Below are 55116 nucleotides of genomic sequence, written 5' to 3' on the forward strand. Positions count from 1 at the left end.
GATGGCTGGGTGAGTGTGGCGACGGTGGTGGATGAGTAGGGGATGAAGTCTTCGGGTGGTTGCGGGCGTAGTTCGGGGTCGTGGCGTTTGAGGAGGATGCAGGTGCGGGCGGGGTCCAGGAGGTCGGCGTCGAGGGTCCAGTAGTCGGGGACGACGCGGCCGATGCGGCCGGATTCGTGGAGGGCCTCGAAGAGTGGGGCTGGGTGGACCGGGGAGAGGAAGACGACGTCGGTCCAGGTGCATCCGAGGGGATGGACCGGGTAGGCCATCGTCTCCGGGCGCATGGCGTACTTGGCGGCCTCGCGTTCGTAGAGGTCCGGGTGCTGTTCGCGCAGCACATTGAGCGGCAGGACGGCGTCGCCGCGAAGGTCATGGATCGCGGCTCGGTACAGGATGGTCGTCATACGCAAAAGCCTCCGACCGCAGGAAGTCTGCGTCGGAGGCTCTGCACACATTCTACCGGCGCTTCAGGTCGGTGGCGAGGACGTGGGCGATGTTGCGTTCGGCCAGGGCAGTGATGGTGACGAAGGGGTTGACGCCGAGGCTGCCTGGGATGAGGGAGCTGTCGGTGACGTAGAGGCCTGGGTGGTTGCGGACGCGGCCGTAGTTGTCGGTGGCTTTGCCGAGGAGGGCGCCGCCGAGGGGGTGGTAGCAGAAGTCGGCGGCAAAGGCTCGGTTGCCGGCGAAGAGATCGCGGCGGTACGTCGTACCGATCGCATTGTTGATCTTGTCGAACAAGGCTTGGGCTGAGCGGAGTGACGGGGTGCTCTGGCTGGCGGACCATTGGAGCTCGGCGCGGTCGGTGGTGTGGTTGTAGGTGAAGCGACCGCGTTCGGGGTTGACGGTGATGGCGAGGTAGAGGCTGGCCCAGGTCTCGAGGCCGACGGGGAGGGGAGCGATCTCGGCGAACGCCGGGTGCTTCGGGTCGTTCCAGTTGTCGATCGCGAGGGTTGGGATGGTCGACTGGAGTGAGCCGGTCGGGTCCCAGAGGTGGTTGGCGCGCGCGGTCATCACGTTGCCGTTGGTTCCCCAGCCGTTGCCGATCGCGGTCGGCAGGTCGGGGAGGGTCCCGGTTTCTCTTGCTCTGAGCAACAGTTCGGTGGTGCCGATGCTGCCGGCACCGAGGAACAGGGAGCCGCACGAGATCTCGCTCCGGCGAACAACCTTGCCCCAGACATCGATCTGTTCGAGACCGACCAGATAACCCTTGCCCTGCTGGCGAATCGTGGTCACGCGGGTAAGGGTTCGGATGGTGACGTTGCCGGTTCCGAGAGCGTCGGCGAGGTATGTCTTGTCCAGTGACTGCTTGCCGTGGTTGTTGCCGTAGATCACTTCGCCGGCCAGCGCGGATCGCGGCGCTTGCTTGTTCTCTTCGCGTCGCAGGTACTTGAAGTCATAGACATTCGGTACGACGCTCGTCCGGAAGCCAGCCTGGTGAGCATGCCGCCGGGAGACGCGCGCGTACTTGTAGACCGGGGTCTGTTCCAGGTACCGGGGATCGATCGTGTTCACGCCGAGCATCCGGCGGGCCAGCGGGAAGTATCGCTTGTACATCGCGTCCGCATCCACCGTCGGCAACATCTTCTCGAAGTACGCGCGCTGCGGCGTCGGCGCCATCCCGCCGTTGACCAGCGAACCGCCGCCGACTCCGCGACCGACGTACACGCCCATGTTCGGGAAATCGATCCGGTCCAGGATGCCGGCGTACGGGCGTCCGAGGTCGCGGTTGACCACGTCGAGCCAGAGGAAGGTGTCGAGCGGCGCCTTGGTGCGGCTCGAGAACCACATCGAGCGGCGGTCCGGTTTCAGGGTCGAGCAGAACACCTTGCCGTCCTTCCCGGGGGTGTTCCACAGCTGGCCCATCTCGATCATCGTGGTCCGGATCCCGGCCGTGCCGAGGCGCAACGCGGTGACGGCGGCGCCGTACCCGGTCCCGACGACGAGGGCAGGCACGTACGGCGCGGCCTCGGCCGGCCCGATCCGGGTGAGGCCGGTCGCGGCGGCCGCGGTGAGGGCGGTCAGGCCGGCGAACCGGCGGCGGGTCATTGCGGACGGAAGAGTCTCGGAAGTCACTCGACGCACCGTAGTCGAGTGATCACGGAAGTGAAATACATTCGGCATGTCCCGGACCGCGCCTAGAGTGGCTGGTGCCCCTTCGTGCAGAGCTGCAAAATTTCACGGCCTAATAGTTTGCAGTGACTGCAAGAATCTGCCTACTCTGGTCGGGTGAGTCAGGCAGAGGGTGGGTTGCGGGAGCGGAAGAAGCTCCAGACGAGGGCGGCGCTGACCGAGGCCGCGCTGCGGCTGGCGCTGGCCAAGGGGCCGGACAACGTCACGGTCGAGGAGATCGCCGAGGCCGCCGATGTGTCGGTGCGGACGTTCTTCAACTACTTCCCGCACAAGGAGCACGCGATCCTCGGGCGCAATCCCGCGCATCTGGAGCGGGCGCTGGAGCTGATCGCCACGGCGCCGGCCGAGCAGTCGCCGCTGTCCACGATGTCGCTGATCGTGCACGACGTACTGCGCGACCTCATCAGTGAGGGGGCGTTGTCGCGGCGCGGTGAGCTGATCATGGGCTCGCCGAGCCTGCTGTACCACCTGATGCTGTCGAGCATGGACGACGAACGGCAGTTGTCCGAGGCGCTCACCGAGCGGATCGGTGACCCGCTCCGGGCGCGGCTGATCGTCAGCAATGCCGGGGCGGCCTGCCGGGTCGCCGTCGAGATGCACAAGGACACTCCGGGCTCGGTCCCGGCGGACCTGGTCGACGCAGCGTTCCAACTACTTGCTCAGGGCCTCGACCCTGACTATCAGAAAGGTTCTTCATGACGACGACCTCGGCCGAGGGGACCGGTTCGGTCGCGGCGCTGACGCCGCGGCAGACCGTGCAGGCCATCTCGGGTCTGATGATGGGGCTGTTCGTGGCGATCCTGGCCGGCACCGTGGTGTCGACCGCGCTGCCGCGGATCATTCACGACCTGGGGGCGAGCCAATCGTCGTACACCTGGGTCGTCACCCTCGAGCTGCTCGCGATGACGGCCACCGTGCCGTTGTGGGGCAAGCTCGCCGATCTCTACAACAACAAGCTGCTGCTCCAGCTGTCACTGGGCTTCTTCGTGGTCGGCTCGCTGGTCGCGGGTTTCGCCCCGAACATCGAGGTCCTGCTGGGCAGCCGGGTTCTGCAGGGTCTGGGCGGCGGCGGGTTGACCGCGCTGGTGCAGATCGTGATGGCGGCGATCATCCCGCCGCGTGAACTCGGCCGGTACTCCGGAATCTTCGGTGCCGTCTTCGCGTCGGCGACCGTTGGTGGGCCGCTGCTCGGTGGTTTCCTGGTCGACTCGCCGCTGGGCTGGCGGGCCTGCTTCCTGGTCGGCGTGCCGTTCGTGCTCGTCGCGATGTTCTTGCTGCAGCGCACACTGCATCTGGCGACCGTGCGTCGAGAAGTGAAGATCGACTGGTGGGGCGCGTTGCTCATCACAGCCGGTGTCAGCATGCTGCTGGTCTGGTCCTCCTTCGGCAGCAAGCTCGGCTGGGTGTCGCTGGAGAGCTTCCTGCTCGTCGCCGGGGCTCTGCTGGTGCTGCTGGTCGCAGTGCTCGTAGAGCGCAAGCACCCCGAGCCGATCATCCCGATGGACCTGTTCCGCAACCGCACAGTCAGCCTGTCCATCGTCGCCAGCGCGCTGGTCGGTGTGGCGATGTTCGGTGGCTCGGTGTTCCTGGCGCAGTACTTCCAGATCGCCCAGGGCTACTCGCCGACCGCCGCCGGCCTGATGGGCCTCCCGCTCATCATCGGCATGATGGGCGCCTCCACGGTCGCCGGTGGCCTGATCACGAAGACCGGCAAGTGGAAGATCTACCTGGTCATCGGCAGCGTGCTGCTGCCGATCGGACTGGCACTGTTCGGCACGATCGACGCACAGACCTCGAAGTTCGTGCTGTGGGGCTTCATGCTCGTCCTCGGTGTCGGCATCGGCCTGGTCATGCAGAACTTGGTCCTGGCCGCGCAGAACGACGTACCGGCTCGTGAGCTCGGTGCGGCCACCTCCGCGGTCAGCTTCTTCCGCAGCATGGGCGGCACCATCGGCGTCAGCGTCCTCGGCGCCATCCTGGCCAACAACATCGCCGAAACCCTCAACCCAGGCGGCGGCGCGACGGGCGGCAGCGGCGCCGTACCGAACATCGCCGAGCTCCCACCCGCCATCCGCACCGTCGTCGAGAACGCCTACGGCGACGCAACCGCTGACCTCTTCATGATGTCGGTGCCGTTCGCGGTCCTGGCCCTCATCGCCGTCGTCTTCATCAAGGAGAAGCCCCTGCTCACCACCAGCGGCGCCGAACGCCGCGCTGCCGAAGAAGGGGAGCCTGACAAACTGGATGCATGATCGTCGCATTCAGCATCAGCCCCCTGTCAGGTGACGAGACCGGAGGTGTGAGCGACGCGGTGGCCGAGGCCGTTCGCGTCGTTCGCGCCTCCGGTCTTCCCAATGAGACCAACGCCATGTTCACCAACATCGAAGGTGAGTGGGATGAGGTGATGGCTGTTGTGAAGCAGGCTGTTGAGGCGGTGGGGGCGGTTTCGCCTCGGGTGAGCTTGGTGTTGAAGGCTGATATTCGGCCTGGATTTACCGGGCAGCTCACTGCGAAGGTGGAGCGGATCGAGCAGGCGCTCGCGGAGTAGGTGACGCGTCGCGAAGGTGGGCGGACCTGCGCCACTCACTAACCTGCATTTGGCCGGTCCGGGCCGGTCGCTCTGAGCGTGAACTGAGCCGGTCGCGCAGAGTTGGTGAGTGCTGGCGGTCCGCCCCATCCTTCCTCCTTTCCCGGGGCACCCATTCGGCACGGTGGCTCCGCTCGACGCGCCGCCGTGAGCAGCCCGGTCCCGACTGTGGGGAGAATGCCGTCGATAAACGATGGACAACGACATGGAGATCACACTCGACCGCCCACTCGCCACACTCGCGAGCGCGGAGTAGGTGGGTGTCGGCGAAGGACGGTCAGTGGGCCGAGTTGAGGGCTGCTACTACGGCTTCGTAGCGGTTTTCGCGTTCGGCGGCTCGGAGGAAGTGGACTCGGTCGACCAGGACTTCTTCCAGGTCGGGGTTCTGCTGGAGCAGCGCGATGGACTCGTCGGTGAAGTCGGCGAGGGGCATCCAGGTGGGGTCGGGGGCGGCGCCGTTCAGGAGGTTGGTCTGGACGGCGGGCGGGACTAGTTCGATGACCTGGACGGGGGTGCCGGCGAGTTGCAGGCGGAGGCTTTGGGTGTAGCTGTGGATGGCGGCTTTGGTGGCGTTGTATGTCGGGGTCAGGGCCAAGGGGACGAAGGCCAGGCCGGAGGAGACCGTGATGATGGCGGGGTCGGTTTGCTGTTGTAGGTAGGGCAGGAAGGCCGTGATCGTTCGGATCGTGCCCAGCAGGTTGATGTCGATCGTTGCTTCGCTGGTGGCGAGGTGGGTGGGGTCCTGGAGGTTCTCGGTCTGCATGATGCCGGCCATGGTGATCAGGACGTTGACGTCGTGGCGGGCGGTGACGTCGGTGAACGCGGTGGCGATCGAGGCGGGGTCGGCGACGTCCAGGACGAGGCCTTCGATGTTGTCCTCGGTGGCGATCTGGTCGAGGAGGTCCTTGCGGCGGCCGCTGATGATGACGGTGTTGCCGAGGTCGCGGAAACGACGGGCGAGCTCGAGGCCGATACCCGACGTACCGCCGGTCATGAAGATCGTGTTGCCAGTGGTTTTCATGGCTCCAGCCTGGAAGCGGATGCCGGGGGCAACCAGGTCGCGTTCAGCCACTGCTCGGCAAGCAGTGGATAACTTCGCGCGGGTGGTCACACTGGAGACATGGAGTACGCCGATCTGTCCGATTTCCTCCGCAAACGCCGGGAGGCCCTGCAGCCCGAGGATGTCGGGCTGCCGCGCGGCCGACGACGCCGTACGCCGGGACTGCGGCGCGAGGAGGTCGCCGTACTGGCGTCGATGTCGACCGACTACTACAGCCGGCTCGAAGGTGGTCGCGGGCCGCAGCCGTCGGTGGAGATGCTCGCTGCGATCGCTCGCGCGCTGCGGATGACGCTGGATGAGCGGGATCATCTGTTCGTGCTGGCCGGGCAGGGCGTGCCGCCGCGGACGACGCGTGCCTGTCATGTCGATCCGGGGATGTTGCGGATCATGGACCGGCTGCAGGACACCCCGGCGCTGTTGCTGAACCGCTGCGGCGAGACGGTCGCGCAGACGCCGGCCCATATCGCGTTCGCCGGTGAGCAGACCAACTACGAGGGTCTCGATCGCGCCGAGGTCTATCGCTGGTTCGCGTACCCGGATTCGCGGGTGCTCTACAGCGAGCCCGAGCTGTCGCGGCACAGCCGGTTGCTGGTCTCGATGCTGCGGCAGGTCGCCACTGCCGACGGCCCCAAGTCGTACGCCGCTTCGATCGCGACCGCGCTGGCCAAGTTGAGTCCCGAGTTCGCGGAGATCTGGGACGCGCACGAGGTGGTCCCGGCGCACAGCCGGACCAAGCGCTTCCGGCATCCCGTCGTCGGCGAGCTCGAGCTGTACTGCGAGGTGATCAACAACTCCGATCAGCAGCAGATCCTGATCGTGTTCACCGCGGAGCCGGGCAGCGAAAGCGCCGAGCGGTTGCGGCTGCTCGGGGTTTTGGGAAGTCAGTCGATGAGCTCTGGACAGGACTTTCGTCGGGAGTTAATTTAAGTCCCGACGTCTCGGAATGCCCTTTCCGGGATCGCCCTCCGGAAAGGACCGCCCCATGCCTTCCGCTCGCTTCCGCCTGCCCGCCTTCGTCCTCGCGCTACTCCTGATGGTGGCCGGCCTGACGACGTCCGCGGCAGCTCAAGTTCAAGCGACCTTCAACGTGCTGGCCTTCTACGACGGCAACACGAACGATGCGGCGCACAACGACTGGGTGAAAGAGGCCAATCAGCGGTTCCCCCAGTTCGGCGCGCAGAACGGTTTCACCTACACCGCTACCAACGACTGGAACCGGCTGAACAACCTGCAGGCCTCGCAGTACCAGGTGGTGATGTTCCTGGACAACCGGCCGTGGGCCTCGTCGCAGATGACGGGGTTCCAGCGCTACATGGAGAACGGCGGCGGCTTCTTCGGCTTCCATGTGAGCAACTACAACGACGCGAACCAGGGCTGGCCGTGGTTCAACAACACGCTGCTCGGCACCGGCCGGTTCAAGTCGAACACCTGGCACCCGTCCGCGGTCACGCTGAAGGCCGAGAACCGCTCGCATCCGTCGCTGGTGAACACCGGCGCGACGTTCCGGTCGTCGGTCAGTGAGTGGTACGGCTGGACCAACGACCTGCGGCAGAACCCGAACATCCAGGTGCTCGCCTCGATCGACCCGTCGAGCTTCCCGGTCGGCGACCAGGCCGGCAACATCTGGACGTCGGGCTACTACCCGATCGCGTGGACCAACAAGAACTTCAAGGTCATCTACGCGAACTGGGGCCACAATGCGATGAACTACGACACCAACACCCGGCTCTCGTCGACGTTCGACAGCCCGGCGCAGAACCAGTTCACGATGGACGCGCTGAAGTGGCTGGGTGGTGGCGGTACGACGCCGCCGGTCGACCAGCCGGCTCCCGGCACCTGGTACTCGGTCGCGAACAAGGCCAACGGCAAGTGCGTCGACGCCCGCGCGGCCGGCACCGCCAACGGCACAGTCATCCAGCAGTACAGCTGCAACGCGACCACCGCCCAGAACTTCCAGTTCCAGCCGACCACTGACGGCTTCACCCGGGTCAATAACCGCAACGACGCCACCAAGGTGATCGATGTGAGTGGCGTGTCCACCGAGGACAACGCCGGTCTGCATCTGTGGACCTATGGCGGTGGCACCAACCAGCAGTGGCAAGCAGTCTCCGAAGGCGGTGGCTACTTCCACTTCGTCGTACGGCACACCAGCAAGTGCCTGACCGTCCCGGGTGGATCCACTGCCGACAGCACCCAACTGGTGCAGTCCACGTGCAATGGCGGCACAGCTCAGTCTTTCAAGCTGACGGCAGCCTGATCCTCGCCTAGTCTGCGGCCCATGAGAATCCTGCGTGTGGCCGCAGTTGCGGCAGGAGGTCTGCTTTTGCTGTCTCAGGTGGTGCCGGCTCAGGCGGGTGGCGGGCCGTCGTACAAGTGGGAGGTGACGCCGACGGGGAGTACGGCGCAGTTCCGCGGGTTGTCGGCGGTTAGCAAGGATGTCGCCTGGGTCGGTGGGTCCGCGGGGCAGGTGCTGCGGACTGTGGATGGCGGGAAGCACTGGCAGAACGTCAGCCCGGCTGGTGCGGAGACTGTTCAGTTCCGTGATGTGCAGGCGTTCGATGCGCAGCGCGCGGTGATCCTGTCGATCGGGCCGGGGACTGACTCGCGTGTCTATCGGACCGTGAACGGCGGCAAGAGCTGGACCGAGACGTTCCGCAACACCGACGAGAAGGCGTTCTACGACTGCATTGCCTTCAATGACAAGAGTCGTGGGCTCGCGTTGAGTGACCCGGTGGATGGCAAGTTCCGGATCGCCGCGACGAGCGACGGCGGCAAGTCGTGGAAGGTGCAGCCGACCGACGGGATGCCGGCGGCGCTGCCCGGTGAGTTCGCGTTCGCGGCGAGCGGGACGTGCCTGGTTGCGGGACCTGGCCGTACGGCGTGGTTCGCGACCGGCGGCGGTGATCGGCCGCGGGTGTTCCGCACGGTCGACGGTGGTCGGCACTGGACGGCGTCCGATTCGCCGATGGCGAGTGGTGAGGCGGCCGGCATCTTCAGCCTCGCGTTCCGCGGCTCGCTGTTCGGGGTGGCGGTCGGTGGCGACTTCCTAAAGCCGACCGAGGCCGTCAAGGCGGCGTCGATCACGTACGACGGGGGTCGCACCTGGAAGCTGGTTCCGGCGGACAAGGCGCCGAAGGGGTATCGGAGCGGATCGACGTTCCTGCCGCCGACGGTCAGCCGGTCGCTGACCACGGTGATCGCGGTCGGTCCGTCTGGCAGTGACGTCAGCCGCGATGGTGGCCGGAGCTGGACGCAGTTCTCCGATGGCAACTTCGACAGCGTCGAGTGTGGTGGTCACGGAGTCCAGGCGGGTTGCTGGGCATCGGGCGCCAAGGGTGCGGTCGCGCGGTTGGTGGTTGGCCGGTGAAGCGTGCGCTCGTCGGGCTGGTCGCGTTGATGATGACGATTCCCGCGATGGCCGCGGCCCAGCCCGACGGTGGTCGGCCGGGCCGGGACCTCACCGTGATGACGTACAACATCCACCATGGCGCGGGAGTGGACGCCGTACTCGATCTGGAACGCATTGCGGCCCTGATCGAGAAGAACGGCGCAGATGTCGTCGGGCTGCAAGAGGTCGACCGGCACTGGAGTGAGCGGAGCAACTGGGTCGACCAACCGGCCTGGTTCGCCAAGCGGTTGAAGATGCACTACGCGTACGCCGCGAATCTCGACCTGCCGCCGGTGAACCCGGGGGAGCCGCGCCGCCAGTACGGTACGGCGATCCTGTCGAAGTACCCGATCAAGGACTTCACCAACACCCTGCTGCCGCTCTACCCGGGCAGTGAGCAGCGCGGGCTGGCCGTGGCCACGCTGAAGGTTCGGGGCAGCGAGTTGCGGTTCGCGAACACGCATCTGACGAACATCAACCCGCCGGAGCGACTCGAGCAGGCGCAGAAGGCGGTTGAGCTCCTCGGTCGGTCCCGGAAGGCCACGCTGCTGGTCGGCGACCTGAACGCTCGGCCGGATACGCCGGAGCTGAAGACACTGACCGACGTACTGGCGGACACCTGGGTCGAGGTCGGGGTCGGCCCCGGCTACACGATCGAGGCGAGCAACCCGACCGCCCGGATCGACTACCTGCTGCACAGTCCGCAGCTGGTCCCGCAGAAGGCCGCCGTACCGGTGAGCCTGGCCTCGGACCACTTGCCGGTGGTTGCCTCGTTCACCCTTCGCTGACCGTCCCCCAGCGGTTCAGATGCCCGTCGACCTCGGTCAGCGGGCATCTTTGCGTGGAATTACAAGCTTGTAGTTTGTCAAGTCGACACGCAGGTGAAACAAAGATACTTGTGGGAAAAGTGTTCCCAATGGGGCTGTAGGCAACTAGTGTCACGTATGTGGTCCAGGAGGACCAAAAGCGCTCATGGGGCCAGGGAAGGGCACCGTGACCGGGTGGAAGGAACTACCAGATGCGCGGCACTGGGAAGACCGGTAGAGCAACGCTCTCCGGTGTGCTGGCGGTCTGTCTGGCCGGCTCCATGATGGTGGTTCCGGTCACGGCACAGGCGAAGCCGAAGCCGCCGGTGATCCCGTCGCAGGCCGCCGTCGACCGGGCCAAGGCGGCCGCTGCCGACAAGGCCGGGCAGGTCAAGGCGATCGAGCAGCAGTTGGCCGCGGCCGAGGCCCGGCTGGAGCAGCTCGGGATCCAGTCCGGGATTGCTGACGAGGCCTACAACGGCGCGGTCTACAGGCTGGACCAGGCTAAGAAGGAGGCCGCTACGGCGGCTGAGCGGGCGGCCAAGGCCGAGAAGACGCTGAACACTCAGCGGCAGCAGATCGGCCGGTTCGCGGTCGCGTCGTACCAAGGTGGTGGCGACATCGCGAAGCTGGCGCCGCTGTTCACCGCGGAAGGGCCGCAGCAGCTGCTCGACTCGGCCGGTACGGCGCACACGGTGTCGAGTGCGATGCAGGGTTCGTACCTGCGCTACTCGGCGAACCAGGTGGTCACCAACCTGTTCAAGGTGCAGGCCGACCAGGCCGTCACCAAGGTGAAGCACGCGACCGAAGAGGCTGCCAAGGCGAAGAAGGCGGCCGAGGCCGCCGAGGCTGCGCAATCGGCCGCGGTGACCGCGATGGGTGTCCAGCGGCAGAAGTCGATCGCTCAGCTGGCCGTCCTGCAGAACACATCCGTACAGGTCGCCGCACAGCGGCAGCGGGGGCTCGAGGAGCTTGCGCGACAGCGCGCCGCCGCAATTGCCGCTCAGAAGGCAGCCGAACTGCGCCGCAAGATCGAGGCCCGCGAAGCCGCCGAGCGCGCCCGCGAACGGGCTCGGGAGGCCGCCGAGCGTGCCCGTGAACGCGAGCAGGGTAAGAAGAATCCCGGCAAGAAGAAGCCGCCGCGGGAACGTCCGGGCAACGGTGGGAACGGCGGTTCGGGCCGCGGTGCGAGCCGTGCGATCGCCTTCGCGCTGTCCCAGCTCGGCGACATGTACCTGTGGGGCGGCACCGGTCCGTCCCGCTGGGACTGCTCGGGTCTGATGATGGGCGCCTGGAAGCGCGCGGGCGTTCAGTTGCCGCACTACAGCGTGGCGCAGTACGAGCAGACCCGGCACATCGACGAAGACGAACTGCGGCCGGGCGACCTGATCTTCTGGTCGATCGACCCCAACGACCCCGGCACCATTCACCACGTCGCGATGTACCTCGGCGCCGGCCGGATGATCCACGCGCCGCGGTCCGGTAAGCCGGTCCAGATCCAGAGCGTCTACTACTGGGAACCCCCGGACTTCTTCGGGCGCCCGTGATGAATCCCTTGCGAAGCAGGGCGATGATCGCCACCGCGATGTCCTGGATCCGCCGGACCCCCAACGAGGTGAGTGCTCCGTTGGGTGCCGTCGGCAACGATATTGAGTCGCCGTTGCCGAGTGCGGGTGCGCCCGACACCGTGGAGCCGATCGCGGGCCGGAACGAGTTCACGTCGTACTCGCTGATCGGCTGGTAGGCATCAGGTCGTGGCGATCAGGCGGCCGAGGGCAACACGAGCGTCGAGTGCCTTGTGAAGTTCCTGTACGTCGGCCAGTCGATAGCTGGCGTGGACGGCGGGCTGGAGTTCGCCGGACCGCCAGTGGCGAGTGACCTCGGCGATGTCGTTGCGGGCCAGGTCCGGGCGGGCGGCTCGCCAGGCGAGCATCGAGAGGCCGGTCACGGACCGGAGGTTGAAGAGGGCGGAGGCCGGGACGGTCGGCAGTTCGCCGGTGATGGCGCCGTACGTGACCATCGTGCCGAGTGGGCGAACCAGATCGAGGCCTTGGTCGAAGACGGTTCCACCGACCGAGTCGAGGACCGTGTCGACGCCGTCGGGGGCCAGGCTGCGGACCTGAGCCGGCCAATCGGGGTCGGTCAGGTCGACGGCCTCGGCGCCGAGTGAGCGGATGAAGTCCAGTCGGGCGGGCGAGGACGCCGTACCGATGATTGTCTTGGGGTCGAAGGTGCGGGCGAGCTGGACGGCGAGGTGACCGACTCCGCCCGCGGCTGACTGGATCAGCACGGTGCCGCCGGCCGGGACCCGGCCTGCCTCGAGGAGGCGGAGGGCGAGCGGTCCGGACATCGACATCATCGTCGCGGCTCCGGCGTCGGCATCGTCAGGAATGGTGGCCAGGAAGGCGGCATCCAGTACGGCGTACTCGGCGAAGGCGTCTTCGGACAGCCCGGCCACGCGGTCGCCGATCGCGAAGTCGGTGTTCGGGCCGAGCTGGGTGATTCGGCCGACCACATCGCCGGTGAGCTTGCCGGGCAGCGGACGTGGCCACGGGCTGGTGCCGGAGCGGAAGACGCCGTCGATCGCGTTCGTCCCGATCGCCTCGACCTTGACGAGGACTTGGCCGGCGTTGGGTGTGGGGACCTCGACGTCGTCGAGCTGCAGGACCTCGGGGCCGCCATGGGCGTGGTAGCGCACTGCGCGCATGAACTACTCCAGACTGTGGGTGCTGTAAATAATGGGTAATACCCACGATATCTCGGAAGTCCTACAGTGGACAGGTGCAGAAATCGCCGAACCACCGCCTGGCCGATCGGGTGCTCTGGGCGTTGGGGCGGGCGAGTCTGCAGTCCCAGCGGCTGGTCCGGCAGCACATGCTCGAGGCGGGCGTGCGGACGCAGCACTACCACGTCATGGCCAGCCTGGACGGCGACGGTGAGGCGGCCCAGGCGACGCTGGCCGACCGGATCGGTCTCGACCGCAGCGACCTCGTCAATGTGCTCGACGAGCTGGAAGAGGTCGGGTACGTCGCGCGCCGGGTCGACCCGGATGATCGGCGGCGCAAGATCGTCGCGATCACCGCGGCCGGCCGCAAGCAGCTGGTGGCGATGGACCGGCTGATCTACGCGGCCGAGGACGAGCTGCTGGCGCCGCTCACCGCCGCGGAGCGCAAGGTGCTGCTCGGGCTGCTCAGCCGGGTCAGCGGGGAATGACGAACCGCCGGCGCCGCAGTGGCGGGCCGGCGGTCAGGTGGAGCGGTCAGTGGCCTTCGGTCTTCAGGCGCTCGAAGGAGGCGCTGATCTCGGCCTCGGCGTCGGCGCGGCCGACCCAGGTGGCGCCCTCGACGGACTTGCCCGGCTCGAGGTCCTTGTAGACCTCGAAGAAGTGCTGGATCTCGAGGCGGTCGAACTCCGGCACGTGGTGGATGTCGCGCAGGTGCTCCTGGCGCGGGTCACCGGCGGGGACGCAGAGGACCTTGTCGTCCGGGCCCTTCTCGTCGGTCATCCGGAACATGCCGATCGCCCGGGCCTTGATCAGGCAGCCGGGGAAGGTCGGCTCGGTCAGCAGGACGAGCGCGTCCAGCGGGTCGCCGTCCTGGCCCAGGGTGTCCTCGATGAAGCCGTAGTCGGACGGGTACTGAGTGGCCGTGAACAGGGTGCGGTCGAGCCGCAGCCGGTTCGTCTTGTGGTCCAGCTCGTACTTGTTACGGGTGCCCTTGGGGATCTCGATGAAGACGTCGAACTCCATACGGCAGATACTGTCACGGTTCGGACCGACCAAATGACAGGAGCAGCCCGGTGGCCCGTCCTCCTCGTGCGGTGTTCGTCACGCTGCTCGCCTCAACGATGTGTCTCGGGCTGGCGGGCGGGGCGAGCGCCGTACCGGTTTCTGCCCCCGCAGTGCTCACTCCGGCCACGCCGGAGGGTGCAGCGCCGACTACGGCGGGTGTGCAGCGGGCGCTGGCCGCAGTCCTCGCGGACCCGTCGCTGGGCAAGCACCGGGGTGTTTACGTGTACGACGTCGACCGCGGCAAGGTGGTGTTCTCGACCGGCGCGGCGACGACGTACACGCCCGCGTCGACGCTGAAGCTGTTGACCACGGTCTCGGCGCTGTCCGCGCTCGGACCGGAGCACCGGTTCACCACGAAGGTGGTGAGCGGGGGCAAGGGCTCGATCGTGCTGGTTGGTGGCGGTGACCCGCTGCTGACTGCGAAGCCGTCGGACGGCTACCCGACTCGCGCGACGCTGTCGGCCCTGGCCGCGAGTACGGCGAAGGCTCTGAAGGCGCAGGGTGTCACCAGCGTCACCCTCGGGTACGACGCCTCACTGTTCACCGGCCCGGCCGGGAACGCGAAGTGGGAGTCGAACTACCTGCCCGAAGGCATTGCCGCGCGGACGTCGGCGCTGTGGGTGGACGAGGGGCGGATCGCGAAGGGGATGTCCAAGCGGTCGGACTCGCCGTCGCAGGCCGCGGCCGTCGCCTTCAGCAAGCTGTTGGTGGCCAACGGCATCAAGGTCGCGGGTGGTGCGAAGCCGAAGACCGCACCGGCCGGTGCGGAGGCGCTGGCGAAGGTGGCGTCGCCGACGGTCGGACAGATCGTCGAGTACGTGAACCTGCACAGCGACAACGACGGTGCCGAGGTCCTGCTGCGTCATGTCGGCCTGGCGACGAAGAACGGCGGCTCTTACGTCGGTGGCGTCACTGGGCTCGAGGAGACGCTCACCAAGCTCGGACTGAACGTCGGCAAGGCGCAGATCTACGACGGCAGCGGTCTGACCCGCACGAACAAGGTCCCGCTCGATCTGCTGGCCGGTGCGGTCCGGGTGGCCGCTTCGAAGGACCACCCGGAGCTGCGGCACCTTCTGACCGGACTGCCGATCGCAGGCTTCACCGGTTCGCTGGAAGACCGCTTCGGCTCAGGCAGCGCGGGCGCTGGAACCGGACTGGTCCGGGCGAAGACCGGCACGCTGACTGGGGTGCACAGCCTGGCCGGAATGGTCCGGACACGGAGTGGCACGTTGCTGGCGTTCGCTGTGGCGAGTGACAGCGTCCCGGTCGCCAAGACGCTCGACGCCCGGGCCGCACTGGACAGAGCAGCCGCTGCACTGGCCAACTGTGGGTGCTGAGCCTTGCTCCTGGGACGAGGCCATGTCTGGCAATTCCTCGCCTACTGCGCTGCACTCGGCACGGCACCTCGCCGCACTGGGGCAAAGGCCACGATGAACCACATCGAGGCCTCCACCCCAGCACGCCGAGCTACCGCACCGAGCACATGCTCGCTACGGCGACGAATTACCAGACATGACCTAGGGTCAACTTATGAGTACGGCGGACGGCGATACTGCGGCTGAGATGGTCGACTGGCAGCTGGCGACCGGTGTGGCGCGCAAGCTGCTGCGCCCGGGCCCGGTGGTCAGCCGGGCCGAGGCGGACCAGGTGGTCGCCGAGCTACGCCAGTTCGCGGTCGACTCCGAGCAGCACGTCCGTGACTTCACCGGGCTGCGGGCCACGTCGGCCACTGCGCCGGTGGTGATCGTGGACCGGCCGGGCTGGGTCCAGGCGAACGCCGATGGCTTCCGGACCGTGATGCAGCCGCTGGCTGACAAGCTGCGTGAGAAGGCCGAGCGGAGTGGCGGGCTGTCGTCCGCGGTCGGCTCCCGGGTGACCGCGATCGAGGCCGGTGCGCTGCTGGCGTTCCTGTCGTCCCGTGTGCTCGGTCAGTTCGACCCGTTCTACCCCTCGGAACCCGACCCGGCTCGTCCTGACCTCACCGGCCGCCTGCTGCTGGTCGCTCCGAACGTCATGCAGGTCGAGAACGAGCTGGGCGTCGTACCGCGGGACTTCCGGTTGTGGGTGTGTCTGCACGAGGAGACGCACCGGGTGCAGTTCACCGCGGTTCCGTGGCTGCGGGACCACCTGCGCTCCGAGATCGGGCTGTTCCTCGACCAGGCCGAGCTGGACGCATCGGCGTACGCGGCGATGTTCCGGGAGGCCGTGCAGCGGCTCGGGCGGTCGGTGCGTGGTGAGGCCGACCTGAGTCTGGTGGACCTGATGCAGTCGCCGGAGCAGCGTGCAGTGCTGGATCGGTTGACCGCGGTCATGTCGTTGCTGGAAGGCCATGCGGACTTCGTGATGGACGGCGTCGGGCCGTCGGTGATTCCGACCGTGGATGCCATCCGGTCGAAGTTCACCTCCCGGCGGCAGGGCGGGAACCCGGTGGACCAGCTGCTGAAGAAGCTGCTCGGACTGGACGCGAAGCTGAAGCAGTACAAGGACGGTGCCGCGTTCGTGCGGCGCGTGGTGGAGCAGGTCGGCATGGACGGGTTCAACCGGGTCTGGACCGGGCCGAACACACTGCCCACCAAGAACGAGATCGCGAACCCCGATGCCTGGGTCAGTCGACTCCACGGCTGAGTCCGGCGGTAAGACCGCCGAGGAGCTGGTCGCCGAGCGCCGCGGCCGGCTGCATCCTGCGATCGCGCGCACTCGCGAGGCGGTGCGATCAGCCCTGTCCGATCTGCCGACCGGAACGACCGCTCTGGTCGCCTGCTCGGGAGGGACCGACTCACTCGCGCTTGCTGCGGCAACTGCGTTCGAGGCGCCGAAGCTGGGGCTGCGGGCAGGGGCTGTCATCGTCGACCACGGTCTGCAGCCGGACTCCGCCCAGACTGCGGAGATCGCTGCGGAGCAGTGTCGCGGGCTGGGGCTCGATCCCGTCCAGGTCCGCGCGGTAGAGGTCGGCGGCGAGGGCGGTCCGGAGGGTGCAGCCCGAACAGCCCGGTACGACGCTCTGCGGGCGGCCGCTGACGAGTTCGGGGCGGACGTCGTACTGCTGGCGCATACGCGGGACGACCAGGCTGAGACTGTCTTGTTGGGGCTGGGACGCGGTTCCGGGGCCAGATCGCTTGCTGGGATGGCCGCGGTTGCCGGACTGCTCCGACGGCCGCTCCTGGAGGTTCCACGCGCCACCACGGCCGCGGCCTGTATCGCGGCCGGCCTGCGGCCCTGGCATGACCCGCACAACGACGACCCGTCGTACACGCGGGTCCGGGTCCGCCATGAGGTGCTGCCGGTGCTCGAAGTGGCTCTGGGACCTGGCGTGGTCGAAGCGCTGGCCCGAACGGCCGGACTGCTCCGGGCGGACGCCGACGCCCTCGACATGCTGGCGGCAGACCTCGCGGAGACGGCAGTACGTCGTACTGATGGGGAGGTGCTGTGTGACGTCGGAATGGTCGCCGACGAGCCCGCTGCGCTTCGCACGCGCGTCCTGCGGCAGGCGGCGTTGGAGGCCGGCTCCCGAGCCACCGACCTGAACGCCGGCCACGTCGCAGCCGTCGACGCGCTGATCACCGACTGGCGCGGTCAGCGCTGGATCGACCTGCCCCAAGGCGTCCGCGCCATCCGCCGAGGCGGATTCATAATCTTCGGGCCGGATATGACAGGCTGATCCTCGTGGATGCGGCGGACATCGAGAAGGACCTGACCCAGATCCATTACACCGAGGACCAGATCCTGGCGAAGCTGCGGGAACTGGCCGGTCGGATCGAGGAGGACTACCACGGCAAGGACCTGCTGCTGGTAGGCGTCCTGCGCGGGGCGGTGATGGTGATGGCCGACCTGGCGCGGTCCTTCACGCGGCACGTGGAGATGGACTGGATGGCGATCTCGTCGTACGGGTCGGGCACCAAGTCGTCCGGTGTGGTGCGGATCCAGAAGGACCTGGACACCGACATCACCAACCGGCACGTCCTGATCGTCGAGGACATCATCGACACCGGGCTCACGCTGAGCTGGCTGGTCAGCAACCTCGAGTCGCGCAAGCCGGCCTCGCTGGAGCTGTGCACGGCGTTCGTGAAGCCGGGCGCGGCCAAGATGCAGGTCCCGGTGAAGTACGTCGGCCTGGCGCTGCCGGACGAGTTCGTCGTCGGGTACGGGCTCGACTACGCGGAGAAGTACCGGAACCTGCGCTGCGTGGCGACTCTGGCGCCGCACGTCTACTCCTGACCCGTTCGTGCGGGCAGAGTTGGTGACAGCCTGTACAACAGGTCGTACCGTCTATCGGTGACCCTCGTGGTCGGCAGGCTTGCCCGGCACGAGACACTTGGACTGGTAGTACCGTCTCAAGCCCGCGAAACCCGGGCCTGCCGAGCTAGGAGGGACGGGGCGTAGGCCTCGATCATGGACGTGAAGCGCATCTTCCGCGGACCCCTGTTCTGGATCATCCTCGCCTTCCTGGGCGTGCTGGTGATCGGACAGCTCCTGACCGGCTCGTCCGGCTACAAGACCGAGCCGACCGGTGAGGTCGTCAAGGTGATCAAGCAGGCCACCGACGCCCCGGCCGGCGAGAAGGTGATCAAGACCGTCACCCTGGTCGACCCGAACCAGGAGATCCGGCTCGAGAAGGCCGACGGCACCAAGATCCGGGCCTACTGGGTGGACGGCCAGGCGAACTCGCTGGGCGCGTCGCTGCAGGACCTCTACCAGAACGGCAAGGTCGAGAAGTACAACGTCGAGAACCCGAAGCCGAGTTTCATCGGCCAGGTGTTCCAGACGCTGATCCCGTTCCTGCTGATCGCCGTGGTCTTCATCTTCCTGATGAATTCGATGCAGGGCGGCGGCTCGCGGGTGATGAGCTTCGCCAAGTCGAAGGCCAAGCTGATCACCAAGGACACCCCGAAGACCACGTTCGCCGACGTGGCCGGCTGTGACGAGGCGATCGAGGAACTCGGCGAGATCAAGGAGTTCCTCCAGGAGCCCGGCAAGTTCCAGGCCGTCGGCGCCAAGATCCCCAAGGGCGTGCTGCTCTACGGCCAGCCCGGTACCGGTAAGACCCTGCTGGCCCGTGCGGTCGCGGGTGAGGCCGGGGTGCCGTTCTACTCGATCTCCGGTTCGGACTTCGTCGAGATGTTCGTCGGTGTCGGTGCCTCCCGGGTGCGCGACCTGTTCGAGCAGGCCAAGACCAACGCGCCGGCGATCGTCTTCATCGACGAGATCGACGCCGTCGGCCGGCACCGTGGTGCGGGTCTCGGCGGTGGGCACGACGAGCGCGAGCAGACGCTGAACCAGCTGCTGGTCGAGATGGACGGCTTCGACGTCCGCGGCGGAGTGATCCTGATCGCGGCCACCAACCGGCCCGACGTCCTCGACCCGGCCCTGCTGCGGCCCGGCCGCTTCGACCGGCAGATCGCCGTCGATGCGCCGGACCTGCCGGGCCGTGAGCAGATCCTGAAGGTGCACGCCCGGGGCAAGCCGATGTCGCAGGACGTCGACCTGACCGCGGTCGCCCGCCGGACGCCGGGCTTCACCGGTGCCGACCTGGCCAACGTGCTGAACGAGGCGGCCCTGCTGACCGCCCGCTCGAACATGCAGGTGATCGACAACAAGGCGCTGGACGAGGCGATCGACCGCGTGATCGCGGGCCCGCAACGTCGTACCCGCTTGATGTCGGACAAGGAAAAGGTCCTCACCGCGTACCACGAAGGTGGACACGCCCTGGTCGCCGCGGCGCTGCCGCACTCCGACCCGGTGCACAAGGTGACGATCCTGCCGCGCGGCCGGGCGCTGGGTTACACGATGGTGCTGCCGGACGAGGACAAGTACTCGACCACCCGCTCGGAGATGCTCGACAAGCTGGCCTACATGCTCGGTGGCCGCGCCGCCGAGGAGATGGTCTTCCACGACCCGACCACCGGCGCCAGTAACGACATCGAGAAGGCGACCGCGCTCGCCCGGGCGATGGTCACGCAGTACGGCATGACCGAGCGGCTCGGTGCGATCAAGTTCGGTCAGGACAGCGGTGAGCCGTTCCTGGGTCGCGACCTGGGCAGCCAGCGCAACTACTCCGAGGAGATCGCGGCCGCGGTCGACGAAGAGGTCGGCAAGCTGATCCTGAACGCGCACCAGGAAGCCTTCGACATCCTGGTCGAGAACCGTGCGGTGCTGGACCACCTGGTCGAGGAGCTCCTCGAGAAGGAGACCCTGGACAAGGGCCAGATCGCCGAGATCTTCGGCCCGATCGTGAAGAAGGACCGGCGGCCGGCCTGGACCGGGTCCTCGACCCGGATCCCGTCCGACCAGCCCCCGGTGATGCCGCTGCCGACCGCGCAGCAGAACGGCTCACTGTCCGACGTACTGCCCGGTGGTTCGGTCGGTCCGGACGAGTCGGTCAACCCGCCGAACTACGGCGGCGGCCCGACCCCGCCGTTGCCGAGCGAGTGATCTAGCGCTCTTCACAAGCCCCGCCATCCCTACCGATGGCGGGGCTTCTGCTTACCCTGACGCCATGACGTCGCCGAACTTCGATCATGCCCGGGCCGAGCGCGCGATCCGGGAGCTGCTGTTCGCGATCGGGGAGGACCCGGACCGCGACGGCCTGCGGGACACCCCGGCCCGGGTGGCGCGCTCGTACGCCGAGATCACCGCCGGCCTCGGTCAGCGGCCCGAGGACGTGCTCAGTACGACGTTCGAGCTCGAGCACGACGAGATGGTCCTGGTGAAGGACATCGAGGTCTGGAGCGTCTGTGAGCACCACCTGGTCCCGTTCACCGGCGTCGCCCACGTCGGCTACATCCCGAACCGCGACGGCCGGATCACCGGCCTGTCCAAACTCGCCCGCCTGGTCGACGTCTACGCCAAACGCCCCCAGGTCCAGGAACGCCTCACCACCCAGATCGCCGAATCCCTGGTCGAACTCCTCGAACCCCGCGGCGTCATCGTCGTGATCGAATGCGAACACCTGTGCATGACCATGCGCGGCGTCCGCAAACCCGGCGCCAAAACCATCACCTCCGCCGTCCGCGGCCAGCTCCGCAACCCCGTCACCCGAGCCGAAGCCATGAGCCTCATCGTCGGCTGAGTGGTACCATTTGTCGTACCAGAAGGTGAGGAGCGCAGATGGCGATCACGGCCTCCGCGGCGCGCAAGAACCTGTTCCCGCTGATCCAGCAGGTCAACGAGGACCACACCCCGGTCGAGATCACCTCGAAGGGTGGCGACGCCGTTCTGATCTCGCTCGATGACTATCGGGCGCTCGAAGAGACGGCACACCTCCTGCGCGTGCCCGAGAACGCGCGTCGGCTGCTGGAGAGTCTGCAGCAAGCACAACGCGGCGAGCGCGAAGAGCACGACCTGACGTGAGGCTGGTCTTCACTCCCAACGGCTGGGAGGACTACACGTACTGGCAGCAGGTCGACCGGCAGCAGGTGAAGCGGATCAATCGGCTGATCGAGGATGCCTTGCGGGACCCGCAGAGCGGAATCGGAAAACCCGAGCCGCTCAAGCACATGCTGCAAGGCGCCTGGTCCCGGCGGATCGACTCCGAGCACCGCCTCGTTTATCTCGTCGACGGCGGAGATCTGGTCATCCTCCAGGCGCGGTTCCACTACAGCAAATAACTCAGTGCGTAGCTCCATTGAGACTCGGTCGTTGGGGATTGTGAGCTGGTAGCTGTGGACATTCCGTTCCGATGCGTTTACTTTCCGTAAGGGCGTTCGATCGACGGGGAACGGGCGCCGGCGGTGAGGAGGACAAGGAATGTCGGGGCGTTACCGGGTCGGCGCCGCACTCGCCGGCGCTGCTGTACTGACAGCCGCCGGGTTGGTGGCGGCCAACTGGGCCACTGCGGATGACGCCAAGCGTCCGGTGGTGGACGGGCCGCGGGTGGAGCCGACGAAGCTCGTCGGGAAGTCCACCGCTCAGAAGGCTGCAACGAAACTCACGGCGGATGCGCTGCAGAGTGAGCTCGGGTCGCGGGCGGTCGGTAGCTACTACGACAACGCGGGTGAGCTGATTGTCGCGGTGTCTGATGTGGCGACGGCTGAGCTGGTTCGGGCTGCTGGGGCGGTGCCGAAGTTGGTGCGTTTTACCGCTTCCGAGCTGAACTCCGTGCAGGCCGAGCTGAACCGGCTGGCGGTCAAGTCGCGGCCGGGCAAGGTGCGGTCCTGGTACGTCGATCCGATCAGCGGCACGGTCGTGGTGAGCGTTCCGAAGGGGGCGCACGATGTGTTCACCGAGCGGTTCCTGGAGCGGGCCAAGGAGCACGGCGACCAGGTCACGGTGCGGACGGTCTACGGCAAGGTGACGCCGACGGCTGATGACTTCAGCCTGCGCGGCGGCCTCCAGGTCGACAAGAACACCGGGTATGTCTGCTCGCTCGGCTTCAACGCCCGCAGCAGCAAGGGCACCCGGGTCTTCCTGACGGCCGGCCACTGCACCTCCGGCAGACCGTCGTTCTCGCGCAACGGCTACATCCTCGGCAACACGATCACCTCGAGCTTCCCGGGCAACGACTTCGGCAGCGTCGACGTGATCGAAGGCTGGGACCAGCAGGGGTACGTCGAAGGCTGGGGTTCCGGCAGTGTCGCGGTGTACGGGACGGCGAGTCCCACGGTCGGATCCGAGCTGTGCAAGTCGGGCAAGAGCACCGGGTGGACCTGCGGCCGGATCGTTGCCAACAACGTGACGGTGAACTACGGCAACAACCGCGTCGTCCGCGGCCTGTTCCAGCACACCGCCTGTGTCGAGTCCGGTGACTCCGGTGGCGCCAACATGACCGGCAACTACGCCCAGGGCATCACCAGCGGCGCGGCGCTGATCGACGGCAAGTGCCTGGACAAGTCCAACCGCCCCAACGAGTCCTACTCCCAGCCGATCGAGGAAGCCCTCCGCGGCACCCAGACCAGCCTGGTCCTGGGTAGCTGATTCCCGGCCTGTCCGACCCGCCCACTACGGTGGGCGGGTGGGAATCGGGTCGTGGGGTCACGTGGACGGGCTACCGGTGCTGGACCGGAGCCTCGTCATGGGCGTCGTGAACGTGACACCGGACTCGTTCTCCGACGGCGGGGAGTGGTTCGAGCCTGCTGCCGCGATCAAGCACGGCCGCGAGTTGCTCGCCGAGGGCGCCGACCTGCTCGACGTGGGTGGTGAGTCGACCCGGCCAGGTGCCGTGCGGCCGGCTCCGGCCGAGGAGATCCGCCGGGTGCTGCCGGTGATCGAGACGCTGGCCGCCGAGGGCGCGCTGATCTCGGTCGACACCATGCGCTCCGAGATCGCCGCGCTGGCCCTCGATGCCGGGGCCGCGATGATCAACGACGTGTCCGGCGGCCAGGCCGACCCGGACATGCTCGCGCTGGTCGCAGAACGCCGTACGCCGTATGTCTGCATGCATTGGCGCGGGCATTCGATCGACATGCAGAACAAGGCCGAGTACGGCGATGTGGTCGCCGAGGTGATCGCCGAGCTGGGTGAGCGGATCGAGGTGATGCGCGCGGCCGGGGTCGACCTGGACCGGGTCGCGCTGGACCCCGGTCTCGGCTTCGCGAAGAACGCCGACCACAACTGGGAGATCCTCCGCCGGCTGCCGGAATTCGCCGTACTGGGCCGGCCGTTGCTGATCGGTGCGTCCCGGAAGGCGTTCCTCGGTAGGCTGCTCGCCGACGAGCAAACCGGCGAACCCAGACCGGCCGTACGACGAGACGATGCGAGCGCGGCCGTTACCGCCCTGGCCGCCGCCGCGGGTGCCTGGTGTATCCGGGCGCACGCGGTGGCCCCCAGCGTGGACGCGGTCCGAGTGGCGAAGAGATGGGGAACCGTATGACGGACGGATCCGGGAGCCCCCGGCCGAGTGAAGGCGCCCGCGGGACGACGGTCGAGGACGTCGTGCTGAACGCCAACACCGCGTTCTACAACGCGTTCGAGGCCGGCGACCTGGATCTGATGGCGGCCGTCTGGCTGCCGGAACCGGACCCGGTCTGCATCCACCCCGGCAACGCCGCCATCTACGGGTACTCCGAGATGATGCGGGCCTGGGCGATGATCTTCGCGAACACGCCGTACATCCAGTTCTTCCTCACCGACGTCCAGGTGCGGGTGGATGAAGACGTGGCATACGTCACGTGTACGGAGAATGTCCTGTCGTCGGGTGAAGGTGCTCCGGAAGAGGGTTTCGCGGGTGGCAAGGCGCTCGCCACCAATGTCTTCCGCAGAACTTCCACCGGCTGGCGGTTGTGGATCCACCATGCCTCCCCGGTACTGTCGTCTGGGGGTCAACCGGAGGAGGCGGAATGAGTAGTCCCGTGCTCCCTCCTGACGTGATTGAAATCCGGGGCATCCGGGGGTTCGGACGCCACGGGGTGTTCGAGCACGAGCGGGCCGACGGGCAGGAGTTCGTCGTGGACGTCCGGCTGGAGCTGGACACCCGTCCCGCGGCGGCCTCCGACGACCTGGCCGACACCGTGAACTACGGCGTGGTGGCCGAGCAGGTGCACCGGGCGATCGAGAACGACCCGGTGGACCTGATCGAGACCCTCGCCCAGCGCATCGCCGACCTGTGTCTCGCCGACCGGCGGGTGACAGCGACCGCGGTGACCATCCACAAACCCTCGGCGCCGATCTCGGTGCCGTTCGACGACGTTGTCCTGACCGTGCAGCGCAGAGCCGGAGAATTCTCGTGACCGAGACCCCAAGTCCTTACGTCATCGACGCGGACACCCTGAGTGGTGGCCTCAAGCCGATCCGCCAGGTGATCCTGTCGCTCGGCAGTAATCTCGGCGACCGTGAGGCGAACCTGCAAGGCGCGATCGACGCGCTGCGGGACACCCCGGACGTCGTCGTGGTCGATGTCTCGCCGGTCTACGAGACCCAGCCGATCGGCGGTCCGGACGAGTCCGGCCCGTACCTGAACGTCGTCCTGCTGGCGGACTCGACGCTGTCGGTCGAGCTGCTGCTGGACCGCGCGCACGCGATCGAGCAGGCCTTCGGCCGGGAGCGCAGTGTGAAGGGCGCGCCGCGGACGCTTGACGTCGACCTGATCACCTACGGCAAGAAGACGATCGAGTCCGAGGAGCTGACCATCCCGCACCCGCGGGCGCACGAGCGCGCGTTCGTGCTGGCGCCGTGGCTGGACATCGAGCCGGACGCCGTCCTGCTCGGGCACGGCCCGGTCGCGGAGCTGCTGGAGAAGGTCGGCACCGAAGGTGTGACCAAGCTCGATCTCGAGCTCCAGTAGTGGCCTCCGGCGGTCCCGAGTCCGGTCGCGCTCCTGGTTCCGGCCAGGAACCACGGCGTCCGGGCTCGGTGCGGCCGACCTCTCGGCGGCTGCTGGTGGCGATCGCCGTACTGGGTGCCGCGGTCGGTTTCACGATGATCAAGGCGATCGAGGCCGGTGACGGTGTCGCGCCGAACATCTCCTGGCTGACGCTGGTCGCCTGGGGGTTCCTGGCCGCGCTGCTGTTCGCCGCGGCCCGCAACACCCAGCAGCGGGTCCAGGTACGGCGGGAGCGGGTCGAACCGCAGCGTGCCGTGTTCCTGTTGCTGATCGGGAAGGCCAGTGCTTTCGTCGGCGCGTTGTGCACCGGTGTGTACGCAGGGTTCGCGTTATCCTTCCTGCGAGGCGTGAGCGCCTCGGGACCTCGTAACAGAGTGATCATGGCCGGCCTCGCCGCTGTGATCTCAGTGCTGGTCGTCACGGCCGGATTGTTGCTGGAACGTGCGTGTCGTATTCCCGAGGACCCCGACGAGACCGCCTAACATGACGGTCCATGGGGTCAAGGGGTAGCCGCCGTCGAACCAGGACCACCGTTCTCACCGTCGCCAACGCTCTGCTGATCGTTGTCTGTCTCGGTGTCAGCGTTGCGCTGTTCACTCAGAACACCTGGATTCTCCGCGCTGCAGCGATTGCTGCGGTGGCGGTAGCGATTGCTGCCTCGGTGCTGTTTCGCCATCAATTGCTGGTCGAACGGCTCGCCCATGCCGACGAACGCGTGCAGGTCGCGCAGGAGTACTCGCGGATCACCAGTGCCCGCGTGGTCGAGAACGCGGAGTTCGTCGACCTCATGCAGCGCCGGCTGGACAAGATCGATGCCCGCCTGGACAAGATCGACGAAGAGGTCGCCACGGTCGTTGCCGCAGGCGACAAACACTCCCAGGCCGACGCGCCGACCGTCGTCGATCTCAAGCTCCGCGGTCTCGCCGCCTCCTGAGACCCGGCAAACGCGTTCCGTGACTCAGGTAGGTTCTGGGTTGTGGATCTCGCTCAGCTGCTGAAAGTCGCCCAGGCTGCCGTCGACCAAGGACGGACAGTGACCGATACCCGGGGACCCGGGACGCTCACGTTCAAGAGTGATCGCGACATGGCGTCCGAGGTCGACTTCGCGGTCGAGCGGAAGATCCGGGAGTTCCTGGAGCGCGAGACACCGCAGATCGGGATCGAGGGCGAGGAGGAAGGCGGCCCGACCGAGGGCACCCGCTGGGTCCTCGACCCGATCGACGGGACGGTCAACTTCGTCCACGGTGCTCCGTTGTGGGCGATCTCGCTCGGTTTGATCGTCGATGATCGAGCGGTCGCCGGTGTGATCGATCATCCGCCGCTCGGCACCCGGTACGCCGCGGCCGAGGGACTGGGCGCGACCTGCAACGGCAAGCCGATCCGGGGCGGTGAGTGCACCAATCTGCGCGAATCCCTGATCGCCATGGGTGATTATGCGATCAGCGAGGACGCGGCCGAGATCAACCCGAAGCGGATGGAACTGCACAACCTGCTGGTCCCGCGGGTGCAGCGACTGCGCCAGATCGGTACGGCGGCGACCGCGCTGACCTGGACCGCGAACGGTTTCTTCGACGCGACGATCATGTACTCGAACAAGCCGTGGGACACGATGGCCGGCGTCTCGATCTGCCGCGAGGCCGGTCTGCAGGTCCTCGACCTCGACGGCAGCCAGCACTCCCCGGCCTCCCGCGGCACCTTCGCGGTCGCGCCCGCACTCGCCGACGAACTCACCGAGCTGATCGCCCAATCCGGCGTACAGGGTGTCACCGCGAAATAGCCGGGCCGGGTCGTGGGTTGTCTTCTCGTATGACGACCCTTGGCATCATCGGAAGTGGAAACATCGGGACCGTAGTGGCGAAGCTCGCGATCGCGGCAGGTATAGACGTCGTACTGGCCAACTCGCGCGGACCGGAGAGCCTGCGGGAGAAGGCCGCTGAGCTGGGCGTGCGCGCCGGTACGGCGGTGGAGGCCGCCGAGGCGGGCGATGTCGTCGTGGTGACGATCCCGCTCGGCCGGTACGCCGAGGTCCCGGTCGAGCCGCTCGTCGGCAAGGTCGTGATCGACACCATGAACTACTACCCGAGCCGCGAAGGCCGGATCGAAGAACTCGACAACGAGACCAGCAACGTGGCCGACCTCCTGCAGCGGCACCTGCCGGAGTCGCGCACGGTCAAGGTGTTCAACAACATCGCCGCGATCAACCTCCTCAACCTGGCCCGGCCCAGCGGCGCCGAGGACCGCAGCGCGCTCCCGCTCGCGGGCAACGACGCGGACGCTCGCAAGACGGTCGCAGAGCTGCTGGACCAGCTGGGTTGGGACGCGGTGGACATCGGCCCGCTGAGCGAGAGCTGGCGGATCGAGACCGAGACGGCCGCGTACGTCGACCCGTACGTCTCCGAAGGCAGTTCCCTGGAGCGGATCATGGGCGGCTACAACGACCCCGGCCGCACCGCGCCGGTCGCCGAGATCGAGAAGCTCGTCGCCACCGCGTTCCGCCCGCCGGTGAAGGACCGGCAGTTCTAACTCACTTGTCGATGTCTCCGACGACGAAGAACATGCTGCCGAGGATGGCGATCATGTCCGGGATCATCGTGCCGGGCAGGAGTGCCGGCAGGGCGGAGATGTTGTTGAAGCTGGCGGAGCGGAGTTTGAGGCGCCACGGCGTCTTGTCGCCGCGGGACACCAGGTAGTAGCCGTTGATGCCGAGCGGGCTTTCGGTCCAGGCGTAGGTCTGGCCCTCCGGGACCTTGAGGATCTTGGGGAGCCGGACATTCACCGGGCCCGCCGGCATCGACGCGAGCTTGTCGATGCACGCGTCGACGAGGTCGAGCGACACCTTCACCTGCTCGAGCAGCACCCAGAAGCGCGCGAAGCAGTCGCCGTCGGGTCGGGTGACGACCCGGAGCACGTCCTGCAGGTCGCCGTACGCGAGGTAGGGCTCGTCGCGGCGGAGGTCCGCGTCGACCCCGGAAGCGCGGGCGATCGGGCCGGAGACGCCGTACTGGGCGACGAGCTCGGGGGAGAGCTTGCCGATGCCGACCGTGCGGGCGCGGAAGATCTCGTTGCCGAGGATCAGGTTCTCGATGTCGGGCAGCCGTTTGCGGACCGCGGCGGAGGCGTCGGCGGTGCGGCCGAGCCAGCCGTGCGGCAGGTCTTCCTTGAGGCCGCCGACCCGGTTGAACATGTAGTGCATCCGGCCGCCGGACAGCTCCTCCAGCACACCCTGGATGGTCTCGCGCTCGCGGAACGCGTAGAAGACCGGTGTGATCGCGCCCAGCTCGAGCGGGTACGAGCCGAGGAACATCAGGTGGTTGAGGACCCGGTTCAGCTCGGCGAGCAGGGTGCGCAGCCAGACCGCGCGGACCGGCACCTCCAGCCCCATCATCCGCTCGACCGCCAGTACGACGCCGAGCTCGTTGGCGAACGCGGACAGCCAGTCGTGCCGGTTCGCCAGCACGATGATCTGCCGGTAGTCGCGGACCTCGAACAGCTTCTCCGCACCGCGGTGCATGTAGCCGACGATCGGCTCGCACCCGGCGATCCGCTCACCGTCCAGAGTCAGCCGCAGCCGCAGTACGCCGTGCGTCGCCGGGTGCTGCGGACCGATGTTGAGCACCATGTCGGTGGTCGGCAACTGCGAGTCGTCCCCGGTCCCACCCCGCTCGAACGCAGGGTCGAATCCGGCCGCTCCCGCGCCGACACCGACCACCTTCTCGATACTCATAACCCCTATCGTGACAGGCTGGGTGTGTGGACGACCTCTTTGCACCCTCCGATGTCAGCTGGACGCCGGTGTCACCGCAGCTTGCCTCGGTCCGGCGAGTCAGTGCGGCGATCACGGCCGGAGTGTTCGGGATCGCGGTGCTGCTCGCGCTCGGACTGACCCTGAGCTGGCTGTACGGCGTACTCGGGCTGGTCGTGGTCGCGGCCCTGTTCGGCTGGTCGTGGGTGCTGATCGGCCGCAACCAGCGCTCGTGGAAGTACGCCGAGCGCGAGGACGAGCTGATGGTCAGCCACGGGATCCTGTTCCGCGAACTGATCGTGGTGCCGTACGGGCGGATGCAGTTCGTGGACGTGGCCGCCGGGCCGCTGGAGCGCGCGTTCGGGATCGCCACGGTCGAGCTGCACACGGCCACCCCGGCGACCGACGCGAAGATCCCCGGTCTGCACCCGGATGAGGCCGCCCGGCTGCGGGACCGGCTGTCCGCTCTCGGCCAGGCACAGGCGTGGGGCCTGTGACAGAGCCGACCCCGCCCCCAGTGGTCGAGCAGATGGGTGCACGCCTGCACCCGCTGACGCCGTTCGTGAAGGGCTGGGGTTACTTCGTCGTCGCTGCGGTCGCCCTGGTCAACAACGAGGGCCTGCGCAGCAATCTGGAGGTCGCCGGCATCGGACTGGCCGGCGTACTGGTCGGTGGCATCCTGCTCGGCGCACTGTCCTGGTGGTTCACCAAGTGGCAGCTGACCGACGAGGCGATCCGGGTAGACAGTGGCTTCCTGTTCCGGCGGACCCGGATCATCCGGTTCGACCGCATCCAGGCGATCGACGTGGCGCAGCCGTTCGTGGCCAGGCTGTTCGGCATGGCCGAGCTGCGGATGGACGTAGCCGGCGGTGGCAAGAGCGACGGCAAGCTGAGCTACTTCAAGTACGCCGACGCCGGCCAGCTCCGCACCATCTTGCTGGTCCGCGCCAAGGGCGAGCAGGTAGCCGAGCAGCAGGACCAGGAGCAGCAGCACGAGGCCCCGCCGCTGCTGGTCGTTCCGACCAACCGTCTGCTCGGTGCGACCCTGCTGTCGTCCACAGTCCTCGGTAGCGCCGCCGCACTGATCTGGCTGATCGTCGCGACCATGGTGTTCGAGTTCCACGTCGGTCTGTTCGCCGGTCTGCCGCTGCTGCTCGGTGTGGTCCAGCCCATCTGGAAGCAGGTCGTCGGCAACCACGGCTTCACCCTGTCCCAGACCGACCATGGACTGCGCACCAAGCGCGGCCTCTTCGACGTACAGCGCCAGACCATCCCACCGGGGCGTGTGCAGGGTCTGCTGATCACCGAGCCGCTCATCTGGCGCCTCCTGGGCTGGTCCCGGGTGGAGCTGGACATCGCAGGTGTCGCAGGCAGCAAAGAGGACGGCGAAAGCGAGAACGAGGGCGCACAGCTGCTCCCAGTCGGCGAGCGCGGTGAGGTGGCCGCAGTCCTGGCCCGTGTGCTCCCCGGCTTCAACCTGGACGCCATCGACCTGCAGCGCGCCCCTGAGCGCGTCAAATGGCTCCGCCCGATCGGCTGGCGCTACCTGGCCTACGGCGCCGACGAGCAGGTCTTCGTCACCACCAACGGCTGGATCAGCCGCCGTACGTCGATCGTCCTGCACCACAAGACCCAGTCCGTCCGCCTCACCCAGGGCCCCATCCAACGCCGCCTCAACCTGGCCGACGTCCACATCGACACCCCTCAAGGCCCCACCAACGCTGTAGCCCTACACCGCTCCGCTGAGGAAGCCGCCTGGCTGACCCAGGCTCAAGCCGACCAGGCCCGCCAAGCCAGACAGGCCATCGAAAGCACCCGCCCCGACCAGTCCTAGGCAGTCCCGACAGCCTGAGCGGTCCGCTCGAACAGGCTGTATGTCTCAGGCCAGGTGAGCGCCTGGCCTTGGCGGACAGCATCGAGGTGCTGCGGATCGTCGGCGAGTGCCTCGATCTGGCGCGCGACTGACAGGCGGTAGACCTTGTGGCGGGAGGCATCGAGACCCAAGCGCGCGGCCTGGTGATCGAGGGCCGCGTAGAGCGTGACAGCTGTGTTCGCCGGGATCAGGCCAGGCAGTGCGACGATCCCGGCGTACATCGAGTACATCGCATCGGCAACGCACCACTGGTCGCGATAGATGGTTGCCGCAGCCAGGGCCCAGGAAACCGCGTCCGTAGGGCGCGCCGCAGACAGATTGGCCCAGGCCAGGTAGAGCGCGGAGGCAGCGGTGCCCATGACATACCCGCACTCTTCGCTGCGTTCGATTGCCGTCTTGATCAGGGCAATGCCGTCGTCGATCTGGCCACGCATCAGTGCGCAGGTCGCGTCGACCTGCAGCGAGGCGCACCGAACCCAGTCGTCGGTACGTTCGTCTGCAGCCTCCACGTGCAACTGCTTGGCTACCAGGTCGGTCGTCTCGAGGTCGCCGCTCTCGGCTGCGGCGACTGCCTGGTTGACGAGAACTCTCTGACGCAGTTCTCGGACGGCTGGTGTCGAACCGGTCAGCAGGCCGGGGAGGACCGCCATACGTTGGAGAGCGCCCTCTGGGTCACCCACGTGGAGTCTGCCGATTCCCAGGGTGAGTATTCCTGCGGCGCGTCTGACGAGGGGTGCCTCGGGTGCCGCATCCAGTGCGGCCCGGATCAGCCGGACCGCCTCTGTCCAGGCGCCAAGGCTCAGCCACGCCCAGCTCATGTCGGTCGCGGTGGCGAGTGCGGCGGCCGGGGCATGGGTGAGGTCGTGGGTGATCCCGGCGACGATGTTGGCGCGCTCGAGGGCCATCCCGCGGCCTATCTCACCGGCGCGGGGACCCACCCGTTGCCAGGACCGGTCGGCGACGTACGTACGCACCCAGCGGGCATGCGCCTCCAGGGTCGCGGCTGGGTCGGTGTCGAGGTCGCGGCAGTGCCGACGGATGGTTTCGAGCATCCGGTAGCGCGTAGTGCCGTCGCTGCGGTCGACTGTGAGCACAGAGCGGCCGAACAGCCCAGCGAGCATGGAGAGTGTCGCGCCAGGCCTGCTCTGGACGGCCTCTGCCGCTTGCCAGTCGAAGCCGCCTTCAAACGGCCACAGGCGGAGTAGGAAGCCCCGCTCGGTGTCATCGAGTTGCTCGATGCTCCACTGGATCGCTGCGGCCAGCGAAGCGTGCGGTGAGGTCGAGCCACGCGGTGTGGATCCGAGGACGTCGACCCGGTCGTGCAGCCGCTCTGCAATCTCTGCGAGCCCGAACGCCCGCTCGCGGGCTGCCGCCAGCTCAATGGCCAACGGCAGTCCGTCCAGCGACGTACAGATGCGCCTCGCAGATTCGCGGTCAGCGGCCGACGGCGACCAGCCGGCGCGAGCAGCGGTAGCCTTGTCCAACAGCAGCTGTACGGCAGGGCCGTCGGCGCCGCGGGCGTCGACTACCGCCAGTGGCTCTACCGGCAGGACGTGCTCGCCGTCGAGGCCGAGTGCTTCGCGGCTGGTCGACAAGATCCGCAGATCGGGACAGGACGGCATCAGAGCGAGGACCAGCTCGCCGACGGCGTCGACGATGTGTTCGCAGTTGTCCAGCAACAGCAGGCACGAGCGGTCGCCGAGGGCGCGGGTGATGGCATCGATCGGCTCTGCGCCGCCGCGGCTGACTCCCAGAGTGCCTGCGACCGAAGCGGCGACGGTGTTCACCACATCGTTGGACTCCTGGATATCAGCCAGGCGAACCGGGCGGATGTCGAGTCCGTCGCTCTGTACGGCGTACTCGATCGCCAGTCTGGTTTTACCGACACCGGCAGGACCCACGAGCGTGACGAGTCGCTCCCGGGACATGAGATCGTCCAGGACGCGGAGCTCGCCGGTGCGACCGATCAGCGGCGAAGCCGGTCCACTGATTTCGTGGCTGGGCGTTGTTCGCGATCTGGGGGCCGATGCGGCGCTCCGAACTGCCGGGTCGATCAGGAGCAGACCTGGATCGTGGTCGAGCATGCGGCGTTCCAGCTCGCGCAGCGCTGGGCCAGGTTCGACACCGAGCTCGTCGACCAGCAGACCGCGGACCTTGCGAAGCTCTGCCAAGGCTTGGGCCTGCCGGCCCGAGCGATACAGCCCGAGCGCGAGCAGTTCCCAACGCCGTTCCCGAAACGGTGCTTCGGCGACAGCTTCGGTCAGCAGCGTGATGGCATCGGTGGTGGCGCCAAGCGCAAGCCGAGCGGCCGCCAGCTCCTCGACGGCCACCTGCCGGAGCTCGACCAGCCGTGAGCGTCCGCCGGTGGCGCTCACGGATTCGGCCAACTCGGGCCACGGATTGCCGCGCCACAGGTCAAGCGCGGTCAGCAAGGTCGGCAGCCGCTCCGCAGGCTGTTGCGTAAGCGCCTGTTCGACCAGCTCGGTGAAGACTGCATGGTCGGTGCGGCCGCCTATCAGGGCGTAGCCATTGGCAGTGCGGTCGATGAACCGCCGTCCGGCCGGTCCGAGCGCAGTGCGCAACCGGGAGACCACCACACGCAGCGAGGGCGGAACCGCGACCGGAAGGCTGTCGCCCCAGACCTGTTCTGCCAGCACGTCGTCCGGAACCGCGGCGCCGTCCGCGCAGGCGAGAGCCGTCAACAACCGATGCGGAACCCGCCCACCGACATCGACCGTCACCCCGTCGAGCTCGACCACGAGTGGCCCCAGGTCACGACAATGCAGCACCTGTTCAGCGTAAGTGAGTCGTGCCTCAAGCGGCGAGTGCGGCAAGCATCGCGGGGACATCCACCAGCACCTGGAACCGGACGATCCGTTGCTCCCGCAGCGTGATCAGATGGCTCTCGCGAGCCCGGAACCGGGCGCCGCTGGCCCGCACCGTCCCGACCGTGTAGCCGATCTCGACGATCGTGTCGCCGGCGTCGAACACGTCGTCGACCTCCAGCCTGGCGTCCAGGTAGCCGTTCAGCTTTCCGAGGAACTCGAAGAAGCCGTCCGGCCCGAGGTAGCGGCCCCCCCACGGCAGCTGCTCGGACTGGGTCATCACGACGTCCGGTGCGAGGTAGGACCGGATGGCGTCCAGGTCGCCGCGGCCGTAGGCCTCGTACAGGTTGGTGACGAGCTGGACGTTGGACAACTGCTCGGACATCGGCACTCCTCGAGTGGTTCGTTGCTGACTCGGAGAGCGTCTCGGGTGGCCGTTTCACGGGGCTTACAACTTTTGTGGCCTAGTCCGCATCAAGTGGGTATGAGGACATACAAACGAGCTGCTGCGGTAGCGGCGTCGGTGGTACTGCTGGGAAGTGCGGCTGTGGCGGCCGGGGGTACGGCGGCCGTGGCTGCGCCGGCGGCGGCCTGTACGGGGTCGCTGTACTCGATCGATGGTGCCGGTGACTGGAAGGTCACCGATGTCAGCGGGACGAAGCCGCCGACCAGTGCTAGTGGTCAAGCTCAGCACCTGTTCCCGGCCGGTGCCGCGAAAATCGCTTCGCGCTGGAACTGGGGGCCGGACGTCGCCGGTTCGTCGTACTCCGGGTACGTCGTTCTCGGGTCGACGTTGAACCAGTCGGTCTATTCGTACTCGGAGGAGACCGGCCAGTGGGAGCACAACCTGACCAAGATCGCGGATGGGTGGGACAAGTTCACCATGGTGGAGGAGTCGTTCGTTTCGTCCACCAGGAATGCTCGGTACGGCCTGCGGAACGACGGTGTGCTGTTCCGCTGGACATCCGGTTGGAACACCGTTGCGTCGGCGCCGGGGTTCGCAGGGGTCAAGGCGATGACGCTGATCAGCCAGACCGCCAGCTATGACACGTTCCTGGCCACCACCAAGGCCGGTGCGCTCCAGACGATTCGCATTCCGACCACTGCGCCGCTGAAGCCGGTCGTGAAGACTGTGCGGGGTTCCACCTGGCAGGGCTTCGAGACGCTGGTTGCGGACAAGTGCGGCACGGGCACACTGCTCACTGCGATCGACCGGGACACCAACTCGGCGTACGTGTACTCGATCGGTCACGCGACCGGTACGACCACTCCGATCACCAACCTGGGCAAGCTGTCCACGAGTTTCGCCGACCCGGTCTACTCCCGGTTCAGCACCGACGACGATCTGCCGCTGGCCGGCGAGTGACCGAGCTGACAGAAGCGGCCGCAACTTGTTGCGGTCGGCCCGCATCGTGATGGATATGGAGACCAAGGACGTGTTCAAGCGCGCCGCAGCGGTAGCGGCATCCGGAGTGCTGGTGGGAAGTCTGGCTGTGGTGACCGGCGGGACGGCGAACGCTGCGGTGACCGGTGTCGCGGCTGAGCCGTGCCATGTGTCGATGCACGCGGTCGCCGAGACCGGCAAGCGGTCGTTCCCGAGCGTGGTCGGGTGGACGCCGCCGGCGCTCAGCCGCGGCGGGTACGCGCCCACGTTCACCTCGGGCACGCCGAAGATCGCGTCGCGGGTCAACTGGGGCGCCGATCCGGGCGGGTCGTCGATCGTCGGCTACGTCGTACTCGGGTCCAGCCTGTACCGGTCGGTCGACATCCACACCGACGGTGAAGGCGGTGGGACGGGCGAGTTCGAGCACACGGAGACGAAGATCGCCGACGGCTGGGACAAGTTCACGATGATCGAGGAGTCCTGGGCCGGGACGACGCCGACCGCACGGAACGCGCGCTACGGGCTGCGGAACGACGGTGTGCTGTTCCGCTGGACCAACGGCTTCAAGACGGTCGCCTCGGCGCCCGGGTTCACCGGGATCAAGGCGATGACGCTGATCAGCCAGACTGCGACGTACGACACCTTCCTGGCCAACACCAAGGCCGGGGTCCTGCAGACGATCCGGATCCCGACCACGACGCCGCTGAAGCCGGTTGTGAAGACGGTGCGCGGTTCCACCTGGCAGGGCTTCGAGATGATGGTCGCGGACCGGTGCGGGACCGGTGTGCTGCTCACTGCGATCGACAAGGACACCAAGTCGGCGTACGTGTACAAGCTCGGTCACGCGACCGGCACGACCACACCGATCACCAACCTCGGCAAGCTGAACGAGCCGTTGGGTGACGTGGCCTACTCGCGCTACACGGTCGACGCCACTCCGCCGCTCGCCGGCGAGTGACTGAGTACCCAGCCGAACGCTCCTAGGCCACTGCGGTCCAGGAGCTCAGCGGCCTCACCGGCTGTAGACAGGGCGGTCAGATAGCCGGTGGGGTCGCTGGTGGCTTGGGCGAGCGGCGGGCGGCGGGCCGAGACGCCCAGTTGGGTGAGGGCGTCGTACTGCGTCTGCAGGCTGCCGTTGACCGCGGCCGCCAGCGAGTCCAGCGCGACATGGGCCGTGATGTCACAGGTGCCGTCCAGCACGGGCTCGCACTCGCGGCCGCCGCGGAAACCCGTCAGGGTCCCGTACGGCGGTCTGTCGTCGGCTACATGCCCGTAGTCGATGGCCAGTGCGGTCCCGTGCTGGATGCGGTCGACCACGCCGGCCCACGCCTCGTCTCGGGGGAGCCCGATCTCGGCCCGGTCACCCGGCTCGCCAGGCCACCACTGCCGTAGCCACTCCAGATCGTTGCCCTTGACAACATCACCTGGTGTTAGTTCAGCGGTCAGATAATGCGGTACGCCGTCCTCGTCCCACTCGGCCAGTTCGCACGGGACGTTGTCGAGCCACTCGTTGGCCACGACCAGACCGGTCAGTTCGTCGGGCAGTTGGTCGTCCAGCTCGATCTCGACCACCTTGAGACCCTCGGCCCGCAGTACTCGGCCCAGCTCACCAGAGCCGGCGGCGATATCGGTCACCTGGTCAGCACCGACCTGATGCGCCAGCCGCGCGATTGCGCGACCGAACAGCTCGGACGCGTGCACTGACGTACGGAAGTGGGCTGCCGGCCGCTCACGCCGGTAGAAGCCTTCCGGGCCGTAGAGCGCCTGCTGCCAGGCGACGCGGTAGGTCATCCGCCCAGCGGGACGGTGCCGAACTGGCTCCACACGCCGTTCTTGTCCTCGCGCCAGAGGCCCAGCTCGGTCAGCCGGACCACGGGCGCTGGTTCGGCGTCCAGAGCAGCCTGTGCCTCGGCCACCACGGTCGGACCGCCCTGCTTGGACGACGAGACGGTCAGATGCGGATGTGGGTCCGCGAACTCACCGCCGTACGGCGGGCACTCGGGGAACGCTGCGTAGACGGTCGCCAGGAGCGCACGGACCGCATCGAAGGGCTCTGGTCGTAGCCAGGCGGTGCCGTTCGGGAACTGACCGGCCGTCGGGAAGCTGAGGTCGAACGGCTGCACGGCCCGGGTGACTGTCCGGAGCCGGTCCACATCGTCCTCAGTGGGCTCTACGACCCAGGGGACCAGCACGGTGACGTGCGGTGGGATCAGCTCGGTCAGCGGGACGTGTGGTCGCGCACTGGACCGTGACACCGAACGCCAGCGATCCGTGTACGCCGCCAGTTCGGGGACTGTGATCAGAATCGCGGTCAGTTCCGTGCGAGCGGCCCAGGCATCAGTCACCACACCATCCTCGCATCGCCTAGGCTGACTGGGAGCTCGTCTGGTACCCCGCCCGGGGACTGGAACGACGAAGAGAGTGAACAGATGGAACGGATCGGCTTGATCGGAGCCGGCCGGGCCGGAACCGCCCTGGGAGCAGCCATGGCGGCAGCCGGGTATCCCTTGGCCGGAGTCTCCGCGCGGTCGAGCGCGTCACGTGATCGCGCCGCCCGCCTCCTTCCGCATGTGCCGGTGCTGTCGCCCGAAGAGGTGACCGCCCGCGCTGACGTCGTACTGGTTGCTGTGCCGGACACTGCGATCGAAGCGGTTGCGCACAACCTTCCACTGACGACCGAGCAGTACGTCGTGCATCTGTCGGGTGCACACGGGCTTGCACCACTTCAGGGGCTCCAGGCGGTCCCGGTGGCGTTGCATCCGCCGATGACGTTCACCGGTGTGGACGCCGTTGAGCTGCAGGACGTGGTTTTCACCGCGACCGCGCCGGATGCTGCTCGTGAGGTCGTGGAGCGGTTGGTGAAGGCACTTGGCGCACAGGTCCAGTGGGTGGCCGACGAGGAGCGTGCGCGCTATCACGCCGGTGTGGTGCATGCCGCCAACCACCTCACCACCTTGCTGTCCCAGGCGTTCGCCGTACTGCGAGAAGCCGGTGTAGACGACCCTTCTGCAACACTCCGGCCACTCCTGACGGCAACCCTCGACAACACGCTGCGATCCGGTCATCATGCGCTCACCGGGCCGATCGCCCGGGGCGATGTCGACACAGTGGCAGCACATCTGGCAGGGCTGCACGGCCGCACAGCGAGCACGTACGCCGAGCTGGCGCGGGCGACGGTGGACCTGGTGGTGGCGGACGGACGGCTGGACGCGGGCACGGCAGCCCGGTTCGGCGAGGTGCTGGAGCGGTATCGGACAGGGGAGGCACCGCGATGAGACTGACCCAGACCAAGGCGGAACTGCGGGCGGCGACGGCGGTCCGGCCGCGCGCGGTGGTGATGACGATGGGCGCGCTGCACGAGGGACATGCGGCGTTGCTGGCCGAGGCGCGCGAACGCGTCGGCCCCGAGGGCAGTGTGGTGCTGACGATCTTCGTGAACCCGTTGCAGTTCGGGCCGACCGAGGACTTCGACCGCTACCCGCGCACGCTGGCCAGCGACCTGGCGATCGCGAAGAACGAGGGGGTCGACCTGGTCTTCAACCCGTCCCGCGACGAGCTCTACCCGAACGAGCCTTCGATCACCGTGCATCCAGGACCACTGGCCGACGAGCTGGAGGGGATGGTCCGGCCCGGCCACTTCGGCGGTGTCCTGACGGTGGTGTCGAAGCTGCTGCACCTGACCCAGCCAGATCTGGCGCTGTTCGGCGAGAAGGACTACCAGCAGCTCACCCTGATCCGCGAGATGGTGTGTGACCTCGATTGGAACGTCGACATCGTGCCGGTGCCGACAGTTCGCGAGCCCGACGGTCTCGCCATGTCCTCACGCAATCGGTATCTCGACGAGACCGAGCGTGACGAGGCGCTGGTCCTCTACCGCGCTCTCACGGCCGGTGCGAAGGCCGGTATGAACGGACCGGACGCCGTACTGGCTGCTGCGCACTCCGAGCTGGAGGCGGTTCCGTCGGTCAAGATCGACTACCTGGCCCTGCGTGCGCCCGACCTGGGGCCGGTCATCGGCCCAGGCGAAGCCCGCATGCTCATCGCTGCCCGAGTGGGTCAGACTCGTCTCATTGACAACATTTCCATCACGCTCCGATGAAATCGGTTGATACGGTCCTTGAATGACTGCCCCCGCTGTCCCGCAACGGCTGGCTGCACCTGAGCCGGGCTGGACCGACACTGTCGACGTAGTGGTGATTGGCTCGGGTATCGCCGGGCTGACCGCTGCACTCAAGGCCCGTGAGCTCGGGACCGTGCTGGTGGTGACGAAAGACGTTGTCGCCTCCGGCTCGACCCAGTGGGCCCAGGGCGGCATCGCTGCCGCGCTCAGCCCCGAGGACTCTCCGGAAGAGCATCTGCAGGACACCCTGGTCGCAGGGGCCGGACTGTGCGACCCAGACGCCGTACGGGCGCTGGTGACCGAAGGGCCTGATGCTGTACGGGACCTGATCGAGCTGGGGGCTCGGTTCGACACCCAGGCCAACGGTGAGATCTCGCTGACGCGTGAGGGTGGGCACCACCGCAACCGCATCGCGCACTCGGGCGGTGACGCTACGGGTGCGGAGATCGAGCGTGCGCTGGTCGCTGCGGTGAAGCGGGCGCCGGACATCCGCCTGATCGAGCATGCGCTCGTCATCGACCTGCTGCGCGCCGAGGACGGCGCTGTAGCCGGTGTGACGCTGCACGTGATGGGTGAGGGCCAGCTCGACGGTGTCGGCGCGATCCGCAGCCGCGTGGTGATTCTGGCCTCCGGTGGTCTTGGTCAGCTGTACGCCGCGACCACCAACCCCAGTGTCTCGACTGGTGACGGTATGGCGCTCGCCCTGCGGGCCGGCGCGAAGGTGCGCGACCTGGAGTTCGTGCAGTTCCACCCGACTGTGCTGTGGCTGGGTAAGAGCGCGAAAGGCCAGCAGCCGTTGGTCTCCGAGGCTGTCCGCGGTGAGGGTGCGTTCCTCGTCGACCACGAGGGCAAACGCTTCATGCAGGGGCAGCACGAGCTGGCCGACCTGGCCCCGCGCGACATCGTGGCGAAAGCGATCACCCGGCAGATGCTTGCCGCTGGCAAGGATCACGTGTATCTGGACGCCCGGCACTTCGGTGATGAGAAGTGGCGGGTGCGGTTCCCGACCATCCTGGCGTCCTGCCGCTCGCACGGTATCGATCCGGTCCGTGAGCTGATCCCGGTCGCACCTGCCTGCCACTACTCGTCGGGTGGCGTGTGGACCGACCTGAACGGGCAGACTTCGGTGCCAGGTCTCTATGCGTGTGGTGAAGTCGCGTGTACCGGTGTCCACGGTGCCAACCGGCTCGCCTCGAACTCCCTGCTCGAAGGACTCGTGTTCGCGCACCGCATTGCCACTCACCTGGCCAAGGGCCTTCCGGAGCTGCGGGAACCGGCTGTCGACACCCGCGTCCCCGGTCTGGTCGACGCGGACGTCGTACCGGAGTTGCAGCGGGTCATGACGGTCGGAGCCGGAGTGATTCGGAGCGCGTCCGGTCTGGCCGAGGCAGGTGCCGTGGTGGCCAAGCTGATCGAGCAGCCGGCCGGTGAGCCCGGCACTCCGGGCTGGGAGGCGACGAACCTGGTGACGGTCGCCTCTGCCCTGATCGCTGCCGGCACTGTGCGCGAGGAGAGCCGCGGCTCGCACTGGCGCGAGGACCACCCGGATCGCGACGACCAGCACTGGTCAGGCAATCTGGACCTGACACTGCTCGCTGACGGTGAGCGTGCCCGCCCCGGAGCGACCTTCGTTCCGCAGAGCAAGGAGAATCGGCAAGATGGATGACACCGTCGACCGGCAGTGGGTCGGTGACCTCGTGCGAGCCACGCTCGAGGAGGACCTCGCCGGTGGTGTGGACGTCACGACGACCGCCACGGTCGACCCGGACCAGGTCTCGGTCGCCGAGCTGGTCGCCCGGGCCGACGGCGTGGTCGCGGGGCTGGAGATCGCCGAACTGGTGATTCGGCAGGTCGCAGCCCCCGAGCAGGTCGAGCTGGAGTACTCCGTAGCGGATGGCGCGTCGGTACGGCGGGGTGACGTGCTGATGACGATTCGCGGCAAGACCCAGCAGCTGCTGATCGCCGAGCGCACGTCGCTCAACCTGCTCTGTCACCTGTCCGGTGTGGCGACGCTGACCAGGCGGTGGGTGGATGCGGTCGAGGGCACCGGTGCGGTCATCCGGGACACCCGCAAGACGATGCCGCTGCTGCGCTCACTCGAGAAGTACGCCGTGCGCTGTGGCGGCGGTAAGAACCACCGCATGGGTCTGTCCGACGCCGCACTGATCAAGGACAACCACGTGATCGCGGCCGGTGGCGTGGCTGAGGCGTTCCGGCTGGTGCGCAAGGCCTTCCCGGAGATCGCCGTCGAGGTCGAGGTGGACTCGGTCGAGGACGCGTTGATCGCAGTGGAGGCCGGTGCCGAGCTGATCCTGCTCGACAACATGGATGTCCCACTGCTGCGGGAGGCCGTCGAGAAGGTGGCCGGCCGCGCGAAGCTGGAGGCGTCTGGCGGGCTGACGCTCGACAGGGCCCGGGAGGTCGCCGAGACCGGTGTGAACTTCCTGGCGGTCGGTGCGCTCACGCACTCCGCACCGGTGCTGGACATCGCTCTGGACCTCAAGGCCGTCTGATGTTGCTGGCCGTCGCAGTCGAGAACACCAGGACCCTTGTGGGACTGGTGTTCGAGGGCACGGTCAAACGCCACTGGTGGGTCGGCACGGACTCCCGCCGTACGGCGGACGAGTGGGCGGTGCTGATCCAGGGACTGCTGACTGGCGAGGCCCCGGTGTCCGGGATCGCGGTCTGCTCCGCCGTACCGCAGGTGCTGCACGAGTTCCGCGACCTGGTCACGCGCTACTACCAGGACGTACCGAGTGTCGTGGTGGAGCCCGGTGTGAAGACCGGGCTGCCGGTGCTGGTCGACAACCCGCGTGAGGTCGGCACCGACCGGATCGCCAACGCACTCGCTGCGGTCCAGCTGTACGGCGCTCCGTGTCTGGTCGTCGACGTCGGTACGGCGATCACCATCGACGTGGTCAACCCGGCCGGTGCGTTCGCCGGAGGAGTGATTGCCCCCGGCATCGAGACTGCGACCGATGCACTGGGTGATGTGGCTGCCCAGCTCCGTCGCGTCGAACTGGTCCGGCCACGCACCCTGGTCGCCAAGAACACAGTCGAGGCACTGCAGTCCGGCGCTGTGCACGGTTTCGCCGCCATGGTCGACGGCCTGGTAGACCGGATTCGCACCGACCAGTCCTTCGCTCCGGACACACCCGTCGTACTGACCGGCGCCTTGGCGTCGCTACTGCTGCGCGACCTCGCGACACCGGTCCAGCACGAGCCCTTGCTCACCCTGCGCGGCCTGCACCAGGCCTACGCGCGCAACCACTCCTAGCTCGCGATCGGACGGCCGACCGTGAGTGCGGTCCGCAGGGTCTCCGGAAGCGCGTTGAAGACGGAGTCCGGCTGCGTGCCGGTGCCATCCAGTGTCTTGGAGAAGAAGCAGCGAGCCGCGGCAGCCAGCACGACATCCAGTACGTCGTCGTCGCCCAGCCCGACCGCCTTGAGCCCGTCCACGTCCTCCTGCGTGATGGTGTCCGCAGCGAGCGCGACCTTGCGGGCAAACGCCATCACTGCACGGTCCACTGGGTCCTCAGCGGTCTGACCGGCGAACTTGGCCACCTCATCGGCGGTACAGAAGTTGTCCGTGAGCACCTGCCCGTGCGCGAGGCTGCAGTAGCTCGACTTCAGCGCAGTGGCCGCGGCCAGCGTGGCGAGCTCGTAGCGGCGTAGGTCCATCGACGCCTTGACGGCGGCGTTGAGCTGGAGCCAGGCGTCGAAGACGGCCGGCCTGGCCGCGAAGGCCCTGACGTAGTTGGGCACGTGTCCCGCTGCAGCGCGATGCGTGTCGAAGAAGTCCTGGTTCTCGGGCACTGCGATGTAAACCATGGTGTTCCCCCCTTGGTCGTCCCCCTGAGGTGACTGCTTCCACGGTATATCGTGCAGCCGTCGGTTGTGAGGCAGCTGAGACGAGGTGGTTGGGGTGCGGCGGATACTCGCCGTTTCGCTGGTCGTTGTGACCAGTGGGTCTTTGCTGACCGCCTGTACGGCGGATGCGTCGCCGTCGGCCGTGTCTGTCGGCTGGGTGGGGGCTGCGAAGAACTCCGTCCGGGTGACGTGGAAGGACGCCGACGCGCCCAACCGGATCACGATCGAGGGTGTGCTCAGCGAAGGGCCGTCGTACGTGCAGTACCTGCCGGCCACGCAGCCGAACAGCTGGGACATTCCGACCTCGGCGTTCCCGCCGGACGGCAACTACCGCGTGGTCGTCACCAACGGGACGACGAAGGAAGGGCTGACCGGTAAGCCGGCCAAGTCCCCGGTTTTCGACACCGACGGATCGGTCCGGCCGAGCTCGGCGTTCGCGGTCGCGCAGGGCCGCGGTGTGCTGATCCGCTGGGCGGTACCGGCTGCACCGCAGGACTTCACCCCGAACGACCCGCTGGATGTGGACGGTCCGAAGGCGCAGAAGTACGTGCCGATGATCGGCCGGCCTGGCAGCCAGCCCGCACCGATCGGTCCGGGGACCACCTCACCCCGGCAGGTGATCAACAGCATCAAGCCGCCGTTCCTGTTCCAGTTGCGGACCGAGAACGAGTGGTCGAGCAACCTCGGTGGTCAGGTGGTCGGTCTGACCAGTTCGGCGACAGTGTTCGTTCCGCCGCGGGCGCAGTACAGCCTGCCGGTCCGGGTGCGGGGGCGTGTGGTCCTGCAGGAGACGTTCTGCGCTGCCGAGACGAACTGTGCGCTGCAGCAGACCACGTCGGCAGGCATACCGCTGACTGTGCTGACCCAGGTGACGCCCAAGGCGCGCTGGAGTCCGGTGGCCCGTGGGAAGACCACGGCCGGTGGGCACTACGACATCCCGGTCGTCACTGCTGGTAGCCGTCCGTACAAGGTCGTGGCGAGTCCCTACGCCAAGCCGGGCGTCCTGACGAGTGAGTCGGCCAGTCCGGCGGTCTTCACCCGCGCAGTGGTCCGGCTGCTCGCCGGTGGGTACCTCGGCGGCAACAACAAGAAGCGTGGCGAGATGGTCACCATCTTCGCCAGAGTGGCTCCGGCGTCCACCTCCGTGGCGACCCTGCAGCTGTGGAACCGGCAGACCCGCAGGTGGCAGTCCGTGAAGCTGGTGGCGTTGCGCCGCGGGCAGGCGGTCTTCGGCTTCAAGATCAATGCCGTCGGCACCTATTCGTACCGCTGGGTGCTGCCACCGGCAGCCTCCGGGGGCCGCAACATGGACGGCCTGACCACTCCGAAGCTGGACCTGCGGATCCGGCCCTAGGCCTCGGCGGACTCGGTCTCCAGGACCGGCTCCTCGGTGCGGTGTTTCCGGCGGATCTTGAAGTACGCGTACGCCGCGACCGCGCCGACGACGACTACCACGAGCGCCCAGATCGACAGCTGGCCGAAGATCTTGTCCGCGTTGTCACCGATGTGGAAGGCAACGATCCCGATCGTGGTGGACCAGGCGATACCGCCGGTCGCGTTCGCGATCAGGAACTTCGGGTAGGGCATCCGCAGGGTGCCGGCCATCGGGCCGGCGAAGATCCGGAGCAGGGCGACGAACCGGCCGAAGAAGACCGTCCAGACGCCGTACCGGTGGAAGTACTTCTCGGCGCGCTCGATCCGGTCCGGCGAGAAGTGTTTGAACCGGCGGCCGAGCCGGTCGAACAGGCCGCGACCGGCCCGGCGGCCGATGTAGTAACCGATCGAGTCGCCGATGATCGCACCCGCTGCGGCGGCGCCGATCACCCACTCGAGCCGCAGGTCGCCCTGTGACGACAGCAGTGCCGCAGCGATCAGCGTGGTCTCACCCGGCAGCGGCACTCCCATGCTCTCGATGCCGATGACGAGCCCCACCACCAGGTACGCCAGGACAGCCAATCCGCCGGTCGGTATCGCGATCGCGAGCGCTTCCCCCATGTACCCATAGTTACATCGGTCGGCAACCAGTTAACTGACCTGTGAGGTACTTCGGGGGAAATTCAGGGTTGCGGTGCCTCACCGGACGGTACGACGGTGAACATGATGTGGATCGAACGGGTGCCCTCGGGGTGGTCGGCCGCCGTCCGTCCCTTCCGGTAGCCGTTGACCAGCTTCTGCAGGTCGGCGCCGAGCTGTTCGGCCTCTTCGTGGGTGAGCCACACCCGGGAGCGGCTCATCGCGCTGATGTCGTCCCAGGGGTCGTCGCCGGGCAGCTTGTCGAACAGCTCGAGCATTCGGTCCGTAGCGACGCGCATCATCGCCTGATTGGCGGTGCGGCCGGCCATCGAGGACTGTGACGGGATCACCATGCCCTGCGCGGGCGCGCGCCACGGGCGCTCCCGGCCGTCGGTCGACTCGGCCCGCTCGACGATGCCCCAGCGCTCCAGCGCCCGGAGGTGGTAGCTCATCGCGGACGGTGTCAGCCCGGCCAGCTCCGCGCACTCGGTCGCGGTCAGCACCCGGCCGCTGTAGAGCTCGTCGATGACCAGTTGCCGGGCCGGGTGCGCCAGGGCGCGGATCGCCCGCGGATCGGTCAGCACCACCTTGTTCTCGGCCACCGCGCCAGCCTAGCGAGCCTTGACGCCGAAAGATATGAAGGGTTTACTTCAGATTTATGAAGCAAACCCTTCAGACTTCGCTGTGGTCGAACCCGGACATTCGGCTGGTCTTGCCGGCGCGGGCCGTGTCGTACGCCGGGGATGCGATCGCGATGGTCGCGTTGATGCTCCGGGTGAAGGACTACGGCGGTACGACGGGGATCACGATCCTGCTGCTGGCATTCGCCGTACCGACCGTGGTGATGATTCCGGTCGCCGGGCGGATCGTGGACAGCTACGACTCGCGGGTCGTGCTGGTCTCGTCGACCGTGCTGCAGGCGGTGGCCGGGGTGGCGCTGGCGTTCAGCCATGAGCTGGTGAGCACGGTGGCACTGGTTTGCGTCCTGCAGGTGGGACAGGCGGTGGCCGGGCCGTGCTGGGGTGCACTGATCCCGCGGATCGTGGGGGAGGAGCAGGTCGGCCGGGCTACCGGGACCAGTCAGGCTCTGGTCGGTGTGGCGATGCTCGTCGGGTCGGCGACCGGTGGGTTGCTGGTGGAGTGGATCGGCGGTCGCGATGCGCTGCTAGTGGACGCGGCCACCTTCGGACTGCTTGCTGTGGTCGCCGGAGTGGTGCGGACTCGCCGTCGGCCGGTTCCTGGCGTGGTCAAGGAGAGCGGCGGGTTCAGTGCGGGGCTGCGGGGCCTGCTGGGCGATCCGCTGTTGCGAGTACTGGTGGTGTGCCTCTGGCTGTTCGTGGTGGTCGGCGAGGCCGTGAACGTGGTCGAGGTCTTCCTGGTCACCGATGAGGTCGGGCTGAATGCCGCGGGCTACGGCTGGGTGCTGGCGGCACAGGGGGCCGGCGCGATCGCCGGGGCCTGGGCCAGCGGTCGGTTGACCACCTCCGCCGGCCGGGCGCGCGCCGTACTGGCTGGGATGGCCGGCATCGGGCTGGGCGTGGTGTGCATGGGCCTGGCGAGTGGTGTGGTGCTGCTGGTGGTTGGAGCGGTGGTCACCGGCGCAGGGGGCGGTCTGCTCAACGCGGCCAGCAGCACGCTCATCGTCACGAGGGTTGCTGAGGAGCTGCGGGGTCGGGTGGTCGCCGCGCTCTCCGGGACCGTCCGGGCGTGCAGTCTGGCCGCGCTGCCGCTCGGTGGGTTGCTAGGCGGTCTGCTCGGGCCGCGGATGACGTTCGTGGGGTGCGGAGTGGTGTGTGCGGTGGGTGCGATGGCCGCTGCTCTGCTGGTGGCCAAGACAAAGGATTCGGCTGTGGAGGTGGTCAGTCACTAGCCTTGGCGCATGACTGATACACACGTGGACCCGACTGACGACCTGCCGGAGCAGATGCGGGTTCGCCGGGAGAAGCGTGACCGCCTGCTGGCGGAAGGAGTGCAGCCCTACCCGATCTCGGTAGCGCGGACGCACCTGCTGAAGGACCTGCGCGCCACGTACGACGACCAGGAGCTGGAGCCGGACACCAAGACCGGTGAGCAGGTGTCGGTGGTCGGCCGCGTCATCTTCCTGCGCAACACCGGCAAGCTCTGCTTCGTCCGGCTGCGCGAGGGGGACGGGACCGAGCTGCAGGTGATGCTGTCGCTGGCCGACCTCGGCGAGGAAGAGCTGGCCAGGTTCAAGCAGCTCGTCGACATCGGTGACCTGCTGGCGGTCCAGGGCGAGGTCGTGACGAGTCGCCGCGGAGAGCTGTCGGTGCAGGCGACCGGCTGGCAGATGGCCGCCAAGACCCTGCGCCCGCTGCCGAACGAGCACAAGCCGCTGAACGAGGAGGCGCGCGTCCGGCTCCGGTACGTCGACCTGATCGTGCGGCCGGAAGCCCGCGACATGGTCCGGATCAAGGCCGCCGTACTGAAGTCGCTGCGGGCCACCTTCGACGGGCAGGACTTCGTCGAGGTCGAGACGCCGGTCCTGCAGCTCACCAACGGTGGTGCCGCGGCCCGGCCGTTCAGCACCCACCTGAACGCGTTCGATCAGGAGATGAAGCTGCGGATCGCGCTCGAGCTCGATCTGAAGCGCGCGATGATCGGTGGCGTCGACCGGGTCTACGAGATCGGCCGCACGTTCCGCAACGAGGGCCTGGATTCCACCCATGCCGCGGAATTCTCGATGATCGAGGCGTATCAGGCGTACGGCGATTACGACACGATGGCCGAACTCCTGCAGGAGCTGATCCGCAACGCCGGCCGGGCGATCGGCCGGACCACGGTCACCGCGCGCGACGGTTCGGAGATCGACTTCGAGCAGCCGTTCCGGCACGCGACGCTTTTCGGGCTGCTGTCCGAAGCGGTCGGCGAGAGTGTCGACCAGACCACGGATCTGCCGGCCCTGCTCAAGTTGGCCGAGCAGCACGAGGTCGAGCTGCAACCGGGCCGGAATGCCGGTGAGATCGCCGTCGACTTGTTCGAGAAGCTGGCCGAGCACACGCTCATCCAGCCCACCTTTGTCCGTGACTATCCGGAGTCGGCGCGGCCGCTGGCCAAGCCGCACCGGGAAATCCCGGGGCTGGTCGAGGCCTTCGACCTGTTCGTCAACGGGGTCGAGCTCGGGGTCGCGTACTCGGAGCTGAACGACCCGGTGATCCAGCGCGATCGCCTGGTGGAGCAGTCGTTGCTGGCCGCGGCCGGTGATCCCGAGGCGATGGATCTCGACGAGGACTTCCTGCGCGCGATGGAGTTCGGGATGCCGCCGGCCGGCGGTCTCGGGATGGGGCTGGACCGGTTGATCATGCTGTTCACCGGCGCCGGTATACGGGAGACGATTCTCTTCCCGTTGCTCCGGCCGGAGTGATTCGCTGATTTTCCCCGAAGCGGGCCGTGGATGCTGCATAGCACATCCGCGGCCCGCTGCATTTTCCGGGGCTATTTGAATACGGAAGGTCACGAGGTGGGCGTCACAACTTTCCGGAACATTCCCGACGGAGAATGACAAGTGGGTGGTTTGTGCGGTACAAATCAGGTGCAAACAATTCGGCAGGGGATTGTGCCCGGTGACGGGTGCAGGAAGGATTGTCATCGATGGCGCAAAGGGTGCAGGTGGTCCTCGAGGACGATCTCGACGGCGGTAAGGCCGACGAGACCGTGACCTTCGGGCTGGACGGGACGACGTACGAGATCGACCTTTCCAAGAAGAATGCCGCCAAGCTGCGCGACGCCCTCGCCGGGTACGTCGGCTCGGCCCGCCGGGTGGCCGGCCGCCGCGGCGCCGCCGGACGGGCCCGCGGTCGCGGCCGGTCCGCATCGGACTCCGCCGACATCCGGGCCTGGGCCAAGGAGAACGGCTACGAGGTCAGCGAGCGCGGCCGGATCTCGGCCGAGGTGCGCGCGGCGTACAACGAAGCCAAGTAATTTCGGCAAGGACTTGCGGTCCCGGTACCCTTGGGGTATCGGGACCGTCCGCATTCCGGTTGTTTCAGGATGCGGACATCTCGTCGCGGCAGGACGGTCACCCGGGTGCCTGACCCGGCAGTCATCAGGCGAAATTCGCTGGTGGCGAACATGCTGTCCGATCGTGGTCAGGCGGGAACACCCTGGAGATCCGTGGGGTTGTTCCCTTGTGATGCCGCCCGGGTGTCCGATCCAACAGTGATTGTTTGTTCGCCCAGAGCGAGCTTGTCGGTACCGGGGACTAGCATGCATGTACGGGGGTCGGCCCACACGGCACGTCCGACTCCTCTGAGGCAAGGAGCGCTTTGGCGATGTTTGAACGATTTACGGACCGCGCCCGTCGGGTAGTCGTCCTGGCTCAGGAAGAGGCCAGGATGCTCAGCCACAACTACATCGGGACCGAGCACATCCTGCTCGGCCTGATCCACGAGGGTGAAGGTGTCGCCGCCAAGGCTCTCGAGAGCCTGGGTATCTCGCTCGAGGCCGTCCGCTCCCAGGTCGAGGAGATCATCGGCCAGGGGCAGCAGGCACCGAGCGGGCACATCCCGTTCACCCCCCGCGCCAAGAAGGTGCTGGAGCTCTCCCTGCGCGAGGCCCTGCAGTTGGGTCACAACTACATCGGCACCGAGCACATCCTGCTCGGCCTCATCCGCGAGGGTGAGGGTGTCGCAGCGCAGGTCCTGGTCAAGCTCGGTGCGGACCTGAACAAGGTCCGGCAGCAGGTCATCCAGCTGCTGAGCGGGTACCAGGGCAAGGAGCCGACCACCGCCGGTGGGGCCACCACCGAAGGTGCGCCGAGCAGCTCCCTGGTGCTCGACCAGTTCGGCCGGAACTACACCCAGTCCGCTCGTGAGGCGAAGCTCGACCCGGTGATCGGGCGCGAGACCGAGATCGAGCGGGTCATGCAGGTGCTGTCCCGGCGGACCAAGAACAACCCTGTCCTGATCGGTGAGCCGGGTGTCGGCAAGACGGCGATCGTGGAGGGTCTGGCTCAGCAGATCGTCCGTGGCGACGTCCCGGAGACGCTCAAGGACAAGCAGATCTACTCCCTCGACCTCGGCGCCCTGGTGGCGGGTTCCCGCTACCGCGGTGACTTCGAGGAGCGCCTGAAGAAGGTGCTGAAGGAGATCCGCACCCGCGGTGACATCGTGCTGTTCATCGACGAGATCCACACCCTCGTCGGGGCCGGTGCGGCCGAGGGCGCGATCGACGCGGCGAGCATCCTGAAGCCGATGCTGGCCCGCGGCGAGCTGCAGACCATCGGTGCGACCACCCTCGACGAGTACCGCAAGTACGTCGAGAAGGACGCCGCGCTGGAGCGCCGCTTCCAGCCGATCCAGGTCGCCGAGCCCTCGATCGCGCACACGATCGAGATCCTCAAGGGTCTGCGCGACCGCTACGAGGCGCACCACCGGGTGACCATCACCGATGCCGCGCTGGTGAACGCCGCGCAGATGGCCGACCGGTACATCTCCGACCGGTTCCTCCCGGACAAGGCGATCGACCTGATCGACGAGGCCGGGGCCCGGTTGCGGATCCGCCGGATGACGGCTCCGCCGGACCTGCGCGAGTTCGACGAGAAGATCGCGAACGTGCGCCGGGAGAAGGAGTCGGCGATCGATGCTCAGGACTTCGAGCGCGCCGCGGGGCTCCGCGACGACGAGAAGAAGCTGATCAACGCGAAGGCCGAGCGCGAGAAGCAGTGGAAGGCCGGCGACATGGATGTCGTCGCCGAGGTCGACGAGGAGCTGATCGCCGAGGTGCTCAGCACCGCGACCGGTATCCCCGTCTTCAAGCTGACCGAGGAGGAGTCCTCGCGACTGCTCGACATGGAGAAGGTGCTGGCCAAGCAGTACATCGGCCAGACCGACGCCGTGAAGGCGCTGTCCCGCTCGATCCGGCGCACCCGCGCCGGCCTGAAGGACCCGCGTCGCCCGAGCGGCTCGTTCATCTTCGCCGGCCCGTCCGGCGTCGGTAAGACCGAGCTGTCGAAGGTGCTGACCGAGTTCCTGTTCGGCGACCAGAACGCGCTGATCAGCCTCGACATGTCGGAGTACTCGGAGAAGCACACGGCCTCCCGGCTGTTCGGCTCGCCTCCCGGTTACGTCGGCTACGAAGAGGGTGGCCAGCTGACCGAGAAGGTCCGCCGCAAGCCGTTCTCCGTGGTGCTGTTCGACGAGGTGGAGAAGGCCCACCCGGACATCTTCAACTCGTTGCTGCAGATCCTGGACGAAGGTCGCCTGACCGACGCCCAGGGCCGCGTGGTCGACTTCAAGAACACGGTCATCATCATGACCACCAACCTGGGCACCAAGGACATCTCGAAGGGTGCGCTCGGTTTCTCGCAGACCGCGGACACCTCGGGCTCGTACGAGCGGATGAAGTCCAAGGTGACGGAGGAGCTCAAGCAGCACTTCCGCCCGGAGTTCCTGAACCGGGTCGACGAGATCGTGGTCTTCCACCAGCACAGCAAGGACGACATCGTCAAGATCGTCGACCTGATGCTGGCCCAGGTGGAGGAGCGCCTGAAGGACAAGGACATGGGCATCGAGCTCACGCCGGCGGCGAAGGCACTGGTCGCCGACCGTGGCTTCGACCCGGTCCTGGGCGCCCGCCCGCTGCGCCGCGCACTCCAGCGCGACGTGGAGGACGTCCTCGCCGAGAAGATCCTGTTCGGGGAGCTGCGGCCCGGCCAGATCGTCCTGGTCGACGTCGCCCCGGAGGACACCGTGGACGCCGACGGCCTGCGCGAGTACTTCACCTTCACCGGGACGCCGAAGTCCGGCGCTTCCGAGCTGGAGCTGACGGACCTCGCAGCCGGTGGCACCGCCTCGGGTCTGCAGGACTCGTAAACCAGTAGTCAGCGAAGGGCCCCACACTCCGGTGTGGGGCCCTTCGGCGTTCAGGGGAGTACGACGACCTTTCCGGTCGCCTGGTCGGATTCCAGGTACGCGTGGGCCGCCGCGATCTCGCCCAGTGCGAAGGTCCGGTCGAGGTTCGGCCGGTAGGCGCCGGCCTCGACCTGGTCGACGATCTGCTGCAACGCCGCGGTGTTCCCGGCAGTGTCCTTGCTGTGGAACGACGTCAGCTTGGTCCCGGACGGGATGGCGGCGATCGGCTCGAAGTCGGGTACCAGCCAACCGCTGAGCGACCCCGAGACGCAGACGCTGCCGCCGCGTCGTACGAGCTGCAACGAGTCGAGCGCTGTCCGGGCACCGACGAGATCGAGGACGTGGTCCGGTCCGTCCGGCCACACAGCCCGTACGGCGGCCGCCGGCGAACCGCCGTCGTCGAGTAACGCGTGGGTGGTGTGCAGCCCGCTGAGCTTGGCGGGCTGGCGAGTGGTCGCAGCGGTCTCGACACCGAGGGCAGTCGCGATCGACGCGGCCGCCATCCCGACCGACGACGTACCGCCGCGGATGAGGAGGCGGTCGCCCGCTGCGACGCCGAGTGCGTCCAGCGAGCCCTGCGCGGTCAGGTACGTCTCGGGCAACGCAGCCAGCACCTCCCACGGCAGCGTCGTGGTGATCGGCATCAGCAGTTCGTTCGGCAGTACGGCGTACTCGGCGTACCCGCCGTCGAACGCGCGGCCCATCTCGCCCATCACGGCCGCGACCGTCGTCCCCGCGGGCAACCGGGCATCGGTGGACTCCGCCACGACGCCGACGCACTCGATCCCGAGGATGCGTGGGAAGGTGACGCTCGGCGAATGTCCCTGGCGGGTCCGGAGCTCGGAACGGTTCAGGCCCGCACCCTTGATCTCGACCAGGCTCCACCCGGCTCGAACGGCCGGAATCGGGACCTTCCGAAGCTCCAGCACCTCTGGCCCACCGGCCTGTACACACACTGCGGCTCGCATCATGCATCCACTGTCGACGCTGCTGATGCTGGCCGACCACCGGTAGGATGCCAAGTTGTGCCCGATGCCCGCCAAACCCCGGAGGCGTCTCGCCTGTGGCCCTCAGGTGGTGTTCACCTGTGGCGCTCGGGCGGCGCCAGCTCGCTGCACGCCCATTCACAGGGCCACCTGGTGTACGCCGCCAGCGGCGTACTGTCCGTGCAAACCGTCCGCGGTACGTCGGTTGTGCCGGCCAATCGGGTCGCGTGGACACCGGCCGGGTTCCAGCACTCGCATCGGGCACACAGCACCACGGACATGCGGATTCTGTTCCTGCCGACCTCGCTGGCTCGCCGAGTGCCTGAGCATCCGGTCGTCTTCACCGCCTCCGCGCTGGCCCGCGAAGTCATCCTCGCGCTCACGGGTGGGCAGAGCTACGACAGCGGCGCCGAGGCCCGGCTCCGACGCGTGCTGGTCGACGAGTTGCGGGACGCCGACGAACTGGCGTTGCACCTGCCGGAACCCGCCGACGACAGGCTGCGGGCCATCGCCCGGCTCCTCGCCGACGACCCCGCCGAGAACAGGTCGCTGGCCGAGCTCGGGCGCACCATCGGAGCGAGTGCCCGGACACTCAGTCGGCTGTTCCACGATGAGCTCGGGATGACGTTCTACGAGTGGCGAACGCAGCTCCGCATCTGTCACGCGCTCGTCCTGCTGGCCGACAACCGCACCACGACCGAGGTCGCTCATGCCTGCGGCTGGTCCAATCCGAGTGGATTCATCGAAGCCTTCGCCGCCCTGGTCGGCACCACGCCCGGCCGCTATCGTGCGGGTTTTCCCGCGAGGTCCTGACCAGACATTCGACGGTGCTCGAAAGGTGTCCGGATTCGGGCGGGTGCGGCAATTGCGCTTCTACACTGCGAAGATGCCGTCGGGGCTCCGGATCGATCTGCTCGGACCGCTCACCGTCCGCAGCGGTGCGGCGGCAATTTCGGTCGGGCCGTTAAGGCAGCAGGCGATGTTCGCGGTACTGGCATTGAATGCGGATCGCGTGCTGACCCCGGAACAGTTGCTCGACCTGGTCTGGGACGACGACCCGCCGCCGACCGGGATCAAGGTCGTGCCGACCTACGTGTACCGGATCCGGAAGTCGCTGCCTGATGCGCGGCTGGAACGGACAACAGCTGGGTATGTGCTGCGGCTCGATGCCGGAGTGCTTGATCTGGAACGCTTTGAGACGACAGTGCGGGCTGCCGGTCAGCACAGTGATCCGGAAGAGGCGCTAGCGCTCCATGAGCAGGCGTTGGCATTGTTCCGCGGCCAGCCGCTGAGCGGTCTGCCGGGGCAGTACCTGGCCGGCCAGCGCCGCCGGATCGCCGAACGTCGCGAGAAGGCGCTTGGCACGCGCATCCAGTTGCAGCTCGCCGCGGGTCGGCACGTCGAAGCGATCCCGGAGCTGATCGGCTTGGTCGCCGACCACCCGTTCGACGAACGGTTCGCCGTACTGCTGATGAACGCGCTAGCTGGAAGCGGTCGACAGGCCGAGGCACTCGAGACCTATCAACGGGTACGGCGAACGCTCGTCGAACAACTCGGGATTGAGCCAGGCCCCGAACTGCGCGCTGCCCAGCAAACGCTGTTGCGGATCGAGGCGCCTGCGGTGCCGTCGCGCAACGAACTCCCGTACGGCGGCGCTGCGTTCGCCGGTCGTGCCGCGGAACTGGCCGAGGTCGTTGCCACCCTGCGAACGACTGCTGGAGCCGCACCGCCGGTGCTGGCGATCGACGGGATGGCGGGGATCGGCAAGACCGCGTTGGCGGTCCAGGCCGGGCATCTGCTGGCGACGCAGTACCCGGATGGTCAGTTGTTCGTCGATCTGCACGGGCACACGCCGGGGCGCGAGCCACTCGGGACCGAACAGGCGGTCGACCACCTGCTGCGCGGCATCGGCGTACCGGCGGATCAGATTCCTGGCTGCCTCGGGGATCGGCTGTCGTTGTGGCGCGCGAAGTCGGCGCGGCTGCGGTTGCTGGTCGTCCTGGACAACGCGCCGGATGCGGAGACCGTGCGGCCATTGTTGCCAGGGGCATCGGATTGTGCGGTGCTGGTGACGAGCCGGCGGTTGCTGGTCGAGCTGGATGCCAAGCGCCGGCTCGGCCTTGGCCTGCTGGCGATGGACGATGCGATCGCGCTGCTCATCGAGATCGCCGGACCGGATCGGCATGGTGGCGACGAGTCCGCGGTCCGCGAGTTGGCTGAGCATTGTGGACGGCTGCCGTTGGCGTTGCGGATCGCCGGTGCGCGGTTGCGGCATCGGCCGGCCTGGTCGATGCAGCACCTGAACCAGCGGCTGCGCGGACGGCGTCGGTTGCGCGAGCTCGATGGTGATTCGAACGGCGTCCGGTCGGCGTTCGCGGTGTCGTATGAGCATCTGCCCGAGGACCAGCGCCGGACGTTC

Annotated in this window: 57 protein-coding genes (2 of these 57 cut by a window edge); 43 read left to right on the top strand and 14 right to left on the bottom strand. The window is 67.5% G+C overall.

Translation table 11 applies throughout. The features are described from left to right. Positions 1-404: the 5' portion of a hypothetical protein gene (locus ACFTSF_RS33680; protein ID WP_380158675.1), read on the bottom strand. Its footprint begins 136 nt before the window's first position; 404 of the gene's 540 nt are visible here — the first part of the coding sequence; its start codon is at positions 402-404; its stop codon lies beyond the left edge, outside the window. Positions 405-456: 52 nt separating this feature from the next. Then, positions 457-2073 carry a GMC oxidoreductase gene (locus tag ACFTSF_RS33685; RefSeq protein ID WP_380158677.1) on the bottom strand — a complete coding sequence of 539 codons (1617 nt, stop codon included), beginning with the start codon at positions 2071-2073 and terminating at the stop codon, positions 457-459. Between the two features lie 153 nt (positions 2074-2226). Between ACFTSF_RS33685 and ACFTSF_RS33690 the strand changes: the two genes are divergently transcribed. From ACFTSF_RS33690 to ACFTSF_RS33700, 3 genes are read left to right on the top strand one after another with little or no spacing between them, the layout of a single operon-like run. Further along, on the top strand, positions 2227-2829 hold the full coding sequence (locus ACFTSF_RS33690) for a TetR family transcriptional regulator (RefSeq protein WP_380158679.1): 603 nt from the start codon (positions 2227-2229) through the stop codon (positions 2827-2829). After that, the gene (locus tag ACFTSF_RS33695; protein ID WP_380158681.1) at positions 2826-4382 is read left to right on the top strand and encodes an MFS transporter; all 1557 of its coding nucleotides are present in this window, start codon (positions 2826-2828) and stop codon (positions 4380-4382) included. Before ACFTSF_RS33690 ends, ACFTSF_RS33695 begins: the two co-directional genes overlap by 4 nt. After that, a complete protein-coding gene (locus ACFTSF_RS33700) occupies positions 4379-4678 on the top strand; it encodes an MTH1187 family thiamine-binding protein (RefSeq protein ID WP_380158683.1) in 300 nt (99 codons plus the stop codon). Before ACFTSF_RS33695 ends, ACFTSF_RS33700 begins: the two co-directional genes overlap by 4 nt. Positions 4679-4994: 316 nt before the next feature. Here the strand turns inward: ACFTSF_RS33700 and ACFTSF_RS33705 are convergent, their stop codons facing one another. Beyond that, positions 4995-5738 carry an SDR family oxidoreductase gene (locus ACFTSF_RS33705; protein WP_380158685.1) on the bottom strand — a complete coding sequence of 248 codons (744 nt, stop codon included), beginning with the start codon at positions 5736-5738 and terminating at the stop codon, positions 4995-4997. A gap of 99 nt (positions 5739-5837) precedes the next feature. Here ACFTSF_RS33705 and ACFTSF_RS33710 point away from each other — a divergent pair, with 99 nt between their 5' ends. From ACFTSF_RS33710 to ACFTSF_RS33735, 6 genes are all read left to right on the top strand, one after another. Further along, complete coding sequence (locus ACFTSF_RS33710) at positions 5838-6704, top strand: helix-turn-helix transcriptional regulator (RefSeq protein ID WP_380158686.1); 867 nt, start codon at positions 5838-5840, stop codon at positions 6702-6704. A 55-nt stretch (positions 6705-6759) separates the two neighbouring features. Then, entirely contained in the window at positions 6760-8034 is a 1275-nt protein-coding gene (locus ACFTSF_RS33715) for a ThuA domain-containing protein (RefSeq protein WP_380158688.1), read from the top strand. Between the two features lie 21 nt (positions 8035-8055). Beyond that, positions 8056-9144 (top strand): WD40/YVTN/BNR-like repeat-containing protein, encoded by a 1089-nt coding sequence (locus tag ACFTSF_RS33720; protein WP_380158689.1) that lies wholly within the window; start codon positions 8056-8058, stop codon positions 9142-9144. Then, positions 9141-9953: an endonuclease/exonuclease/phosphatase family protein gene (locus tag ACFTSF_RS33725; protein ID WP_380158691.1), complete on the top strand. Its 813-nt coding sequence runs from the start codon at positions 9141-9143 to the stop codon at positions 9951-9953. The genes ACFTSF_RS33720 and ACFTSF_RS33725 overlap by 4 nt, the downstream gene beginning before the upstream one ends. Positions 9954-10183: 230 nt before the next feature. Further along, positions 10184-11518 carry a C40 family peptidase gene (locus tag ACFTSF_RS33730; RefSeq protein WP_380158693.1) on the top strand — a complete coding sequence of 445 codons (1335 nt, stop codon included), beginning with the start codon at positions 10184-10186 and terminating at the stop codon, positions 11516-11518. A 23-nt stretch (positions 11519-11541) separates the two neighbouring features. Beyond that, the gene (locus ACFTSF_RS33735; RefSeq protein ID WP_380158695.1) at positions 11542-11715 is read left to right on the top strand and encodes a hypothetical protein; all 174 of its coding nucleotides are present in this window, start codon (positions 11542-11544) and stop codon (positions 11713-11715) included. Between the two features lie 3 nt (positions 11716-11718). Here ACFTSF_RS33735 and ACFTSF_RS33740 read toward each other — a convergent pair whose 3' ends face one another. Beyond that, positions 11719-12678: a zinc-binding alcohol dehydrogenase family protein gene (locus ACFTSF_RS33740; protein ID WP_380158697.1), complete on the bottom strand. Its 960-nt coding sequence runs from the start codon at positions 12676-12678 to the stop codon at positions 11719-11721. Positions 12679-12752: 74 nt separating this feature from the next. Between ACFTSF_RS33740 and ACFTSF_RS33745 the strand changes: the two genes are divergently transcribed. After that, positions 12753-13184 carry a MarR family winged helix-turn-helix transcriptional regulator gene (locus ACFTSF_RS33745; protein ID WP_380158699.1) on the top strand — a complete coding sequence of 144 codons (432 nt, stop codon included), beginning with the start codon at positions 12753-12755 and terminating at the stop codon, positions 13182-13184. A gap of 46 nt (positions 13185-13230) precedes the next feature. Here ACFTSF_RS33745 and ACFTSF_RS33750 read toward each other — a convergent pair whose 3' ends face one another. Beyond that, positions 13231-13719 carry an inorganic diphosphatase gene (locus ACFTSF_RS33750; RefSeq protein ID WP_344149945.1) on the bottom strand — a complete coding sequence of 163 codons (489 nt, stop codon included), beginning with the start codon at positions 13717-13719 and terminating at the stop codon, positions 13231-13233. Between the two features lie 50 nt (positions 13720-13769). On the opposite strand from ACFTSF_RS33750, the gene dacB reads away from it, so the two are divergent. The 17 genes from dacB to ACFTSF_RS33835 all read left to right on the top strand — a co-directional run bounded on the left by dacB (position 13770) and on the right by ACFTSF_RS33835 (position 27538). Further along, a complete protein-coding gene (gene dacB, locus ACFTSF_RS33755; RefSeq protein ID WP_380158701.1) occupies positions 13770-15098 on the top strand; it encodes a D-alanyl-D-alanine carboxypeptidase/D-alanyl-D-alanine-endopeptidase in 1329 nt (442 codons plus the stop codon). Between the two features lie 193 nt (positions 15099-15291). Next, the gene (locus tag ACFTSF_RS33760) at positions 15292-16386 is read left to right on the top strand and encodes a zinc-dependent metalloprotease (protein WP_380158703.1); all 1095 of its coding nucleotides are present in this window, start codon (positions 15292-15294) and stop codon (positions 16384-16386) included. Further along, positions 16358-17419: a tRNA lysidine(34) synthetase TilS gene (gene tilS / locus ACFTSF_RS33765; RefSeq protein WP_380158704.1), complete on the top strand. Its 1062-nt coding sequence runs from the start codon at positions 16358-16360 to the stop codon at positions 17417-17419. Before ACFTSF_RS33760 ends, tilS begins: the two co-directional genes overlap by 29 nt. Positions 17420-17424: 5 nt before the next feature. Then, positions 17425-17976, top strand: a complete 552-nt coding sequence (gene hpt / locus ACFTSF_RS33770; protein WP_380158706.1) for a hypoxanthine phosphoribosyltransferase — start codon at positions 17425-17427, stop codon at positions 17974-17976. A 174-nt stretch (positions 17977-18150) separates the two neighbouring features. Next, entirely contained in the window at positions 18151-20190 is a 2040-nt protein-coding gene (gene ftsH, locus ACFTSF_RS33775; RefSeq protein ID WP_344149955.1) for an ATP-dependent zinc metalloprotease FtsH, read from the top strand. 64 nt (positions 20191-20254) lie between these two features. After that, positions 20255-20827, top strand: coding sequence for a GTP cyclohydrolase I FolE (gene folE / locus ACFTSF_RS33780; RefSeq protein WP_344149957.1), 573 nt, complete (start codon positions 20255-20257; stop codon positions 20825-20827). Positions 20828-20865: 38 nt separating this feature from the next. Beyond that, a complete protein-coding gene (locus ACFTSF_RS33785; protein ID WP_380158708.1) occupies positions 20866-21108 on the top strand; it encodes a type II toxin-antitoxin system Phd/YefM family antitoxin in 243 nt (80 codons plus the stop codon). Then, entirely contained in the window at positions 21105-21365 is a 261-nt protein-coding gene (locus ACFTSF_RS33790; RefSeq protein WP_380158710.1) for a Txe/YoeB family addiction module toxin, read from the top strand. Before ACFTSF_RS33785 ends, ACFTSF_RS33790 begins: the two co-directional genes overlap by 4 nt. 139 nt (positions 21366-21504) lie before the next feature. Further along, on the top strand, positions 21505-22671 hold the full coding sequence (locus ACFTSF_RS33795; protein WP_380158712.1) for a S1 family peptidase: 1167 nt from the start codon (positions 21505-21507) through the stop codon (positions 22669-22671). Positions 22672-22768: 97 nt separating this feature from the next. Then, the gene (gene folP, locus ACFTSF_RS33800; RefSeq protein ID WP_344150121.1) at positions 22769-23566 is read left to right on the top strand and encodes a dihydropteroate synthase; all 798 of its coding nucleotides are present in this window, start codon (positions 22769-22771) and stop codon (positions 23564-23566) included. Continuing rightward, a complete protein-coding gene (locus ACFTSF_RS33805; RefSeq protein ID WP_344149963.1) occupies positions 23563-24036 on the top strand; it encodes a nuclear transport factor 2 family protein in 474 nt (157 codons plus the stop codon). Before folP ends, ACFTSF_RS33805 begins: the two co-directional genes overlap by 4 nt. Then, a complete protein-coding gene (gene folB, locus ACFTSF_RS33810; protein ID WP_344149965.1) occupies positions 24033-24422 on the top strand; it encodes a dihydroneopterin aldolase in 390 nt (129 codons plus the stop codon). Before ACFTSF_RS33805 ends, folB begins: the two co-directional genes overlap by 4 nt. Then, entirely contained in the window at positions 24419-24976 is a 558-nt protein-coding gene (folK, locus tag ACFTSF_RS33815) for a 2-amino-4-hydroxy-6-hydroxymethyldihydropteridine diphosphokinase (protein WP_344149967.1), read from the top strand. Before folB ends, folK begins: the two co-directional genes overlap by 4 nt. A gap of 68 nt (positions 24977-25044) precedes the next feature. Beyond that, the gene (locus ACFTSF_RS33820) at positions 25045-25497 is read left to right on the top strand and encodes a DUF3180 domain-containing protein (protein ID WP_380158715.1); all 453 of its coding nucleotides are present in this window, start codon (positions 25045-25047) and stop codon (positions 25495-25497) included. A gap of 11 nt (positions 25498-25508) precedes the next feature. Beyond that, positions 25509-25949: a hypothetical protein gene (locus ACFTSF_RS33825; RefSeq protein ID WP_376030487.1), complete on the top strand. Its 441-nt coding sequence runs from the start codon at positions 25509-25511 to the stop codon at positions 25947-25949. Positions 25950-25991: 42 nt separating this feature from the next. Continuing rightward, entirely contained in the window at positions 25992-26792 is an 801-nt protein-coding gene (locus ACFTSF_RS33830; RefSeq protein ID WP_344149973.1) for an inositol monophosphatase family protein, read from the top strand. Continuing rightward, entirely contained in the window at positions 26789-27538 is a 750-nt protein-coding gene (locus ACFTSF_RS33835; RefSeq protein ID WP_380158854.1) for an NADPH-dependent F420 reductase, read from the top strand. The genes ACFTSF_RS33830 and ACFTSF_RS33835 overlap by 4 nt, the downstream gene beginning before the upstream one ends. Position 27539: 1 nt before the next feature. On the opposite strand, the gene ACFTSF_RS33840 is transcribed toward ACFTSF_RS33835, so the two are convergent. Continuing rightward, positions 27540-28739 (bottom strand): NADH-quinone oxidoreductase subunit D, encoded by a 1200-nt coding sequence (locus ACFTSF_RS33840; protein ID WP_344149975.1) that lies wholly within the window; start codon positions 28737-28739, stop codon positions 27540-27542. A gap of 26 nt (positions 28740-28765) precedes the next feature. On the opposite strand from ACFTSF_RS33840, the gene ACFTSF_RS33845 reads away from it, so the two are divergent. Further along, positions 28766-29254 carry a PH domain-containing protein gene (locus ACFTSF_RS33845; protein WP_380158717.1) on the top strand — a complete coding sequence of 163 codons (489 nt, stop codon included), beginning with the start codon at positions 28766-28768 and terminating at the stop codon, positions 29252-29254. Beyond that, entirely contained in the window at positions 29251-30591 is a 1341-nt protein-coding gene (locus tag ACFTSF_RS33850) for a PH domain-containing protein (RefSeq protein ID WP_380158719.1), read from the top strand. Before ACFTSF_RS33845 ends, ACFTSF_RS33850 begins: the two co-directional genes overlap by 4 nt. On the opposite strand, the gene ACFTSF_RS33855 is transcribed toward ACFTSF_RS33850, so the two are convergent. Next, positions 30588-33419, bottom strand: a complete 2832-nt coding sequence (locus tag ACFTSF_RS33855) for a BTAD domain-containing putative transcriptional regulator (protein WP_380158720.1) — start codon at positions 33417-33419, stop codon at positions 30588-30590. The two genes, ACFTSF_RS33850 and ACFTSF_RS33855, sit on opposite strands and share 4 nt — an antisense overlap. Before the next feature lie 25 nt (positions 33420-33444). After that, on the bottom strand, positions 33445-33840 hold the full coding sequence (locus ACFTSF_RS33860; protein ID WP_380158722.1) for a nuclear transport factor 2 family protein: 396 nt from the start codon (positions 33838-33840) through the stop codon (positions 33445-33447). Positions 33841-33939: 99 nt separating this feature from the next. Here ACFTSF_RS33860 and ACFTSF_RS33865 point away from each other — a divergent pair, with 99 nt between their 5' ends. Both ACFTSF_RS33865 and ACFTSF_RS33870 read left to right on the top strand, forming a co-directional pair. Next, positions 33940-34821 (top strand): hypothetical protein, encoded by an 882-nt coding sequence (locus ACFTSF_RS33865; protein WP_380158724.1) that lies wholly within the window; start codon positions 33940-33942, stop codon positions 34819-34821. A 55-nt stretch (positions 34822-34876) separates the two neighbouring features. After that, positions 34877-35797, top strand: coding sequence for a hypothetical protein (locus tag ACFTSF_RS33870; protein WP_380158726.1), 921 nt, complete (start codon positions 34877-34879; stop codon positions 35795-35797). Here ACFTSF_RS33870 and ACFTSF_RS33875 read toward each other — a convergent pair. Together ACFTSF_RS33875 and ACFTSF_RS33880 are read right to left on the bottom strand one after the other, a co-directional pair. Beyond that, complete coding sequence (locus ACFTSF_RS33875) at positions 35758-36630, bottom strand: SAM-dependent methyltransferase (protein ID WP_380158727.1); 873 nt, start codon at positions 36628-36630, stop codon at positions 35758-35760. The genes ACFTSF_RS33870 and ACFTSF_RS33875 overlap by 40 nt on opposite strands. Further along, the gene (locus ACFTSF_RS33880) at positions 36627-37184 is read right to left on the bottom strand and encodes a 2'-5' RNA ligase family protein (RefSeq protein ID WP_380158729.1); all 558 of its coding nucleotides are present in this window, start codon (positions 37182-37184) and stop codon (positions 36627-36629) included. The genes ACFTSF_RS33875 and ACFTSF_RS33880 overlap by 4 nt, the downstream gene beginning before the upstream one ends. Positions 37185-37268: 84 nt before the next feature. Here ACFTSF_RS33880 and ACFTSF_RS33885 point away from each other — a divergent pair, with 84 nt between their 5' ends. From ACFTSF_RS33885 to ACFTSF_RS33905, 5 genes are read left to right on the top strand one after another with little or no spacing between them, the layout of a single operon-like run. After that, complete coding sequence (locus tag ACFTSF_RS33885) at positions 37269-38114, top strand: Rossmann-like and DUF2520 domain-containing protein (protein WP_380158731.1); 846 nt, start codon at positions 37269-37271, stop codon at positions 38112-38114. Next, positions 38111-38938, top strand: a complete 828-nt coding sequence (gene panC / locus ACFTSF_RS33890; RefSeq protein WP_344149991.1) for a pantoate--beta-alanine ligase — start codon at positions 38111-38113, stop codon at positions 38936-38938. Before ACFTSF_RS33885 ends, panC begins: the two co-directional genes overlap by 4 nt. A 22-nt stretch (positions 38939-38960) precedes the next feature. Then, positions 38961-40625, top strand: a complete 1665-nt coding sequence (locus ACFTSF_RS33895; RefSeq protein ID WP_380158733.1) for an L-aspartate oxidase — start codon at positions 38961-38963, stop codon at positions 40623-40625. Beyond that, a complete protein-coding gene (nadC, locus tag ACFTSF_RS33900; RefSeq protein WP_380158735.1) occupies positions 40618-41472 on the top strand; it encodes a carboxylating nicotinate-nucleotide diphosphorylase in 855 nt (284 codons plus the stop codon). Before ACFTSF_RS33895 ends, nadC begins: the two co-directional genes overlap by 8 nt. Then, the gene (locus tag ACFTSF_RS33905) at positions 41472-42236 is read left to right on the top strand and encodes a type III pantothenate kinase (RefSeq protein ID WP_380158737.1); all 765 of its coding nucleotides are present in this window, start codon (positions 41472-41474) and stop codon (positions 42234-42236) included. Before nadC ends, ACFTSF_RS33905 begins: the two co-directional genes overlap by 1 nt. On the opposite strand, the gene ACFTSF_RS33910 is transcribed toward ACFTSF_RS33905, so the two are convergent. After that, a complete protein-coding gene (locus ACFTSF_RS33910) occupies positions 42233-42790 on the bottom strand; it encodes a carboxymuconolactone decarboxylase family protein (protein WP_380158739.1) in 558 nt (185 codons plus the stop codon). The genes ACFTSF_RS33905 and ACFTSF_RS33910 overlap by 4 nt on opposite strands. 94 nt (positions 42791-42884) lie before the next feature. Here ACFTSF_RS33910 and ACFTSF_RS33915 point away from each other — a divergent pair, with 94 nt between their 5' ends. Beyond that, positions 42885-44183: a hypothetical protein gene (locus ACFTSF_RS33915; RefSeq protein ID WP_380158741.1), complete on the top strand. Its 1299-nt coding sequence runs from the start codon at positions 42885-42887 to the stop codon at positions 44181-44183. Here the strand turns inward: ACFTSF_RS33915 and ACFTSF_RS33920 are convergent. Next, positions 44180-44824, bottom strand: coding sequence for a DedA family protein (locus ACFTSF_RS33920; RefSeq protein ID WP_344150001.1), 645 nt, complete (start codon positions 44822-44824; stop codon positions 44180-44182). The genes ACFTSF_RS33915 and ACFTSF_RS33920 overlap by 4 nt on opposite strands. A gap of 62 nt (positions 44825-44886) precedes the next feature. Next, positions 44887-45444, bottom strand: a complete 558-nt coding sequence (locus tag ACFTSF_RS33925) for an ArsR/SmtB family transcription factor (protein WP_380158743.1) — start codon at positions 45442-45444, stop codon at positions 44887-44889. Positions 45445-45500: 56 nt separating this feature from the next. On the opposite strand from ACFTSF_RS33925, the gene ACFTSF_RS33930 reads away from it, so the two are divergent. The 4 genes from ACFTSF_RS33930 to ACFTSF_RS33945 all read left to right on the top strand — a co-directional run bounded on the left by ACFTSF_RS33930 (position 45501) and on the right by ACFTSF_RS33945 (position 51672). Then, positions 45501-46712 carry an MFS transporter gene (locus ACFTSF_RS33930; protein ID WP_380158744.1) on the top strand — a complete coding sequence of 404 codons (1212 nt, stop codon included), beginning with the start codon at positions 45501-45503 and terminating at the stop codon, positions 46710-46712. Between the two features lie 9 nt (positions 46713-46721). Continuing rightward, positions 46722-48224, top strand: a complete 1503-nt coding sequence (gene lysS / locus ACFTSF_RS33935; RefSeq protein WP_380158746.1) for a lysine--tRNA ligase — start codon at positions 46722-46724, stop codon at positions 48222-48224. Between the two features lie 227 nt (positions 48225-48451). Further along, positions 48452-48781: an Lsr2 family protein gene (locus tag ACFTSF_RS33940; protein ID WP_132401678.1), complete on the top strand. Its 330-nt coding sequence runs from the start codon at positions 48452-48454 to the stop codon at positions 48779-48781. Between the two features lie 350 nt (positions 48782-49131). Continuing rightward, on the top strand, positions 49132-51672 hold the full coding sequence (locus tag ACFTSF_RS33945) for an ATP-dependent Clp protease ATP-binding subunit (RefSeq protein ID WP_344150012.1): 2541 nt from the start codon (positions 49132-49134) through the stop codon (positions 51670-51672). Between the two features lie 50 nt (positions 51673-51722). Here ACFTSF_RS33945 and ACFTSF_RS33950 read toward each other — a convergent pair whose 3' ends face one another. Continuing rightward, positions 51723-52682: a zinc-binding dehydrogenase gene (locus ACFTSF_RS33950; RefSeq protein ID WP_380158748.1), complete on the bottom strand. Its 960-nt coding sequence runs from the start codon at positions 52680-52682 to the stop codon at positions 51723-51725. 54 nt (positions 52683-52736) lie between these two features. Here ACFTSF_RS33950 and ACFTSF_RS33955 point away from each other — a divergent pair, with 54 nt between their 5' ends. Together ACFTSF_RS33955 and ACFTSF_RS33960 are read left to right on the top strand one after the other, a co-directional pair. Further along, complete coding sequence (locus ACFTSF_RS33955) at positions 52737-53510, top strand: helix-turn-helix domain-containing protein (RefSeq protein WP_380158750.1); 774 nt, start codon at positions 52737-52739, stop codon at positions 53508-53510. A gap of 73 nt (positions 53511-53583) precedes the next feature. Then, on the top strand, positions 53584-55116 hold the 5' portion of the coding sequence (locus ACFTSF_RS33960; RefSeq protein WP_380158752.1) for a BTAD domain-containing putative transcriptional regulator. Its footprint extends 1320 nt past the window's final position; only the first 1533 of its 2853 coding nucleotides appear in the window; the start codon lies at positions 53584-53586; its stop codon lies beyond the right edge, outside the window.

It is taken from the genome of Kribbella sp. NPDC056951, assembly GCF_042674205.1.
GTDB classification, from domain to species: Bacteria; Actinomycetota; Actinomycetes; order Propionibacteriales; family Kribbellaceae; genus Kribbella; species Kribbella yunnanensis.

Bases quoted from the DNA above. Each gene is read 5' to 3' on its own strand.
- ACFTSF_RS33695 (WP_380158681.1), top strand. From the start codon at position 2,826: ATGACGACGACCTCGGCCGAGGGGACCGGTTCGGTCGCGGCGCTGACG.
- ACFTSF_RS33700 (WP_380158683.1), top strand. From the start codon at position 4,379: ATGATCGTCGCATTCAGCATCAGCCCCCTGTCAGGTGACGAGACCGGA.
- ACFTSF_RS33705 (WP_380158685.1), bottom strand. From the start codon at position 5,738: ATGAAAACCACTGGCAACACGATCTTCATGACCGGCGGTACGTCGGGT.
- ACFTSF_RS33710 (WP_380158686.1), top strand. From the start codon at position 5,838: ATGGAGTACGCCGATCTGTCCGATTTCCTCCGCAAACGCCGGGAGGCC.
- ACFTSF_RS33715 (WP_380158688.1), top strand. From the start codon at position 6,760: ATGCCTTCCGCTCGCTTCCGCCTGCCCGCCTTCGTCCTCGCGCTACTC.
- ACFTSF_RS33720 (WP_380158689.1), top strand. From the start codon at position 8,056: ATGAGAATCCTGCGTGTGGCCGCAGTTGCGGCAGGAGGTCTGCTTTTG.
- ACFTSF_RS33730 (WP_380158693.1), top strand. From the start codon at position 10,184: ATGCGCGGCACTGGGAAGACCGGTAGAGCAACGCTCTCCGGTGTGCTG.
- ACFTSF_RS33735 (WP_380158695.1), top strand. From the start codon at position 11,542: ATGATCGCCACCGCGATGTCCTGGATCCGCCGGACCCCCAACGAGGTG.
- ACFTSF_RS33740 (WP_380158697.1), bottom strand. From the start codon at position 12,678: ATGCGCGCAGTGCGCTACCACGCCCATGGCGGCCCCGAGGTCCTGCAG.
- ACFTSF_RS33750 (WP_344149945.1), bottom strand. From the start codon at position 13,719: ATGGAGTTCGACGTCTTCATCGAGATCCCCAAGGGCACCCGTAACAAG.
- ACFTSF_RS33760 (WP_380158703.1), top strand. From the start codon at position 15,292: ATGAGTACGGCGGACGGCGATACTGCGGCTGAGATGGTCGACTGGCAG.
- tilS (WP_380158704.1), top strand. From the start codon at position 16,358: ATGCCTGGGTCAGTCGACTCCACGGCTGAGTCCGGCGGTAAGACCGCC.
- ftsH (WP_344149955.1), top strand. From the start codon at position 18,151: ATGGACGTGAAGCGCATCTTCCGCGGACCCCTGTTCTGGATCATCCTC.
- folE (WP_344149957.1), top strand. From the start codon at position 20,255: ATGACGTCGCCGAACTTCGATCATGCCCGGGCCGAGCGCGCGATCCGG.
- ACFTSF_RS33785 (WP_380158708.1), top strand. From the start codon at position 20,866: ATGGCGATCACGGCCTCCGCGGCGCGCAAGAACCTGTTCCCGCTGATC.
- ACFTSF_RS33795 (WP_380158712.1), top strand. From the start codon at position 21,505: ATGTCGGGGCGTTACCGGGTCGGCGCCGCACTCGCCGGCGCTGCTGTA.
- folP (WP_344150121.1), top strand. From the start codon at position 22,769: ATGGGCGTCGTGAACGTGACACCGGACTCGTTCTCCGACGGCGGGGAG.
- ACFTSF_RS33805 (WP_344149963.1), top strand. From the start codon at position 23,563: ATGACGGACGGATCCGGGAGCCCCCGGCCGAGTGAAGGCGCCCGCGGG.
- folB (WP_344149965.1), top strand. From the start codon at position 24,033: ATGAGTAGTCCCGTGCTCCCTCCTGACGTGATTGAAATCCGGGGCATC.
- ACFTSF_RS33825 (WP_376030487.1), top strand. From the start codon at position 25,509: ATGGGGTCAAGGGGTAGCCGCCGTCGAACCAGGACCACCGTTCTCACC.
- ACFTSF_RS33840 (WP_344149975.1), bottom strand. From the start codon at position 28,739: ATGAGTATCGAGAAGGTGGTCGGTGTCGGCGCGGGAGCGGCCGGATTC.
- ACFTSF_RS33860 (WP_380158722.1), bottom strand. From the start codon at position 33,840: ATGTCCGAGCAGTTGTCCAACGTCCAGCTCGTCACCAACCTGTACGAG.
- ACFTSF_RS33865 (WP_380158724.1), top strand. From the start codon at position 33,940: ATGAGGACATACAAACGAGCTGCTGCGGTAGCGGCGTCGGTGGTACTG.
- ACFTSF_RS33870 (WP_380158726.1), top strand. From the start codon at position 34,877: ATGGAGACCAAGGACGTGTTCAAGCGCGCCGCAGCGGTAGCGGCATCC.
- ACFTSF_RS33875 (WP_380158727.1), bottom strand. From the start codon at position 36,630: ATGACCTACCGCGTCGCCTGGCAGCAGGCGCTCTACGGCCCGGAAGGC.
- ACFTSF_RS33885 (WP_380158731.1), top strand. From the start codon at position 37,269: ATGGAACGGATCGGCTTGATCGGAGCCGGCCGGGCCGGAACCGCCCTG.
- panC (WP_344149991.1), top strand. From the start codon at position 38,111: ATGAGACTGACCCAGACCAAGGCGGAACTGCGGGCGGCGACGGCGGTC.
- ACFTSF_RS33895 (WP_380158733.1), top strand. From the start codon at position 38,961: ATGACTGCCCCCGCTGTCCCGCAACGGCTGGCTGCACCTGAGCCGGGC.
- nadC (WP_380158735.1), top strand. From the start codon at position 40,618: ATGGATGACACCGTCGACCGGCAGTGGGTCGGTGACCTCGTGCGAGCC.
- ACFTSF_RS33905 (WP_380158737.1), top strand. From the start codon at position 41,472: ATGTTGCTGGCCGTCGCAGTCGAGAACACCAGGACCCTTGTGGGACTG.
- ACFTSF_RS33910 (WP_380158739.1), bottom strand. From the start codon at position 42,790: ATGGTTTACATCGCAGTGCCCGAGAACCAGGACTTCTTCGACACGCAT.
- ACFTSF_RS33920 (WP_344150001.1), bottom strand. From the start codon at position 44,824: ATGGGGGAAGCGCTCGCGATCGCGATACCGACCGGCGGATTGGCTGTC.
- ACFTSF_RS33930 (WP_380158744.1), top strand. From the start codon at position 45,501: ATGAAGCAAACCCTTCAGACTTCGCTGTGGTCGAACCCGGACATTCGG.
- lysS (WP_380158746.1), top strand. From the start codon at position 46,722: ATGACTGATACACACGTGGACCCGACTGACGACCTGCCGGAGCAGATG.
- ACFTSF_RS33940 (WP_132401678.1), top strand. From the start codon at position 48,452: ATGGCGCAAAGGGTGCAGGTGGTCCTCGAGGACGATCTCGACGGCGGT.
- ACFTSF_RS33945 (WP_344150012.1), top strand. From the start codon at position 49,132: ATGTTTGAACGATTTACGGACCGCGCCCGTCGGGTAGTCGTCCTGGCT.
- ACFTSF_RS33950 (WP_380158748.1), bottom strand. From the start codon at position 52,682: ATGATGCGAGCCGCAGTGTGTGTACAGGCCGGTGGGCCAGAGGTGCTG.